Below are 57,671 nucleotides of genomic sequence, written 5' to 3'. Positions count from 1 at the left end.
TGATCGAGATACGTGTACATCAACCTCAACCATTCAAGCCCGTCCAGTTTGAGCAGCTCTTTCAGAAGAGCGACAGTTCCATAATCGGCATCCAGATCTATTCCATACTGAGTCGTATCCTGAGCTATCAGGATGAGTTCGCTGATGCCGTCGGAGAGGATTTTTTCCGCTTCTTCGATAATCAAACTCTTATCGCGACTACGATAATCACCCTTTATTATGGGGATGGCGCAATAGGAACAATTTTTGCTGCAGCCATCAGCAATTTTGAGATAGGCAAAAGACCCCTCTCTTTTTTTTCGGGGAAGTCTCTGATTCAGCTTCTGTTCGGGCTCAGATATCAGGCTGATTTCTTCTCCAGCCAGAATTTTTTTGATAAAATCCTTAAAACTATCGTAATCTCCAACTCCAAAAATTCCATCCAGTTCAGGTATCTGTTCTTTGAGCTCATCGTGATAACGCTGTGAGAGACATCCTGTGACGACAACCTTTTCGCAGGCGCCGGATTTTTTCAGCTCAACAGCCTCCCATATAGCTTCGATGGATTCTTTTCTGGCATCTTCGATAAAACCGCAGGTATTTACTATAATTATACTGCTTTTTTTATAGTCGTCCACGATTTTAACTTCGGCTATTTCCTCAATCAAACCAGCATAATACTGGCCGTCGACTTCGTTTTTTGGACATCCCAGATTTTGAATATATATATTAATCATTTTTACACTCCTGATTTTTCACATCTTATTTAAATTATAAAACTTTATTATAAAAACTTTCAAGTGCATATTTCATATTGTTAAGTGTCCCCGGACCGCAAAGAGAGCATTAAAAAAACTGATCGGCGGTTAACCGATCAGAGAGTGAGATAATATTTGCCGAACTCTATCCGCATCTGAAAGATTTTATTTAAAAATGGTCGGGTTGCCGGGATTTGAACCCGGGACCTCACGCCCCCCAGGCGTGCGCGCTACCAAACTGCGCCACAACCCGAGCAAAATTTTGTCCTGCTGCTCAATCGACAATATAGATTATATTAAATTGAAAGCTGATTGTCAAGCAATTTTACGCGGGAAATAACCAGTATCGTCTAACATCTTACCTTGCTGCTTTTTTTTAGCCAGTTTAAGACTCTCTGGCTCTTATCAGCTACCACAAATACCTCCTGTATGGAAGAACTATTTTTGGCCTGAAGTTTAATCCCGCTGGAAGTTTCATACTTGATCTGCAGATGAGGTTCAACCCCGCTTCCACTTCTCCTGTTTATCCTGCCTGGTATTATGCTCTTTATGGAAGGGTGGCGGGCCATATCCTCCAGCAGAGGCAGTATATCTTCAATTATTGTATGCTCCTGTTTGACTTTATTGATTTTGTACTTGCCGCTCATAAAAAATCACCTAAAAGAATTATAACACATAAAAACATATTTGCAAATGAAATTTTCAAAAAATAATTTAAATAATCAAAACCCTTGACGAAATTACGTGGCTGCGTTATAATATCAATGCAGTTGAATAAAAAAGAATAAAAACGAGCTGACGTAGCTCAATTGGTAGAGCAGCTGCCTTGTAAGCAGCAAGTTGCCGGTTCAAGTCCGGCCGTCAGCTCCATTTTTTATTCTGCTTTATTATCATAATTTTGGCCCAATAAAATTTTAGTCTAGCAGAGTTCGAAAGCTTTATCTACAGTCCGTTCAGGATTAGAAAACTGATAAAAGCCTGAGGTGCTGTGATCATATTCAATATCCGGAAGCGGCCAGCTGTCAAGGAGTATTACAGGTTTTTGATGTTTTCTGGCCAGAGCTATTTCTGACAGAGTACCCGTTCCTCCGGCAATGGCAATAACGACTTTAGAGCTGGTTACTATCATCAAATTTCTGGCCTGCCCCATGCCGGTGGTCAAACTGTAATCCAGATAGGAATTAGCATCACTTCTGTCTGGAGAGGGCAAAATCCCAATAACAGTGCCTCCGGTTTTCTGACAGCCTCTGCTGGCTGCCTCCATGACTCCGCCTTTCCCCCCGCAGATCATCACGCCCCCACTCTCTCCGATCAATTCACCGGTTTTTTCAGCTTTATGATGAATCTTTTGGCCTATCGAGCTTTCCGCTCCTATAACTCCGATGTATTCAACATTTTCTGTCTTGAGATGGTCTCTTTTCTGCAAAATGTCACCTCCTGATACTGATTACCGTTGATTATCACCGTTCGTTTCAAATTTTTCCAGATGATTGAGCTTCTTTTTTCTATTTTTATCGGTTGTTTTCAATTTCAGCGGTGTGAGCGAAATATAACCCTCATTTACCGCCTGGATATCGCTGTCCGGAAAATCGATCTCTTCGTCTCCACCTACAAACCAGAAATAATCTCTTCCCTCTGGATCTATTCTTTTTTCTACTGCTCTATCATAAATTTGCGGTGTAAGATTTGTAACTTTAATCCCTTTGACATTCTTCCGCGCAAGATCAGGAATGTTTATATTGAGCGGCTGGTCCTCGCGGTCGTAAAAAAGCCTATGAGTTGAGATGAGTTCTTCGACGATCAAAGCTGCTTCTTTGAAGTTTCTTTTGTCTTTGACTGAGAGCGAAACAGCCAGAGAATTATAACCCTGCAGATGAGCCTCTACAGCCGCTGCCACAGTCCCCGAATAAAACACATCATATCCCAGATTTTTTCCGTTATTTATGCCCGATATAACCAGCTCGGGCTTGAATTCTTCCAGAGTGTGCAGCCCCAGCTTCACACAGTCAGCTGGCGTTCCGTTGACTTTATAAACTCTGCAGTCCAGATCATAATTTTTAACCTCTCTCTTTCTCAGAGGGCTGTTGATGGTTATAGAATGGCTGCTGGCACTCATCTCCCTTCCAGGAGCAATAACTATGATTTCGTGTCCCTCTTCCTCAAGAGCTCCAGCCATAGCTTTGATTCCTTCAGCATGAACTCCATCATCATTTGTCACCAGTATTCTCATAATCTAATCCTCCTATACTGATAAAATACCTGTTTGTCTGGCTTGGAAATGTAAGATATAAAGCTTCGTTCGCAATGAAATTTTTCTTCGGCTTAAATTTAGTTTTCAGCCATTGTTGTTATGTCAGAAAATAAAAAAATCATTATCTGGCCTTGAAGAAATAATATATATACTGTATAATAATTTTTGCAATGTCGGGCTGTAGCGCAGTTTGGTAGCGCACCTGCTTTGGGAGCAGGGGGTCCTGAGTTCAAATCTCAGCAGCCCGACCATTTCTCTGCCCTCATCGTCTAGCGGTCCAGGATACCAGGTTTTCATCCTGGCGGCGGGGGTTCGAATCCCCCTGAGGGTGCCATTGTGGAGGGGTAGCGAAGTCTGGTCAAACGCAACGGACTGTAAATCCGTCGGCGCTGCCTTCGAAGGTTCAAATCCTTCCCCCTCCACCATTTATTCTTTAATCTTTATGAAAAATTAATTTTGTGAAAACCGATATAAACAAACCCCGAACTCAGTTCCAGGTTGATTGGCTGATTTCGGGGTTTTTTATTCCGGACAGTATTTTATTTAAAGCCATCTATGACCTGTTAACCTGGATTTTCAGCTGTTTTTGCCGGCAAATTTTAAAGTTCAAACTCCTCTTCCACAACTTCACCTGTTTCACCCATTGTTCCCATTTCCTCTCCGGCAACGGTCAGTTCCACGCCACCCGCATTGCCGGTCCTTATCTCAAAAGAATTTTCGGGTTCATAAATTTCTTCTTCACCTGCTTCTAAAATTCCTTCAAATACATTTTCACCATCAACTGAGATACTCAGCCAGGCTCTCTCAGTTATAATTATTTCCACTTCGGAAGCTATCTCCTCAGGCTCTTCTTCTGTTTCTGTCTCAGCGTTTTCATCATCAATAGCCTCGAGCTCATCATCCGGAACCTCTTCAGCATCAGGATCTTCGACCAGCTCTTCCAGTTCTTCATCTTCCTGCAGGTCTATCTCTTCGACCTCCGGTTCAGAGATGGCCTCGTAATCGAATTCATCCATTTCTTCATCAAATCCGTTTTCAAGTTCAACCTCCGACATATCCCCGTTAAAATCCTCTTCCAGATCTATTTGATACTGTTCCAGTTCCTGCATGACCAGTTCGTCTTCTAAAGTGAGATCTTCAGTCTCTTCATCAACCTCTTCGATATCTTCTGGCTCTTCTTCCTCTTCGATTACAGCAGGAATATCATCCGGTTCAGCCTCCATATCCCCATTTCCATTCATGATAACCAGATTGTAAGTCACTCCCCCGGCGATCAGTACGAGTATAAAAGCAGCCAGAAGCACCCGGGGAGAAAAGGAAAAAAAGCGAGAGATGACTCCTTCATCGGAATCCTGCCGGGATCTTTTAATCCGGCGGCGGGACCCTTCCAGTTCATCATCTACATCTTCCAGATGACGCCACCTATCGAACTCCTCCAGAATTTCCTCTTCATCCAGTCCCAGAAAAGAGGAATAGTTCTTGATAAATGCTCGCGCGTAAACCAGGCCGGGAATTTCCTCGTAATTGTCATTTTCCAGCGCGATTATATATTTTTTTCTAATTTTAGTATTCTCCTCAATATCTTCTATGGAAAGTCCCAGCTCTTCTCTTTTCTCTTTCAGTCTTTTTCCTGGAGCCAAAATCTTGACCTCCTCTCATATCAAATTTATTCCTGTTCATCGCTTAAAAACTTATCGAGTTCATCCTCCGATATTAAAACTTCGCGGGGTTTGGGGCCGTTATAGGGACCTACTACTCCCATCTCTTCCATGTTATCTATCAGGCGAGCAGCCCGGGAATGTCCGATATGAAGGCGACGCTGCAGCATCGATATCGATGCTCTGTACTCGACTACGAGTTCTATGGCATCCTCCAGAAGCTCATCCTCTTCATCCTCCAGCTCCTCCAGGGTCAAATCATCAAATTCATCTTCGTCAATAAAAAATTCGGGATCAGTCTGCTGGTTGATAAAAAAAGTAACCCTGTTAACCTCTTCGTTGTTGATAAAAGATCCCTGTACGCGATATGGTTTTTTAGCCCCTACAGGATAATAGAGCATATCTCCATCCCCCAGCAGTTTTTCTGCTCCGCTCTCATCCAGAATTGTTCGAGAATCGGTGTTAGAGGAAACAGCAAAAGCTATTCGGCTGGGTATGTTGGCTTTTATCAGGCCAGTGATGACATCGACAGAAGGACGCTGAGTCGCTATAACCAGATGTATACCGGCAGCCCGGGACATCTGAGCAAGTCTGCATATAGAACTTTCGACTTCATTTGCTGCCACCATCATCAAATCGGATAGCTCGTCTATAACCACGATTATATAGGGTAATTCTTCTTCCGCCTGTTCATTATAGGACTCTATGCCTCTGGTGCCTGATTCGGCAAATTTTTCGTAGCGTTTTTCCATCTCCTCTACCACCAGTTTTAAAGTGCTGGCAGCTTTTTTGCAATCGGTCACAACCGGTGAAAATAGATGAGGTAATTCTTTAAAATTCACAAGCTCGACTTTCTTGGGGTCTATCAACAGAAGTTTCAAATCTTCGGGGCTGTGCTGAAAAAGAAGACTGGTAATGACACTGTTAATGCAGACACTTTTACCTGAACCCGTGGCCCCCGCGATGAGAAGATGGGGCATTTCTGCCAGGTCGGCAACTACAGGCGATCCTTCTATGGCCCTTCCCAGCCCTATGAGCAGTTCATCCTCATCACCCTCTTTAAAATCGCTGCTTTCCAGAACTCCTTTAAGTCTGACCAGCGATGCGCCCTGGTTGGGAACTTCTATACCCAGCGCAGATTTGCCCGGAATAGGGGCTTCTATTCTAACATCTTTGGCGGCAAGCGACAGCGCAATATCGTCAGAAAGGTTGACAATTTTATTAACTTTCACTCCTGTTTCAGGCTGAACTTCGTAACGCGTCAGAGTTGGACCTTTTCTGGTCTCAACTACATCCGCATCGACACCAAAATTATCCAGGGTTTTTTCCAGCAGATCACTTTTATCCTCTCCCCCTTCAGAATTTATATCATCTTCTTCCAGAAGCTCGAGAGGAGGTATCTGGTATCCCTCTTCTTCCTGATCAACCTCTATTAGTTCCTGCCAGTTTTTATCGGTTGAATTTTCCTCATCTTCGGCTTTTTCACCATCTGAAAGACCGATATCCCGGGGATTTTCTTCAAAAAAATCATCTTTCGGATCTACCTTTGCCTCCGGCTTATCACTAGAATCCTCTTCGAATTTTTTTGCTTCCTCTTTTCCTGAATCATTATTTTCCTCAGGAGTCAAAACCGGATTTTTAGCGATAGCTGATTCATCATTTTCTTCGGAATCGCTGGAACTTTCAGCATTATCCTGAGAGCTTATTATTTTTTTTAGCTGAGCCAGCAGAACAGACGGAGATATTTTTGCCAGAATTTCTTTAAAATTTGAAAACAAACCGGAAGTCGCTGAGAAAAGATAGGAGACAAAATCGGTCAAAAATACATCGAATAACAACAAAAGTCCTACTAAAGTCAAAGAGAGCAGAATTATTCTGCTGCCCAAAGAGCCGAAAACCGTCTCGAAAATATGGGCGGTAGTTCCGCCTATAACTCCTCCCCCTGCCCCCAGCAGGCCGCTGGCAAAAGAGTCCTGAAAACCCTGGCTCAGATGGAAAATCGTCAGCGAAGAAAAGTAGGCCAGAAAAAATCCGGCGATCTTTATTTTGTTGATATCGGGTCCTGTGATAAATTTTAACCCCAGCAGAACGAATAATATAGGCAGCGTTAAGGCCGCTTCGCCCAGAAAAAAGGTGTAGAAATCGGCAGCAACTTCGCCGACTACGCCGGCCGCTCCGTCCACCAGGGCCAGCAGGCTAAAAATAGCCCAGGCTATTACCAGTATCCCTATAATTTCATTTCTTCGTTTTTTTAGCGAAAAAATACCTGCCATTAAGTTCACTCCCTGAAATTAACCCGGCAGAAGCGTAAATTCTACAGGCATTTTATTACTTATTATTATATTCTTCTCGAACCCTATAAATCCTGCCTGTAGAAAGAAGGATAAAATAGAGACAGAGGCAGAAATCCTCTCTGCCTCCGCTCAGATAAACAACTGACTCATTAATATATTTTTTAGTTCTTCCCCAAAAAGCTGATATGAAGAAGATCCAATTTTTTAAAGATCAGACCTGCATTATTATAGGCAGGATCATGGGTTTGCGCTTGATTTTGTTGAATATATAATTTTTGAGCGAATCCTTCACCGTTTTTTTCAGCACACTCCACTCGGTAATACCTTCTTTTTCACAATCCTTTAGAGCATCTTCAACTCTTTTGGTGGCTTCTTCTATCAATTCCTCCGATTCTCGAATATAAACAAAACCTCTGGTGATGATATCCGGACCGGAAAGTAAAGTCCCGTTCTGATCTATTGTCAGGACAACTATAATTATACCCGCTTCAGAAAGGGTCTGTCTGTCTCTGAGGACGATATTGCCCACGTCGCCGATTCCCAGGCCATCGACCAGCACATCTCCGCCCTGAACTTCATCGATCTTTCTGACTTCATCCCGGCTGAACTCGATCACATCACCGATGTCAGCTATATAGGTGTTTTCTTCAGGCATTCCTGCTTCCTGAGCCAGCTGAGCATGCTGATAGAGATGCCTGTACTCGCCGTGAGTGGGTACAAAATATTTGGGATCGGTCAGGTTTAACATGAGTTTTAATTCTTCCTGGCTGGCATGACCGGATACGTGCACATCGGCAATTTCTTCGTATAAAACCTCCGCTCCCCGCCTGTAAAGCTGATTTATAGTTTCGCCGATAAACTTTTCATTGCCGGGGATGGCAGAAGCTGAGATTATGATCCTATCGCTATCCTTGACGTTTATATGATAATGATCTCCTCTGGCCATTCTCGTCAATGCGGCCATCGGCTCTCCCTGACTGCCGGTGGTCAGGATAGCTACTTTTTCGTCGGGATAATTGCTGCAGTCTCTTACATCGATAATCAAATTCTCAGGAGCATCGAGATATCCGAGTTTTTTGGCCGTTTCAAAACTATTTTCCATGCTTCGGCCGTCGATGGCCAGCTTTTTATTATGCCTTACTGCAGCATCCACGACCTGCTGAATTCTGTGAATATTTGAGGAGAAAGTCGCCAGAATAATTCTTCCATCCGCCCCGGAAAAAATCCTCTCCAGCGATTCCTGAATATCCTTTTCAGAGCCTGTATAACCCTCTCTTTCCACATTGGTGCTGTCGGAAAATAAAGCCAAAACTCCCGGGTGACCGCTGCCCAGCTCAGCCAGCTTCTGCAGGTCAGCTTTTTCGTCATCCACAGGGGTATGATCAAATTTAAAGTCGCTGGCGTAAACTACAGGTCCCAGCGGCGTATGAACTGCCAGAGCACATGTATCAGATATGCTGTGATTAACCCTGATAAAATCGACCGTAAACTGACCGATCTGAACGCTTTTGCCGGCAGAAACGACTTTGAGGGTGCTTTTCTCCATGAGGTTGTGTTCCTTCAGCTGACCTTCCAGCAGCCCCAGTGCAAATTTGGGTCCGTAAACAGGGACCGAGATATGCTCGAGCAGATAGGGTATGGCACCAATATGATCCTGATGACCGTGAGTTACAACTATACCATCTATTTTCTCCTGGTTTTTCAGGACATAGTCGAACTCAGGAATGACCAGATCGATTCCCAGCTGGTCATCCTCGGGAAAAGCAACTCCTGAATCTATAATTAGCATCCTGTCATCGTATTCCAAAACCATCATGTTTTTACCGATCTCGCCAACTCCCCCCAGAGGAGTCACGCGAACGGCTTCATTGTTTTTAACATTCATAAATTAATACATACACCTCCGAAATTTTTGCTTGATGAGTAAAAAACTGTAACTCGCGATCGCAGAGAGACTCCACTTTAACCTGTTAAGAGACTCTTTACAATTGTCTCGCCCGGTTTCCCCGACCGTTTTTCACTGACTGCACCGGGCACTGCAATTAAGATCCGCGCACGATATTGACATTACTAACATTATAACTGCTATAAAGAAAAAAAACAAGCACCTTTCGGTGCCTTAATTAATTGTAGTTCTTAATTAATTGTAGTTAATTTATTGTATTGTATTGGATGTATTGGATCTTCTCCCTAAAAGCTGGTTTAATATATTTCTATCATATTTATGCGTTTACAAGAAGATCCATTTCTCTTATATTATTTCTTTATCTGTCAGCACTCTTTCCAGCTCGTTTTTATCCTCTTCATTCATCGCTGTCAGCGGCAGACGCAGATCACCGGTATTCCAGCCCTTCATCGACATGGCAGTTTTTACAGGTATGGGATTTGTGGTTATGAACATCGCCTGAAAAACGGGGAGCAGATCTTTTTGGATTTTTCTGGCCTCATGAAAATCGTTGGAAAAACAATTATTGATCATCTTTTTAATGCGGCCGGAGATCAGATTTGCCGCCACGCTGACAATTCCCTCTCCCCCGACTGCCATCAGAGGTAAAGTGAGCCCGTCATCTCCGCTCAAGACCTGAAAATCCGGGCCGGTCCGGGCGACTATTTCCGCACCCTGTTCCACATCCCCGCTGGCTTCCTTTATGGCGGTAATGTTATCAATTTCTGACAGCTTGACAGTTGTATCAGCTTCCAGATTGCGTGAGGTTCTGGACGGCACATTATAGAGCATTATGGGAAGCTTAATGCTTTCAGCAGCGGTTTTAAAATGCTCATAAAGAGAAGCCTGCGGGGGTTTGTTGTAATAGGGAACGACCAGCATTATCTTATCAGCACCGGCCATCTTGGCTTCGTGACTCAGCTCTATGCTTTTTTTGGTGTTATAGGAACCGGTACCTGCTATCACCCCGGCTTTATCTTCCACCGCGCCTGCCACAGTTTCTATCAACTTTATCTTCTCTTCTTCTGACAGTGCAGGTGATTCTCCGGTTGTTCCGCTGACAAGAATATCATCGCAGCCGTTTTCGGCCAGATCAACTGCAATCCTGGCGGCCTCATCATAATTTACCTGATTTTCTTCGGTGAATGGGGTTATCATAGCGGTAACAAGGGGACCAAATTTCATTTTTAATACCTCCAATTAGATATTTAAATATCGAACTTTTGATGCAGCGTCCTGACGGCGAGCTTTTCCCTGCTGCTTTTGATCAGACAGGAAATAGTGGTATGAGAGTCAGTCGTTTGAAAAATACGGATATCCGCCTGGCAGAAAGCTTCAACAATTTTGGCCATTATTCCGGGCTGGCCTGTCATTCCGCCTCCCACCAGCGATACTTTGCTGAAGTCATGCGATACACGGTGATTAAAATTTTCTGCTTCCATAATTTCTCCGGCCTCTTCACTGCTCGAATAATCGACGACAAAGGATATTTTCTCCGGCCTTATATTAATAAAGTCTACACTTATATTTTCCGCGGCCAGGAGCGGAAATATTTTCAGGCCGGTGGCATAATTCTTTCCATTATCAGGAAATATCTCAAAAAAGACGATATCACTCCTGGTTGCTATACCGGTTGCCGGTCTGTCGGTATCAATACTCACGCCATCTTCGCCCAGACTGGTGCCATTTTTTCTGTCCGAATCATCCAGAGGGAGAATATTCAGAGGCAGATCTCCATTCATGGCAACTTCGGCAGCCCGGGGATGAATGACCCTGGCTCCCTGGTAGGCCAGTTCACAGGCCTCGCTGTAGGTGATCTCTTTTAAAGGTTTAGCGGCCTGGCATTTTTGAGGATCAGATGTCATAAGTCCCTGGACATCGCTGTAAATATCGACCTTTTCAGCACCGAGTGCATATCCCAGCACACTGGCGGTGGTATCGCTGCCGCCCCGCCCCAGAGTGGTTATTTCACCTTCAGGGGTTATCCCCTGAAACCCCGCCACTACAGGAACAATTTCCCGCTCCCAGAGCTCAAAAATTCTGGTCGGATCGACGCATTCGACTCTTGACCTGCCGTGACTTTCATCGGTTATTATCCCCGCCTGCCAGCCGGTGAGTGAAAAGGCTTTCTGTCCTGATTCTTCGAGTTCAGAAGCCAATACCACCGATGAGATAATTTCACCGCAGGAAAGCAGCAGATCCTTCTGTCGTTCAGGGGCGGAAGTTTTGCCGTTTTCTATCATCTCCAGCAGGGTATCGGTGGCGTAGGCATGACCTTTTTTACCCATAGCCGAGACCACAACCACCGGTTTTTTGCCTTTCTCGATCTCTTCGATGATTTTCTGACGGACTATCTCCCTTTTATTTTTGGTGGCCAGCGAAGTTCCGCCAAATTTTTGTATTACTATGTTCAAATTCATCACTTCCCAAAATTTATCACTTGCCGCTGTTGATTTTTTCCGCAATCTGGACCGCGTTGAGAGCCGCACCTTTACGGATATTGTTGGCCGCTATGTAAAGATGGATTCCCCGGGAGCGATCTCTGTCGTTTCTGATCCTGCCTACCAGCACATCGTCTGTATTTTCAGTATCTAGCGGTTGAGGATATACGCCTGCTTCCGGCTCATCCAGCACTTTGACTCCTAAAGCCTGATCCAGCAGATCAGAGACCATCTCTGCCCGGGCCTTTTCTTCCAGCTCCAGATATACCGATTCAGCATGGCCGTATTCCACCGGAACCCTGACGCAGGTGCAGTTGATCTCTATCTCTTCCTTTTCGAGTATTTTGCGGCTCTCGCGGCGCATTTTTATCTCCTCGTTGCTGAACCCATCCTCATGAAAGTAGTCTATGGCCGGCAGGAGATTAAATGCTATCGGATTATCATAATATTCAGCTTTAAAATCTCCATTCTGTAATCTGGCCCTGCTCTCCTTTTTTAATGCCGAAACGGCCTCAGCACCGCTGCCGGAGGCGGATTGATAGGTGCTCACCAGCACCCTTTTCAGGCCGAACTCATCCAGCAGGGGTTTTAAAACCATAACCAGCTGAATTGTCGAACAGTTGGGGTTGGCTATCAGATCTTCATTTTCATCGAGAACTTCCCCGTTGACCTCCGGCACTACCAGCGGCACATCTCTATCCATGCGGAAAGAGCTGCTGTTGTCGATTATCACACCGGAGTTTTTCTCTTTTATTTCAGGAATTATCTGCTGGCTGACCTCGCCGGGCATAGAGGAAAGATATATGTCACAATTCTCCACATTTTCAGGTTTTAAAGCTTTTATGGTTATGTCTTCGCCGGAAAAAGACATTTTTTCCCCGGCCGAGCTTTCACTGGCATAAAGGTATAGATCGGATACGGGAAACTCGCGTTCCTCCAGCAAATTTACTATCTCTCTGCCGACCAGTCCTGTCGCTCCAAAAACAGCAGTTTTACAGCTCATATATTCCTGCCTCCTAAAGAAGATTTTCCAGCCCATAAACAAAGCCATCGAATTCATCGATGCTGCGGAGTGCCAGTTTTATCCCCGGACGGAAAGCAGAACGGGAGGTGGTATCATGTTCCAGGGTTAGAGTCTGTCCTTCTCCTCCCAGTATGACCTCCTGACGGGCAACAAGACCGGGCAGCCGCAGGCTGTGAATTTTCACGTTATTGACCTCTCCTCCTCTAACTCCCTCAACTGTAAAATCTATATCCTCTTCCCCGGCCATCTTTTGACAGCCGCTTAACTTCTCTGCGGTGGCAATAGATGTGCCGGAAGGGGCATCATCCTTACCCTGATGGTGTCCTTCTATGATTTCCACCCTGTTGAAATATTCGGCAGCCTTTTCACTCATCTCCATCAAAAGGACAGCACCCAGCGAAAAATTAGGGGCCAGCAGCACGGAAAGCCCTCTTGACTCAGTCATTTCTGCCAGCTCTTCTCTGTCGTTTTCCGACAGTCCTGTTGTTCCAATTATCAAATTCATTCCCGCCTCCAGCGCTGTTTCTGCTGCCTGCAGAAGCCCTTCAGCTGAGGTGAAATCTATCATAACATTTAAATCCTTTTCTTTTATCGCTCTCTCGACACTTTGAAAAATTTCCCGGGATGGGGCTTTTTTCAGAGAGGGCAGCTCGTCGATTTTTTTACCGGAGGCATTTATATCTACCCCGGCGGACAGTCTAAAGTTATCACATTCCATGACTGAAATAGCAGCCTGTTTTCCCATGTTGCCGGCGATTCCCCGGACTAAAACGTTTTCCATTAATTAATCTCACTCCTTCTGTAAATTTTTTGAGATCTGCGGATTTTCTTCGCTGCGGAGCTCAAAATAATTGGTGCCCCAGACACCTATTATGATCAGCAAAGCTCCCCACGCCTGGATGGCATAAAAGGGTTCTCCTCTAATAAGTACACCGGCCAGAATGGAGACCACAGTGGTCAAATTGGCAAAAACAGACGCCTGACTGGCCGGCAGTCTCGACAAAGCATAATTGAGCATAAAAAAGGCCAGAATAGATGATAACGTGCTGAGATAGATCACCGAAATCATTACCTGAGCATTAAAAAGATAGCTGCCGTAGGTCGAAATAGCTCCTTCAAAACTAATTATACCGAGCAGATTGAACAGCACAGCTCCCGAATAACACATGAAAAAAGTGATCTCGACCGGAGTGTAATCTATTGATATAGAACGGGAAATTATGTTATAAGCGCCTCCTGATATAACCGCTCCCAGCAAAAATATGATGCCCAGATAGTGAGCCTGAGAACCTATGTCTCCCTGGGCAGTCACCACCAATCCAACCCCCAGCACCGAGAGAATTATGCAGAGCGATTGTTTCCAGCCCGGAACTTCTTCCAGAAATATCGCTCCGAGTACAGCTGTCGCCACCGGTATCAAAGAGATCATCAGGCCGGCCTGAGAGGAGGTGGTGAAATTTATACCCATAATTTCAAATGTGAAGTACAGAAATGGCTGAAAAATCGAAATTATCATCAAAGGTTTAATAGATTTACCGGTAAAATTTGTCTTTATTACTTTCATAAATCTCAAAATAGTTATAACCAGAGAAGCCATAAGAAATCTGAAGCCGAGCAGATGAAATGGAGCTATGATATCAAGTGCTTCTTTAGAAAAAAGAAAAGAGAATCCAAAGACAAGACTGAAAGTCAATCCAGCCATATGCGGCCGGTACCTATTTTTCCAGTCCTTCATCAGCCTTCATCACCATCCGCAGGCGGCCAGGGCCCATAATATTGATAAAACTGACATTCAATACCTCCATTGTAAAGCTTTCTGCGTTTGCTGGCTTTTTCTCCAAAGGAATTCTCAAAATCTGAATAGGAGGTCAAAATATAATAGGACCAGGTATCCAGAGGCAAAAGTTTGCTGCCCAGCTTCTGGTAGAGTTTTTCTATTTTCTCCTCATCCATCCTCTCCCCGTAAGGAGGGTTGGTGATTACATATCCGTATTTTCTGCTGGAGGAAAAATCATCCAGCTCCCGCTGCTGGAAGTGAATTGCCTCTTCTACTCCCGCCCGACGGGCATTATGTATGGCACTTTCAATAATATCATCATCGTGGTCATAACCGGCAATTAATCTCACTTCCCGATCTTTTCTCATCCTATCTTTCGCTTCTTTGCGGGCTTTATTCCAGCTGTCTTCGCCCAAAAATTCCCATTCCTCGCTGACAAAGCTGCGGTTAAAGCCGGGCGGAATCGATTTAGCCATCATGGCCGCTTCTATCAATAGAGTGCCGGAACCACAGAAAGGATCCAGCAAAATTCTATCGCGATCCCAGCGGCTTAAATTGATCATAGCTGCAGCTATGGTTTCCTGAAGAGGAGCCTGACCTGCTTCCTGTCGGTAACCTCTTTTGTGCAGTCCTTTTCCGCTGCTGTCAAGACAGATAATAGCATTATCCTTATGCATAAAGAAATTGACAGGATAGGTTTCTCCCTCTTCCGGCAGCCTTTCGCGGCTGCTATTTTCCAGCATCCTGTCCACCACAGATTTTTTGATGATAGATTGACAGGCAGGAACGCTGTGCAGCTGAGATTTGACCGATTTGCCGCTGACCGGAATATGGGCGTCCCCGGGCAGAAAATCCGGCCAGTTTATTTCATATATATTATCATAAAGTTCATCAAAATCACGGGCCGGAAATTCGGCCAGCTTCAGATAAACTCGTTCGGCCGAACGCAGCTGCAGATTGCACCTGGCCAGATCTTTGCCCGTTCCCGATATCTCTATCCGGCCATTTTTCACATTTTTCACATCATAATTCATTTTTCTCAGTTCGTGCTTTACCACCGATTCGACTCCAAAGGTTGTGGTGATCAAAATGTCGAACTCGTACAAGTTAACTCCTCCTGTTAATTGAGCTATTCTTTAAACATTTTCCATATCCTCGATAATCTCTGCTCCCCGGTCTTTCATATCTTTAAGGGCCTCTTCCACATCTCCGGGCCTGGCATTTACTCCCCGGGCTGCTGGCCTGATCAAATTGACGTCAAATCCGTATTTAAGAGCATCACAGACGGTGTAATATACACAGACATCCAAAGCCAACCCCGCTATATCGATAACCTCAATATCCAGCCCTCTAAAATAATCCGCCAGCCCTAAATCACGACCGTTGTTGTCCTGAAAAGCAGAATAACTATCTATCATCTTTTTTTGTCCCTTTCTCATTATCATGTCAAACCGGCGGGTATTTATATCCTCGTGAAAGGCAGCTCCTCTGGTGCCCTGCTGACAGTGTTCCGGCCAGAGCACCGGACCTATGCCTTCATTGTCGCCTTCATACTCAGCAAGAGGCTCTTTATCGTGATTTTTAGCAAAACTCATATGTTCCGGCGGATGCCAGTCCTGCGATGCCGCTATAGTCCTGTAGCCATCGGAATCCATAAGTTCATTAATGCGGGGATTGATTTTGCTGGCTCCGGGAACAGCCAGTGCCCCGTCTTCATAAAAATCGTACTGCAGATCGACACATAGAAGTGCTTTTTCAGCCATATTTCAGCGCCTCCTGTCTGCTGACTGTTGTTTTTACCGGACTGGATAAAAGCTCTGCCGGCTGTTTATCTTTTGGGATCTCTCTGTCTTTAGTTGGTTATACGATATCTATCAACTGATAAAGCTATAATTCCCTGTTCAATAACGCACCTGAAAATTTTCCTCGGGAGGAGCTTCATCTACCTCTTCAACTTCGATATCTTCTACTTCAGCCAGCGAAGGACCTGTTTTAATCCTGGTCAGAAGTTCTTCCACATCGCTTTTTTCTCCATAAAGGACGGCTTCAACCCTGCCATCAGCAAGATTTTTGACCCAGCCTCTCACGCCGAGCCGGCGAGCATTCCTGCGGGTGAAAGCTCGAAAGCCCACTCCCTGAACCCGGCCGGAAATAAATACATGCAGACCGGTTTCAGTCATATTTTACCTCCTCTTTTAAACCCTGCAGAGAGGTGTTTTCTGGAACGGTGACATAGACCGGAACAGTTATACATTCATAATCCGTCCCTATTATATCACATCTTCCAGCTCTATTGTAGAGCCCCTGCAGCCTGCCATCATACATATAAAATCCGAAGGTATAATTAAAAGGTTCAAGTTCAGGTTTTTGCTCTCCTTTATCCTCATAATCATAGGCAGGCAGAAGTTCCATCGTATTCGTGGGACAGTATTCCTGATAAAGATAATCCCTGCGGGAACATTCCTCCAGCAGATTATCCCATTCAAATAGAGAATGATGCCTGCCGAGTCTAACCCCCTTTCCAGCAAAGCTATCGCAGGGTTTTAGCACGTATTCATCCTTGTTTTCCTTCAGCTTTTTCCGCAGTCTATTGTTTTCAACTATCTCCGAACCGTATCCGGTCTCGAGCAGATAGTTATCCAAAAATTTCTTTTCATCATCTGTTAAAAAATTAAATTCTTCAGCCTGAGATAAAACCCGGAACACGGCTTTGTTATGAATTACCTGGGATCTGAATCCTCCGCAGAGGCAGACATCCCGGGATTTATAAGCTTCAAATAACGGTCTTACCTCGCTGTAATTTTCAAAGAGTTTTCCGGTGGTGGAACGGCGGTAGATTAAATCTATGGTTTTGTCCTTGTATTTTATTTTACTGCCAGCATATTCGAGCTGGCGGGGATCGGCCAGAAAAGTTTCTATACCCCATTCATTCAACATCCTGGCAAAGACTTTAAATTCACTCAAAATACCGTCTTCAAAAAAATCGACTATAGCTACGACAGGATTGACTCTTTTTTTGCCGCTGAAACAGCGATATTTGTCCAGCAAAATTTCAATCCAGCTCCGAAACAGCTCAAATCCATATAAAGACACTTCGTGATTATCCCTCAACCATCTCAACAGTTCGCTTTCGCCCAAAATATTCTGCATGACTCTGACCTCGTTCATGGCCGAAGTTCCATCGGTATTTAACTCTCCCAGCTTTATTTCTCCCTGCTGATTATATAAAATATCATAGCGGGCGATGGGGAAATGTCCAGGATAACCCGGATCTATGAGAATATATTTCTCCATCTTTTCAGAGAAAGGAAAAAGATTTCTGAATCCAGGATCATAAAGATATCTATCGGTAATTTTATTGAATATAGCGGTCAATTTTTCGGTAAAATCCTGAAAAAACTTCCACTGATGGGCTGAGACAAGGTGAGGAGTATAGGGGAATTTGACCGGATCTCCATGATATCTGACAGAACTGTCTATCAGGTCGGGCCAGAGCTGCTGCTGGTATTCTTCCAGATATTTTTCCGGGCTGCTGACGAGCTCGGCTTTGACTAAACCCTGAAAATAATTGTCCTTCATCTTATAATCTCCCCCTCATTAAAGCATTCAGATTACAATAATCCAGATCTTCAATTTGCAAAGAAAAAATCTCCTCGTCGTTTTTCTGACCGCCGTTCTGGAAAGCGGTTCTGGGAGGGAGATATTTTCTCAAGAAGCCTTCCAGCCTGTCGAGATTTTTCAGCTCCCGATCATTGAGTCCCTTCCTGGCTCGAGAAAATAATTCCTGCTGCCAGTTTTTGATGCTTTTCCCTCGCGAATATTCCAGCTCGACGCCCTGGAGAGGAATACCAGCTAAAGCTGATTCTATTCTCTCTCTTCCGGTTTCACGGGCTATATCTTTCAAAAATTGAAGATTTTCTTCCCTGTAAAATAACCCTTTTATAAATGATATATAGCCAAGACAGAGTGGATAAGGAAGGGAATCGGCCATTCTCAGCTCCAGATAATTTTTTGCCCGCACATCGGTAAAGGCCATTGTAAACATGTGCTGTATCAGCTCTTCTGCCATCTCTTCCCGGGTTAATATCTCCCAGAAAGCCTTATCACCGGTAAAGCTATCATCTTCTGGATCGAATATGGCCGGCAGCTCCAGTATAAAGCGGGCATAATCACGGAAAGAAAAATCATCCCTCAAACAGCCGGGAGGCAGACCGCTTCTATCATCATCGCAGTTGCGCCAGATCTGCGATCTTACCCCCCAGAAACTGGCAGGCCTACCTTCCATAAAAGGAGAATTATCAAAAACCGCGTAAATCACTGGTGTAAGCCAGGCTGCTGCAGCAAATTTATCGCGAAAATCCGCTTCTGAAGAATAATCGATGCTGACCTGCAGGGCAGCAGATCCCTTCATCATGTTATGGGCCCACTTTCCTTTATCGGCGAAATAATTATACATATGTTTGTATCTCTTTTTGGGCAAAAGAGGGAGTTCTTCTATGACAGTCACCGGCTGATAGCCGAGGCTGATCAGGCTGTAATCGCGGGCATTGAGCAGGGGGAAAATCTCCCGGCAAAAATTTTTAAATATTCCATCTATCTCCTGCAGACTTTCTTTGGGAGCAAAGCTGTATTCCAGCTGCCCCCCCGGCTCCAGATTTATCTCATCGCCATTTTTGCGCAGCCCCAAAATCTGATCTTCTCCAGCCTTATCACAAATATTCCAGCCATTTCCGGCCATCTCTTTAAATATATCATTTATACCCTCGGATTCAAAATAGGTCACAGCTTTAGTCGTGCTGTTTTTTATAATAAAAAATTCGAATTCAACTCCCAGCCTGTAATCAGCTGTTCCGGTGGAATTTTTGCGGAAATAATCTTCTATCTGATCCAGATATCTTTTTTTTGTCCTTTTTCGATTGCTATAATTGGGTTTCATCTCACACTCTCCGTTTAATATTGATATTGTCGACATCAGCTGATCGAATACAATTTTATACATATCTTTATGGCTTCCAGTATTTCATAAGTTCCGACAATTAAGGATCTTCTTGTCTTCAGTTGGTCAATAGGTGTGTAAAAAACCTCATTTAGTTGTACTGTAAGATATAAAGCTTCGTTCACAATGAAATTTTCCCCGTTCTTATACGATATCTATCAACTGATAACAAGAAGATCCACAATTAAAGGTATGAGCTCTCCTGACAACCCGGCATATGTGACAGTACTACCTGAGGCACCGGAGAAGAACTCTTTGTTTCATTATATACATAATTTCCGGGGTTTTAAAGTTTATCTTCGAGATCCTGGTCGAGAACCTATTGTTCTGTTTGACAGCCTCTGCAAATGATGTTAAGATTAAAAGAGTCCTAAAAAAGTGAGGTGAGATAATGGCAATAAAAGAAAAAGCTCGAGAGCTGGCACAGGAGATAGTCAGTTCACAGGCTTATCAGGAAATGAAAGATGCTGAAGAAGCCGTAATGGCCGACGATGAAGCCGGTGATCTGATGGAAGAACTTGAATCCGTTCAGAAAAGGGTCCAGATGGCGCAGATGAACGGGCAGGAAATAGATCAAAGTCAAAAGAAAAAGCTCCAGAATCTCAAGGCCAAAATGCAGCAAAATCCCAAGATCAAAGATTTTCTCACAGCTCAGCAGGAATTTAACGGAATTATGGAAGATGTTAATGAAATTATCAGCAATACCCTTCAGGGGCAGGAACCCGAGGAGGAAGAAGATTCAGGCGGCCAGATAATCACCTGATTCTAGACCGGTAAATTTGCTGATGGATTAAAATTTTTATCTTACCCTTTCAAATTCGCGCTGAATTGAATAGAAATCACCAGAGCCGCAGTCAGAGCCGGATGAGACTGCGGCTTTTTGCCTGCTTATAAAATCTCATTCTCCGCCGGCTGCGGCCAGATAAGCAGTCGAAAAAGCTATCTGCAGGTTATGTCCGCCGGTGTGGGCGGCCGGAGCCATTATCTCTCCGGCAAAATATAGTCCCGGTAAAATTTTTGATTCCATGGTGGAAGGATCGATCTCATCGGTAGAAATTCCTCCCCTGGTTATAATTGCTCTTTTATATCCTGAAGTTCCCGTCACCCTGAGCTGCAGATTTTTGAGCAGACCTGCCAGAGCCTGTCTCTGTCCGGCGGTAATTTGATTTATTCTTTTATTGCCGGGAATTTCCGATAATTTAACGATCACAGGTCTCAACCAGGCCGGCAGCAGTTCTTTAAAAGCATTTCTGTAAAGCTTGTTGCTGAATTTATCAAAATCTCTTTTCAATCTATCATCCAGCTTGTTTTTATCGAGACCGGGCTTCAAATCGATAATCAGCGAGCTTTTTCCGGCACCTTTCTCAAAATAACAGCTGGCGGCCAGCACAGCAGCACCTCCGAGCTCATCCTCTCTCAGCTCAATTTCTCCTGTCTCGGTGAATAAAATTTCATTTTCTCTTTTCAGCTTCAGGCCGGTGTTTTTCAATTTTAAACCGGCAGCATCAGCAGGCCAATCCTCGGCCACTTTTAAGGGCACAAGAGCTGGAACAGGCTCGGGACGGAGTGAATGCCCGGTTTTTTGAGCGAGAGTGTAACCACTGCCATCAGATCCGGTCCAGGGATAGGAACACCCCCCGGCAGCCAGGATAACTCTGTCTGAATTTATTTTATCTCCCCGCTGCAGCCTCACGCCCCGACAGCGAGAATCATAAATTATCTCCTCTGCCCTGCTTTCATAAATGATATTCACTCCTGCTTTTTCTGCCTTATTAACCAGCAGTCTTCTGACGCTTTCAGCGCTGTCATTTTTCGGATAGATGCGGCTACCTCTTTCTTCTTTGAGTTTTAGACCTCTGCCGCTGAAAAATTCTCGGGTTCTCACCGGAGGGAAGGTATAAAGCGAGCTGTAGAGAAAGTCGGCATCCTGAAAAACCTGATCCAGGACCTGATCCGGAGGAAGGGTAGAGGTGAGATTACACCTGCCTTCGCCGGTGAGAAGCAGTTTTTTCCCGGCTTCTTTATTCCTCTCCAGAACTACTACCCTTTCTCCTTTTTCAGCTGCCTGGATTGCCGCAAACAAACCGGAAGGCCCGGCCCCTATCACCACCGTTTTCGTCGTTTTCATTCCTCAAGCACCTTATGTCTTTTCTGCCAGTTTTCGCGCAGAGCTTCAAGAGCTGGTTTTAATATTTTTTTCTGAGTTGCCAGATTCAATCGATAAAATCCTTCGCCTTCTTCACCGAACCAGCAGCCGGGTTCCAGCCCTGCTTCAGCTCTGTCGAATAAAAGCTCTTCGATAGCCTCTTTTTTTAGTTCCGAAGCGGAAAAATCAAGCCAGACCAGATAGGTTCCCTCCGGCTCGATCAAATCAATTCCCTCGAGATCTCCCAGAATATCTCCGGTCAATTCGAGATTGCCCTTTAAATATTCGAGCTGCTTTTCAAGCCAGGCCTCACCCTCCTGATAGGCCGTTTTTAAAGCCTGATAACCGAATATATTGGCTCCTTTGATAGTTCTCTGACATGCTGAATCGAATTTTTCTCTCAGCTCTGATTCAGCCGTGACAGCATAGGAGATTTTCAGACCGGCCAGATTGAAGGTTTTGGTGGGAGAATTCAGCGTCAGAATTTTATCTTTATTTTCCCGGCCCAGGGAGGCCAGAGGGGTATGGCTGCTGCCGGAGAATATAAAATCGGCATGAATTTCATCCGCTATTATGGTGATCTCATTATTCCGGCATATCTTCAGCAGTCGCTTTAGTTCCTCATCTGACCAGACCCTGCCTACGGGATTATGAGGGCTGCAGAGCAATAACATCTCGGCCCTATCCGCAGCTGCCTGCTCCTTAAGACCGGCAAAATCCATCTTATACTGCCCATTATCCAGAATAAGCGAATTTTTTATGATCTCTCTGTCATTTCGTTCAATAACTTCATAAAAAGGATAATATACAGGAGGCTGGATGATGACGCCAGCTTCGGGCGAAGTGAGTTCCGAAACAGCTATATTTAAAGCCGGAACTACACCTCTAATCAGATTCACCCAGTTCTTTTTTATTTTCCAGTCATATCTGCGCCTGAACCAGCTGCAGACAGCTTCTTTTATCTCTTCTCCTGGATAAGTATAACCAAAGACTCCGTGTTCCAGCCTTTCCTGCAGGCTTTCTAAAATTTCGGGTGCCGTGGGCCAATCGGAGTCGGCCACCCAGAGAGGAGTGATCGAAGAGTTTGAGAAAATTTCCTCCCTGCGATCCCATTTTATCGAATTGGTTCCCTTTCTATCGATAACCCCGGAAAAATCGTAATTTTGATTCATCATATCTCCCTTCAATGTTTAAATTCGTATTTTATTTCTGCCTATTATTATAACCTTTATTTTTCCAACAATCAAAAAGAAAAAAACCAACCTCTTTTGCAGTCAAAAGAAGCTGGCTGGCATTTAAGCAAACTTCCTGACCCGGCAGCTGACTTATGTCAATCCGCAGCAGGGCGAGTGCTATTCCGGATAAGTAGTTCGTGTTCGACATACTTAAAATTGTCTATGCCGGCTCCTGGTCCATTTTTGATCACATTTAATAAAAGATTAATAGAGTCCCTGCCGATGGTTGAAGATGGCTGTTTGACTGTGCTGAGACGGGGATTTACAAATCGGGAAAGATCAATATCATCAAACCCCACCACCGATATATCCTCAGGAACTTTCTGGCCCAGTGCTTCAGCTCCTCTCATAGCTCCAATGGCCATTCTATCGTCGAAGGCAAAAAGTGCTGTCATATCACTGTTCTTTTTGAGCAGCTCTAGAGCTCCTGAATAACCCGAATCAAAGGTGTAATCGCCTATGAAAATAAGATCGCTGTCAAAATTTAATCCCAGATCCTGAAAAGCAGCTCTAACCCCTGCCATCCTCCGGCTGCTGGATATCCTATCTTTTAAAGGACCTCTTATTATACCGATTTTTTTATGGCCCAGTTCCTGAAGATATTCTATAACCTCCCGGGAAGCAAGACTGTTTTTTATTCCTACTCCGGGAAAACTAAATTTTTCTACATGCCCTGAAGCAACGACGGTAGGTATGCCGCTTTTTTCCAGCTCCAAAAAAAAATTATTATGCCACTCCGAGCTTATAACCACTATGCCGTCGATATCTTTTTGTTTCATTATCTGCAGATAATCGAGTTTTTTCTGCTGACTCTGTCCTGAGTCACCCAGCAGAAGACTGAAATTCAGCTCTCTGGCTCTTTTTTCCGCCCCTTCCAGAACCTTCATGAGAAAAGGATTGGTTATGCTGGCTCCGATGACTCCAATAAGCTTACTGGTCTTGGTTCTAAGAGTTCTCGCCGAAACGTTGACCTCATAATCAAGCTTATCTATTGTTTTCTTTACCCTGGCGGCTGTTTTTTCGCTGACCCGAGAACTCTCATTTAAAACCCGGGAAACCGTGGCCGGTGATACCCCGGCTTCCCGGGCTACATCTTTGATGGTGACATTCATAGAATTAGCACCATTATTAACCCTTGACTGCTCCAGCGGTGAGTCCGGCAACAATCCTTTTCTGGAATATCAATACAAGCAGCACCACAGGTATGGTTACCACTACCGCAGCCGCCAGAATCTCACCCATCGGTTCCTGCATGGCAGCTTCTCCGGTAAATAAGGCTATAGCCACCGGTACGGTTCTCGAACCCGGGTCGATCGAGGTGAAGGTCAGCGCAAATACATATTCGTTCCAGGCCTGAATAAAGGCCAGCAGACCGCAGGTTACCAGAGCAGGAGCTGTCAGGGGCAGGAGAATGTGGTAAAAAGTCTGCATGGGAGTAGCTCCATCTACCTGGGCGGACTGCATTATCTCTATGGGCAAATCCTTAAAAAACGAAGTCAGCACCCAGGTTGTAAAGGGCAGGGTGAAAATTAGATACGAGAATACCATCCCCGGTATAGTCCCCAGCGGCAGTCTGGTTATTATCGCGTATAAGCCTGCCAGTATTGTCACCTGCGGGAACATCGTCATAGCCAGAATTATATACAGAGAGGGTTTTTTCCCTCTGAATCTCAGCTTACCCAGGGCAAAAGCAGCAAATGAGCCGATCGATAAAGCCAGAAATGTAGCAGAAGTGCCCACTATTACGCTGTTGCGCAGCCCCCTGATAAACTCGCCGGATTGAAAAATATGAATGTAATTTTCCAGCGTGGGAGCAAATTCTAAGGTCACCGGATCGCGTGGAATCATGGTGGCCGGAGTCATAAAAAGCTGAGATTCAGTTTTTAGCGATGAATTGATGGCCCAGTAAAAGGGAAAGAGGAGATATATCATTATCAGAGCCAGCATCAGCAAAAACAGCGCGGATTTTACCGGTTTTTCGCTGAAATCTACCATTTATTCATCCACCCCCAGCATTTTCATATAGGCGATAGCGAAGGCAAAAATTATGAAAAAGATAATAACTCCAATGGCTGAAGAAAGCCCCATATTTCTGTTGCCGACAAGCTCATAATAATTCATGGTAGCCATGGAATATCTGGATCTGGCCAGCATCACATGGAAAACATCGAATACTCTGAGGGCATCCAGCGTTCTAAAGACCAGAGCAACAGCCAGCGATGGTTTGATCAAGGGAAGAGTTATCGTAAAAAATTGCTTGATTTTGCCTGCACCATCTACATGGGCTGCTTCGTACAATTCGCGCGGTATCATCTGTAGACCGGCCAAAATCAGCAGTGCCATAAAAGGTGTCGTTTTCCAGACGTCCACAGCAATCAGGGAAGGTATCTGTAGCTGAGGTATCGTCAAAAATGAAATCGGCTCATCCACCAGATTAAGATAATCAAGCAGGGTATTGAAAAAGCCCATGCGGCTTGAATGAAACATCCACTCCCACATTCGGGCTGACACTACCGTGATAACAGCCCAGGGGACCAGCATGGTGGCTCTGATCACACCCCTTCCTTTGAAGTTGCTGTTAACTACCAGAGCTATTATCAGTCCCAGCACGGTTTCGAGAAACACCGATACCACGGTAAAATAAAGTGTGTTCCAGATAGCCTTTATAAAGTTTGGGCTTATGGCTCCGAGAACATATTTATTTCCAAATAAACTGAAAGTGGTGAGCTCCCGGTGGAGATCCGGTTCGCGCGGCAAAACTCTGATGGAGCGCTCATAAACCGGTTCCCCGGTTTCTTCGTCAATTTTCTGTTCTCCCGTCTCCTCATCGATAACAGGAGGTAATTCCTCTACGCTGACGCTGAGCAGCCTTCTATAATTTTCGAAACCGACGAATTCAGGATCATCCATCCCGGCAAAGACCCTATCGGTCATGCTGGTATAAAAAACATGTCCCAGTGGATATAAAGCGACTACCAGCAGAACGATAAAAGCCGGGGTCATCAATTTAAAAGCCAGCCGGCGTTCACGCTGCTGTAAGCTCACTCCTCGGCCTCCTTTCGGCGTATTGCTCTATTCCTGTAAATACTTAAAATTGCGGCAAAAATTTTATTAAAATTCCGGGAGGATTTCTCCTCCCGGAATAATGTGACAGTGTATTCTTATGGCAGAAAAGAAGTTATCCTCTTTTAGTTGGGATCACCGGGAGGAAATCCGGTTATATCCATGATTTCGATTTCCATGTATTCCAGAGCTGTCAGGGCATCCTGATCGCCGGTTAATACGCTATGAGCTTCAGAGTAAATTGCCTCGGAAACAGCATGATAATCGGGCGCGGTCACCGTCGAAGGTCGGGGTACAGCATTGACAAACACTTCATAGAAGTCTTCCCAGTAGGGATAGGCTTCTAATATTTCCTCGTCTTCATATAGCGATTTTACAGTCGGCGGATCGCCGGCTATTAAAGCTCTTTCCTTCTGAACTTCCTCGCTTGCCAAAAAGAGGGCAAGCTCGGCTGCGTATTCAGGATGATCGCTGTGTTCACTGGCTGCGATCTGCCAGCCTCCTAATGTTGCTGCGCTCTCTCCCTCGGGCCCGGCAGGAATTTCGGTTACGCCAAAATCTTCAGGACCGAAAGCTTCACTATCTTCGAGCATGGGATAGGCATAGGGCCAGTTTCTCATAAAAGCGGCATTGCCATTCTGGAAAGTAGCCCTGGCATCTTCTTCCATATAACCGGTTATGCCAGAAGGAGAGATATCTCCCACCCAGCCGGCAGCCTTATCGAGCATATATTCGTTATTTTCATTGAGCACCGTGACTTCTTCATCATGAGATACAAAAGTGCCGCCGTCGTTGGAGGCAAACCATTCCAGCACATTGCAGGTCAGGCCCTCATAAGCATCGCCCTGCCAGACATAACCGTGAAAGTCGGGGTTTTCTTCTCTTTCCCCTTCCTGAATTATTCTGGCTTTTTCTTCGAGTTCACCCCAGGTTTCCGGAACATCGAGATCATACTCTTCCAGCAGATCTTCGCGATAATACATTATGCCTGCATCTACAAACCAGGGCATGGCTACAAGTTCACCATCAGCAGTGGTGTTGTTATCAACTATACCCTGGATGTGTTCATCGACATAATCTTCTGCACCGTATTCATAAAGGTCTAAAAGATGGTCAGCCATATCTCCAGGCCACATAACATCGACCTGATAAACATCTACCTCTGGACTTTCGGCTTCAAAATACTGCAGATAAAGACTTCTTCTTTCATCGGTCGAATCCGGCGTATCATAGACAGTGACTTCAACTTCGGGATTTTCTTCCATAAACATTTCAGCAGCTCTTTCGGTGGCTTCCAGCTCTGCTCCCACCGCACCTCCGGCGACGGTCAGTTCAACCTCGGGTTCATCAGCCTCCACCACATCACCGGGAACTGCAAACATGACGGAAAAAATTAGCAGGCAGATAAGTAACTTACTCAACTTTTTTAGCCCCCTTATTTTGTGAATATTTTGGATGACTCCTCAGATGAAATCCATTTCATAAACTAATATTCTTCATTATTATCAAAATTCCTGCTAAAATATCTCCAATTTGAGTCATTTTTAAAAAAATAATCAGTGCTTATTATCTGGTTCTTCCTGTTATCATTTGATAGGTATCGTATAAGATCATTATTATAACTATATTTGATTCAATTCTGCTTTGCAGGCGAATCCTATCAAATCCCTACATCGGCCACCATGATCACCTTGAAAGTAATTATCGAGAGCGGGGCTAAAATAATGCCCTGAAAACCCATAAAGGTAAGGCCGACATAAAGTCCCAGCAGCAATATGAGCGGATGCACTCCGATGCTCTTAGCAAGCAGGTTCGATTCCAGAAAAGGTCGAAATCCGGAGATTATCATATAAACTATAATCAATATCAGCGAGTGGAGCGGTTCGAAGAATAAATTTAGCAAAAATAAGGGGATTAATATTCCTCCTGGTCCCACGACAGGAATGAGTTCGAGCACACCGACAGCAATGGCCAGCATAAATGCGTAGGGGAAATCCAGCAGGTTTAAAACTACAGCCACCCAGACAGTGGTATGAATAATGATGAAAAACTGGACCCTGACATAGGTGGAAAAATCGCTGATCATTTTCAGTTTGTTTTCATCCGATATATCCACCTTTCTCGATATGGAAGAAAAAATATATTCCTTGTCGCGGCTGATAAAGAAAGTGGAAAATATAGTGAAGATGATAAATATTATAATGCCGGGCAGATTGAATGTTATATTCAATATTCTGTTCATAGTTTGAGAGAGAATTCTTTCTCCGCGCTGATAAACCAGATAGAGATTCTGCTCGAGCAGCGAAGCCACCTCGTCCGGGATCACCTCAAAGAATTCTTCCTGCTGTTGAATCAGATTTTCCAGCTGCATCGAGATAGCATCCCTGTATTCCGGCAGCAGGCGGGCCAGCTCTATCAATTCCGAGATTATACTGGAAGCTAAAAGCATTATAATGCTTATTACTATAATTAAAAACAGCGAGAGACTTATCAACACAGCTACAATTCTGGGCATTTTCTTTGCAAGCAGAGAAACCGGTTTCTCCAGAATCAGAGCAGCCAGAAAAGCCAGAAAAAAGGGTGTTAAATGAAAAATAAATAATTTTAGGGCGGCTACTATGATCAGAAATGTAATGATCCTTATTATTAAGGTTTTGTAGGAGATATTTAATTTAAACATCTTTTATCATCTCTCAAATTATGTTTTACTTTTATATTCCTGCTCTTATTATCCCAGTTTTGTATCGGAGGCCAGCTCGGCGATGGCACAGGCATATATTGCCGCGTTCTTCAGCAGACTTTCGATTTTTATAAACTCGTCTTTTTGATGGGCGAGCTCGGATTCCCCCGGAAATAAAGGCCCGAAAGCCACAGCTTTGGGCATGGAACGGGCATAAGTACCGCCGCCGATAGCTATCGGTTCAGCCTCTTCTCCTGTTATGTTGTTATAAACTCTCATCAAAGTTTCCACCAGCGGATCATCTTTATCGACAAATAGCGGCTCTTTATGCTCTTTTTTAACCAGTTTTAAGCCGTGGTCGGCTATCTTATTTTCGATCCCCTCATAAACTTTTTCGGCAGTCTCCTTGACGGGGTATCTGATATTGACTGTCAGGCTAGATCGATTATCATCAGCCTTTATTTTACCCACATTGAACACCAGGTTTCCGGAGACATCATCTTTTAGAGCGCAGCCGATATTTTTCCCCAGATAATCGAGACCGATCAATTCATTATAAGAGCTGCAAAAACGGCTTAAATTGTCATTAACAAGGTTCAGAGCATCCAAAAACGCCATCAGGTATGAAACAGCATTTTTACCGTCCTGCGGTTTGCTGCCGTGAGCTGCCACGCCGTACTGAATAAGGTGAAAATATTCGTCTCCTCTGTTGAGCTCAAGTCGAATATCTTCAGGTCGGCATTCGTTGGCACTTTCGACCTCCTGAAGCAGATAATCAAAATCTCCTTTCAGACGGGCCCGGCAGCGATCCGGGACCATGTTTGGTGCCTCGCCGCCTTCGATATCGACCAGTTTAACTTCACCGCTTAAGTCAGCAGCTTTGCTGCTGTTATTGCCCCTGTTATCGTATTCAGAAACCAGATCGAAAATAAGTATTCCTTTTTCTGCGTGAATGGCGGGAAAAACAGCATCAGGACTAAAGGCCAGCTCCGGAATTTCTGCATTTTCCCGATAATATTTTATGCCAGCAAATCCGCTCTCCTCGTTGGTTCCCAGTATGACTCTGACTCTTTTATCCAGCTCAATATCCAGCTCTTTTAAAGCTTTGAGGGCAAAAATAGCTCCCACAGCCGGCCCTTTATTGTCCAGAGTGCCGCGACCGTAAATTCGATCATCAGCTTCGATCGCTTCAAAAGGTGGATAACTCCAGTCACTACCTGCAGGCACTACGTCAAGATGACAGAGTATTCCTAAAAGATCTTCCCCCTCTCCGATTTCAACAGCACCGGCATACCCTTCATAATTTTTTGTCTCCAATCCCAGATCTTCCGAGATGTTCAAAGCTTCCTCCAGACAGGCAGCAACCTCTTCTCCGAAAGGACTTCCCGGCTGGCTTTCTCCTTCCACGCTTTCATATGAGACCAGCTTTTTCAGCGCAGAGATCATATCCTCCCTGTATTTATGGATTATCTCTTCTAAATCTGCAAATTCCATATAATAATTACCTCCTATTCTTAAATCATTTTATCAAATTTTAGCATAAAAAGCTAACAAAAAAAGCCCCCCGGAGGGGAGGCTCAAAATTTCACCGCAATATTCACTTATTCAACAGACTTTTTCGCGATTTCTTTTTCTTTTGTCAGTTTTATTTTCTGGGGTTGAAGAACCATCTTTTTTGACTGTGCGGGTGGCCACCATGTCGACATCTGTACCAGCAACGTTCGATTTTACAGTCTGTCCCAGCTGGACAGGCGCCGGAACTTCGACCTCAGCCAGTTCTCTCATTGCCCTGCCGATCTTGTTTTTGGGCAGCGGATCTTCGGATTTAACCGGAACCAGCGGCAGCACTCCTCCCTTAACTCTCACAGTAGTGGGCAGAATTCGGGTGGGGTTTTTAAACTCTTCGATGGCGTAATCGCGTCCCAGTGCACACTCATAGCCATCCATATTTATTATTTCATCACCTTCAGCTTCCACTTCTATGCGGCAGCCTTTGGGGCAATTGACGCAGATTAAGGTTTCTTCGATCTCATTTTCACTCATCAGTCCTCCTCCTTTCTGGTCAGAGAAATTTTCAGTTCTTTAAGGTTTTCAGCTCTATCGAAAAGCTGATAGGGAACAGTGACAGATTCCATCTCACCGGGGGTTACGATATCTCTTCCGTAAGATGCTATCTTTCCACCCCGGGGAGTGGCAACTTCGATATTTACGTCTTCTTGAGGAGAATCAACTCTCATAAAGAACTTCAGCCGGTTCTCACCCCGGGAGAGATATTCCAGCTCGTGAGGAATCACATAATTTATACCCAGACCGGCAGAGACAGGTACTTTTTCATCCCGGCCGGCAAGATCTCCCAGAATGTAATCCGCTGCTGCCTGCCCGGCTATCTCTGCTTCTTCACTTACATAATCGACCAGATCGTGAACCTGAAGCACATTGCCGCAGGCAAAAACACCCGGAATCTCTGTCTCTCTTTTTTCGTTTACTTTAACCCCGCCGCTGTCGGGCAGCACGTCAAGCCCCATCTCTTTACTCAGCTCATTTTCCGGTATCAATCCTACCGAGAGCAGTAATGTGTCACAGCTTATCCTTTCCTCGGTGCCCGGGATTTCATTAAAATCATCATCGACCTGCACGATGTCGACAGCTTCGAGCCTCTCCTGGCCGTGTATTCTTTTAACCGTATGCTGATATTTGAGAGGGATGCCAAAATCATCCAGACACTGCACTTTGTTTCTTATAAGCCCCGAGGAATAGGGCATTATCTCCAGCACGGCTTTGACATCGGCTCCTTCCAGCGTCAATCTGCGGGCCATTATTAGACCTACATCGCCAGAACCGAGAATTACCGCCTCTTTTCCCGGAAGATAGCCCTCGATATTAATATAACGCTGAGCGGTTCCCGCTGTCAGCACTCCGGCCGGTCTGTGTCCGGGAATCTTTATCGATTCTCTGGTTCGTTCCCGGCAGCCCATGGCAAGCACCACCGACTCGGCTTTGAGATTGATCACCCCTTCCTCTTCATTGAGCGCGCTTATCAGTTTATCTTCGTTTATATCCAAAACCATAGTGTTCATTTTAACATCGATATCTCTGTTTCTGACTTCCCTTATGAATCTTTCGGCGTACTCAGGTCCGGTAAGTTCTTCATCGAAATAATCTATGCCGAAACCGTTGTGTATGCACTGCTGAAGAATACCACCCAGATATTTATCTCTTTCCAGCAGAACAACGTCCTCTACACCGGCATCATAGGCGGAAATGGCCGCTGCCAGACCGGCTGGACCGGCACCTATGATGGCCAGTTCGCATTTTTTAATCATGGCTTTCACCTACCCCGTAAGTTAAGTCGGAATCCGGTTTCAAATCTTTGACCCTCTCGGCTAAAATTTCCGATCCGGGACCGCTTTTGGTCACTTCCAGAGGAGAAATTCCCAGCTCTTCAGCAATTATTTCGGCCACGCGCGGTCCGCAAAAACCGCCCTGACATCTGCCACCGCCAGCTCTGGTTCTTCTTTTTATCCCGTCAAGAGTCGGCGATACCAGAGGTCTATCGAGAGCATCGATGATCTCTCCTCTGGTCACATGTTCACACCTGCAGACGACCTGTCCGTAATCGCGGTTTTTTTCGAACTGAGGCTGCCAGTTCTGCCGGCAGTCGGAAAAATCTCGAAGATGAGGATGATGGGGCAAAGTCGGATCAAAATCTTTTTTAAGCTGGAGATCCAGATTCTCTTCCAGATCCGGGCTGATTTCTTCGATCAAATCCCTTACCATCCAGGCTATGGCGGGAGCACAGGTCAGTCCGGGCGATTGTATTCCCGCCGCCTCGATAAATCCCAGCGGCTCTTCCAGCGGTTCTATCTTGAAATCCTCATGCGGCAGGGTCGCTCTCAGGCCGGCAAAGGAAGCTATTACTCCATCGTCCGGCAGATCGGGGAAGAGTTTTTTGCTCCCCTCTTTAACCTCCTGCAGACCGGCTGCGCTTACGGTAACATCTTCTTTATCATCTATCTCGACCGAGTTAGGTCCTAAAAGCAGATTGCCGGCCACGGTGGGAGTGACTAAAATTCCCTTGGATTTTTCATCGGGCATCGGAAAAATGACGTGATTTACGCTGTCTCCGTATTCCTTATCCAGGAGGTGATACTCACCCTTGCGGGGTGTTATGCTGTAATCCTCACCGACCATGGCTGCGATTTTATCGGCGTAAACTCCGGCGGCATTCACCACCACAGAACATTTTAGGCTGCCTCTATCGGTAATCACCTTTTTAATCCGGCCTTTTTCCGTATCGATCTCCAAAACTTCAGTATTCAATCTGACGTCGGCGCCATTTTTCACTGCATTTTCCGCCAGACGGATAGTCAGCTTGTAGGGTGAGGCAATACCGGCCGTTTCAGCATAAAGTGCCAGTTCTGCTTCAGGATGGATGTCGGGTTCTTTTTCCCGCAGTTCCTCCCTGTTTAAAATTTTCAGGCCGGGAATACCTCTTTTTTCTCCTGCTTTCTTTTCCCGCTTCAGATAATCAATATCGTCTTTATCAAATCCCACTACCAGCGAACCAATTCTGGCGAAAGGCACATTCAGATCAGCACAGAGTTCATCAAAGACGGGATTTGCCTCAACATTCAGCCTGCCTTTGAGCGTATCTTCAGCAGCATTGTAACCGGCGTGTATGATTCCTGAATTAGCCTTGGAGGTTCCAGAAGCCACATCAGATTCTTTTTCAACCAGGCACAGAGAAATATTATACCTGCTCAGCTCCCGGGCGATGGCTGACCCCACAACTCCCCCGCCCACAATGACCACATCGTACTCATCTCTGGTATTTTTACTCATAAAAACCCTCCTTCAAATATCTTTGGCAAACAAAAAAAGAGAACCATCACCTCCACAGGACATAGAAATGCCCCGGCAGGTAATGGTTCTCTCTTATTCTCAACCATAACCTATAAATGTTTAACTATATATAATTTGTGAATTTGATCTTCTGTTCTCTATTATAAGCCATTCAGAGCTGATTTGCAAATTAAATTTTAGCAGGCTTCTTTTACCGCTCGATCTCAGCCCAGTCCAGGGTCGATTTCATAGCTCTTTTCCAGCCAGAAATAAGCTCCTCCCTGCGGGCTTGATCGATCTCCGGTGTGAACTTCCTTATCCACTCTCCTCATTCCTCTAATCTCCTCTTTATCCGACCAGAGGTTTACAGCAAGTCCGGCCAGATAGGCGGCTCCAGCCGCGGTCGTCTCGGTATTTACAGGCCGCTGCACGGTTGTATCGGCTATATCTGCCAGAAACTGAAGCAAAAACCCGTTGCTGGCTGCGCCGCCGTCAACCCTTATCTCCCGGCATTCTATACCGGTATCATCGTACATAGCCTCGAGCAGATCCTGGCTTTGATATCCCACCGCTTCCAGTGTGGCCCGAATCAGGTGATTGCGGGTTGTGCCTCTGCTCACTCCCACAACAGTACCGCGGGCTCGGGGCTCCCACTGAGGAGCACCCAGGCCGGTAAAGGCGGGAACTATATAGACGCCGTCGGTATCATCGACCTTTTGAGCAAAGTATTCAGAATCAGCCGGATCGCTCAAAAGCTCCAGTTCATCGCTCAGCCACTGCACTGCCGAACCGGCATTGAAGATGCTGCCTTCCAGGCAGTAATTGATTTCCCCTTCTAGACCCCAGCCTATGGTGGTAAGCAGGCCGTTTTCGGAGATGTAAGAATCCGCGCCGGTATTCATCAGCATAAAAGCGCCGGTTCCGTAAGTGGATTTTATCATGCCTTTTTTATAGCAGGCCTGAGCGAAGGTAGCGGAATGCTGATCACCTGCTATCCCGGCTATGGGCTTTTCATAGCCAAAAAAGTTCTGCGGCGAGGTACGGGCAAATATGCTGCTGCTCTCCTGTACCTCCGGCAGCAGAGAGGCGGGAATGTCTAGAATTTCCAAAAGGTCTTCATCCCATTCTAGCTCGTGAATGTTGTACATCAAAGTCCTGGAAGCGTTGGTGTAATCCGTAACGTGTTCTTTCCCTCCGCTGAGCCGCCAGATCAGCCAGCTGTCGACCGTACCGAAAACGAGCTCTCCATTCTCAGCTCTTTCTCTTACCCCTTCGATATTATCGAGAATCCATTTGACTTTTGTGCCGGAAAAGTAAGGGTCGAGAAGAAGGCCTGTTTTCTGCTGGAAGATGTCCTCAAGCCCCCTGTCCTTCAATTCAGCACATATATCGGTGGTTCTTCGGCACTGCCAGACGATAGCGTTGTATACGGGTTCACCGGTTTCTCTATCCCAGATCATTGTGGTTTCCCGCTGATTGGTGATTCCAATTCCTGCGATATTTTCAGCCTTCAGGGAAGACTGCTGCAGAGCCGCCGACATAACCGACTTGGTCGATTCCCAGATATCAGCAGGATCATGCTCCACCCAGCCTGATTTCGGATAAATCTGCTGAAACTCCTGCTGAGATTTTTCCACGATCTTGCCCTTTTGGTCGAATATCATCGCCCGGGTGCTGGTGGTTCCCTGATCGATAGCCAGAATATAGCTGGCAGACATTGGTATCCCCCCGCAGTCTGTTTATAATCTTCTGAGCGCTACAATAACCTCTATTTCATCGCCAGCATCCTCAATTATATCGGAAAGATCGGTGATCATGATAAGAATGTCCCTGTAAAGAGCTTTTTCCCCGGGTTTTAGGTTTTCCCTGTTGGAAAATCGGGCAATCAATTTTTTCTCCAGGGTATCGATATCCGATTCCATCTTTTCGATTTCGGCCACTCTTTCCAGGGCGAGTTCATAATCGCGGAATACCAGATCGACCGCTTCCTGAAGATATTCGAACATATCCGCGGTGATTTTCATTATATTGATCAAATCTTTTCTGTCTTCGCCCGAAATTGCAACTGATTCGAGCATAAGGTAATCGAGAGTGCTTTCAGAATAGTCAGCTACTTTATCCGTGTACTCAAGCAGTGTTAAGAAATCCCTGCGGGTGTTGGAGAGCAGAAATCTTTTTTCGATCAAAAGTTTGATTATATCTCTTCTGACTCTATCAGCTTCCGATTCGCTCTCATTGACATCTTCAATCAGGTCTCTGGTATCGGCTGTCATACCCTCTTCCAGAAAAGATTCAAAAGCTTCACAGAATGATTCCAGGCAGTCTCTGACCAGCTGAGTGTGTTCCCGGTAAAGATCGATTAATTCTCTTTCCTCTCCCATCAAATCTTCCATTGTTCTCCCCCTTTTTAACTCCCAAAATAATTCAAATTTATTCCCCTAACTGATTTGCCCTCAAAACTTTTTGCCACAAAAATGCTCTGCTGATCGAAAAATCAATCTCCGTTCAGCAGAGCAGGATTTAAATCTTCTAAATTTACCCTTCATAGCTGGAAACAGCATTCATGGGCTGTCCACAGCAGACCAGCTCTCCTCCTCCGACTTCCAGAACTTTTACAACATTGCCGCACACATCACAACGGTAAACCTGACCTTCTTTGCTGACAGACATATTTATCCTCCTTTAAGATGGCTCTTTATTTAAGATAGTCCTTTGCTTAAATGGCCTCTAATCGACTTATTAACTTAATCGTCTTTAATCTCGTCAAGTCCCGATTTAAATGGTGGACTTATTATGCCGTGTTCGGTGATGATGCCCGTGATATTTTCGGCCGGAGTTATATCGAAAGCAGGGTTATCGACCGTTATATCCTCGGGAGCAATCCGGCTGCCACCAATGTTCACGACCTCTTCCCGCGATCTGCGCTCTATCTCTATCTCCTGACCGCTGTTCAGAGAATAATCAACCGTTGAGCGCGGAGCGGCAACATAAAAGGGCACGCTGTGGAGTTGAGCCAGTTCGGAGATCATATAGGTTCCGATCTTGTTGGCGGTATCTCCGTTGGCGGCAATTCTATCGGCCCCGACTATAACCACATCTATTTCGCCGGCTCTCAATTTGGGAGCGACGGCGCTTTCAACTATCAGAGTGGCGGGAATATTTTCTTCAACCAGTTCGAAAGCGGTCAATCTTGCTCCCTGCAGCCTGGGACGGGTTTCGGTGGCATAAACATGAATATTTTTGTTGCGCCTGAAGGACTCTCTGATAACCCCCAGAGCTGTGCCAAAATCGACCGTGGCCAGAGCCCCGGTATTGCAGTGGGTCAAAACACTGCTGTTATCGGAAATTACTGTGTGGCCATAGAGTCCGATCTGGCGATTGGTCTCGACATCTTCCTGAGCTATATTGCGCGCTTCATTTTCCAGCACCCGCAGAAGAGCCTCTCTATTTTTGTTTTTGTTTTTCTGCAAAACTCTCATCATTCTATCGACTGCCCAGCTCAAATTTACAGCCGTCGGTCGGGCTTCTTTCAATATTTCGGCTGCTTTATTTACCTGCTGAAAAGCCTCTTGAGCGCTCATTTTTCTGTATTCCAGAGCGGCCAGATAGATACCAGCAGCTCCGACAGCTCCAATAGCCGGCGCTCCCCTCACCACCATCTTGCTTATGGCCTCAGCGACCTCGCGAAAATCTTCCGCAGTGTAATATTCAACCTTCCCTGGCAATTTCCGCTGGTCCAGCAGGACCAGTTCATCTTTTTTTAGCTCCATGGTTTGATGTTTCATCGTATTACCTCCCCTGTCCTGTGATTAATTTTTGCCTGTATGACCGAATCCACCCTCTCCTCTTTCAGATCTGGAAAGCTTCTCAACTTCCTTCCATTCGACCTCTTCCACTTTTTGAACTATTAACTGGGCAATCCTATCGCCTTTTTTAATTTCGAACTCGCTCTGACCGTGATTGATGAGCAAAACGCCCACCTCACCCCGGTAACCTGGATCGATGACTCCATCAGCATTCAAAACTGTAACGCCTTCATCCAGAGCCAGGCCGCTGCGCGGATAAACAAAGCCTGCATGATATTCCGGCACGGCCACCTTGAGTCCGGTCATTACGAGTCCTCTCTCGCCCGGTGCCAGGGTTTTCGATTCGGCCGAGTATATATCCATCCCTGCATCGCCAGCGTGCTGGTAATCGGGCAGAGGAATCTCATCATCAAGTCTTTTAATCTCTATTTTCAAAACAGTTCACTCCCGATCCTGATCAATTTTTGCATCCTGTGACCAAATTATTTCATGAATACATGATTGCCGATAGTAACTACCTTCTCTCGCCGCTGAGTCCATTCTCTATCCGTTGCTTTGTCAGGATTGTAAAAGAAAAGAGCACCTCCGGTTGGATCTTTGCCGTTGATCGCTTCTCTGGCTGCCTGACGAGAATCGGCCGATGGCTGCTGCTGATAGGAACCGTCCTGCACCGGAGAAAACTGTCCCTGATCATATATGACCTCGCTGATGCTGTTGGGAAAGCGGTGACTTAAGACCCTGTTTAAAACCACAGCCCCAACAGCCACGCGCCCCAGATGAGGTTCTCCCTGCGCTTCGCCGTGAATGATCCTGCTCAGAAGTTCGAATTCCTGATCAGAAATAGAGCGGGCCAGGGCCTCTCTTTCGCTCAATTCAGTGATGGGGACGACTATTTCCTCTCCGCTGCGGAGAGTGTTATCTTCCATATCGTTTAGTTCGCGTAAGACGCTCATCGATGTGTTAAAACTTCTGGCCACATCATACAGTGTATCGCCAGCATTCACATGGTAGGTGATGAGATCGCTCTGGTCAATGTGATCAAGTTTTGGTCTCTCGCTGCCTTGATTTACTGTCACTGCCATTTCTCTGTCCGAAGCTAGCGAAAAGCTGTTTTCTCTTTCGGTCAATGATTTATCAAAATTTCTTTCTGTCTTTTCACCTCTGACGGGAATTTCCAGCTCACTGCCGATCCGAACCGCCGAATTGTTGTTGATGCCATTCCATTCCGCCAGCTCAGATGTCGATACGCCAAATTCGCCGGCGATCTGGCTGAGAGTATCACCCTCTCCCACAACATAAATCAGTCGGTATCTTGCTGTTTCTGCAGTTTCGGCCAGCAAAGCACATGAAATCACTAGAAAGATCAGACTGATCGTCAAAATAAGCTTTCCTCTGTCAAACCTGCTTTTACAGCCAGAATGGGTGGCAGATAATATTCGCAGCATTAACTATCACATTCCTCTGCTTTAGTTGTTCTGGTTAAATTATATTCTAATTTAAATATTCTTCGATAATAGAAAATTTCCTGCTTCTGAGCTGCAGATGAAAAATAAGATCAGGGTAATCCGTCATTGACCTCGCACCCGTCCGGCAGCGAATCAAGAAAGTGCTGACCGTAGCGGCGGGCAAGGATGCGCCGGTCCATGATCAAAATATTACCTGTGTCGTCTCTCGATCTTATAAGTCTGCCAAAACCCTGCTTAAACCTAATTATCGCCCGGGGCAGAGCTACTTCCATAAAGGGACTGCCCCCGCGCTCCTCGACTCGTTCCTGTCGAGCAGCGAAAAGCGGGTCGGTCGGCACAGAAAAAGGCAGACGCATGATCACCAGGTTGCTGAGAGAGTCCCCCGGCACATCTATACCTTCCCAAAAACTGGCAGTTCCCAGCAAAATCGACCTGTCCTTTCTTTTCATCCGTTCCAGTATTTTTCGACGGGATGACTCCCCCTGAACCAGAAGTTCAGGACCTTTGTCTTTGATTTTTGTTTTTAGCTCATACCGGGTTTCATTGAGCATCTTATAGGAAGTAAATAAAAGCAGTGAGCCTCCCTGGCTTTCCCGCAGAAAATCTGCCAGATAGGGACTTATTTTGGCCACAAAATCGCTGTCGTTCACAGGCGGCAGATCCCGTGAGGCATAGACTTTTACCTGGTTTTTATAATCGAAAGGAGATGAAAGCTGCAGTTCAGATGCATTTTCCAGCCCCAGTTTGGATTTAAAATAGGAAAAATCTCCGCTGGTGGCCAGGGTTGCCGATGTCAAAACCAGGGTGGTAAGACGCGAGTAAAGCACTTCATTCAGAAATTCATCCACCTCGATGCGGGAGTTTTTCTGTCTTATCTGATATATACTGCGGTGATTTTCTCGCTGCAGCCAGAAGACAAAATCATCGCTGTGGCTTTTAAAATCAAGATTTATCTCCAGAGAATTAAAAAAGTTTTTAATACGATCGGCATAACCGACAATTTCTCCCATTATTCCTTTCTGTCCGGGTCTTTCCTCATCTTCTGCAGCCTGCAGAAGATCAATAGCTCTGCTCAAATAATTATGCAGCTCATCAAGCTTTTCGAGCAGCCCAAAGCCGGCCTCCTGCCAGGAATTTTTATCCTCCTCATTCAAAACTCCTGCCTCCAGCCTCAGCCTGTGCTCATCTTCGGAAAGCAGCTTGAGCAGCTCTCTTCCATACTGGTTAAGAGATTCCTCGATTCGGCGGCATAGGGGCCAGATTTTATTGTCGATCAGGGGATATATCTCCCCTTTTAAATTTGCGGAAATTTCGACCTCCATATTTCTCAGGCGGACAAGCGGAGATCCGCGCGAGTTTCTAAGCCTTTTCAGGGTGCGCAAAAGCTCCGGCGGATAAAATTCCTGACCGCTTATATTGTGAGCGGCCTCAGAAAGGTTGTGGGCTTCGTCGACCACCAGCTTATCAAAGCGCGGCATAATTCCGGCCTGAACTCCCTTCAGAACAACATCGGAGAGCAAAAGATGATGATTGACCACCAGAATATCGCTGCGGTGTAACTGCTCACGGGCTTTATGAAAATAACAGTTTTCGAAATAATGACAGCTGGAACCGAGGCACAGATCGCTTTCAGATTTCAGCTGAGATCTGATTTCCCGGGATAAAGAAAGATCAAGATCGCTGAAGCTGCCCCCAAAATCCTCGCTTTCCTTGGCCAAGCTGTCGATGTATTCCGCCACTTTTTCCGCTCTGCTCTCTTTTTCTTCCTCCTTTTCTCCCTCTTCCTCCTCGCTGCCGCTGGAGATCATCTGTTTAACCCTTCTCAGACAGACGTAATTGCTCCTCCCCTTGACAAGGACCGCCTGGAAATCGAAAGGAAGAATTTTTTTAAGCTGGATAATATCCTTCTCGATCAGCTGCTGCTGCAGATTTATTGTATTGGTGGAAACGACCACGGTATCTCCATTCAGCTGACTCCAGTATATGGCCGGCAGCAGATAGGCAAAGGATTTCCCGACTCCTGTGCCCGCTTCTATCAGCACCTTTTCCCGCTCGTTAAAAGCGGAGATTGCCCTGCTCAAAACTTTCAGCTGTTCTTTTCTCTCCTGAAAACCGGGGAGTATTTTTTCCAGACTGCTGCCCTTCTGCAGATGACTGCAGAGTTTATCTTCGGAAAGCTCTTCGCGTGTGGCCACAGCGGCCGGTTCCACCACCACATAGGCTTCCGAAACTTCATTGTCGATTATAATAAAGCCTATTCCTCTATCACCCATTCTGGAGGCAATTTTAATATCGGCAGCTGAGGGCCGTAGATCTCCGGAAGGATGATTATGTATTACGCACTCCCCCGGTTCGAGCTGTGAGGTTACAGCCGGGGCCATCTTTTCGTTACCCCGACCTATTACCCTGACGGATTCTACAGCATTTTTTTCCTCATTGAAGCTGCCGGCAAAAAAGACCTCATTGCTGTCAGCTTTTACAATTTTTTCCTGCATAAATTCGACTGTGCTGGGGGAAAGCATCTTTTTGCTGTCCATTCGCTCATTCTCCTGTTCCGGTATTTTTAATTGATCTGCTCGGAATTTGTTTTCTGGTTCATCCTATCAAAATATCCTATTTTCTCATATCTTTTATTTTATCGACATCTGGATCATCTTCCCGATCATCAAACCAGGGAGTTTCCAGGATGAAAGGCCGATCTTCAATAACTTCGTTATTTATGATCTGCTCAAAACCTGCAAAACCGATTTCTCCTTCGCCGATGTGAGCATGTTCATCTTTTTCGCTGCCCAGTTCATGAACGGAATCATTGATATGCAAAACCTTCAGTGCTTCCAGACCGATATTTTTATCGATATCATCGAGAAGCCTGTTTAGACCGTCGTATTTGCTCACCTCATAACCATAGGCGAAGGCATGACATGTATCTATACAGATGCCCAGCTCACTGCCAAAGTCGCTCAGAGAGATAATTTCATTGAGATCTTCCATGCTGGAACCGATCTTGGTTCCCGCTCCGTCCACGTTTTCCAGGAGCAGCCCGGTGCTGCCTCCCACATCCTGCAGGACCTCATCTATACCCCTGGCTATTTTCTCTATTCCGGCCTTTCGGCCCGAGCCGGTATGACTGCCCGGGTGGAAGACGAGATAATCCGCTCCCAGCCTATCCGAGCGCCGGTAGTCATCTTTCAGACCGGCCACTGATTTCTGCCAGAGATCCTCTTTGGGAGAGGCTATATTGATAAGATAGGTGGAATGAACCACCACCGGGTCCAAAGCCGCCTCCTGCCTGGCTTCTTTGAAATCAAATTGAGCCTCTTCGGTCAGTTTCTTGCCCTGCCAGCCTCGCGGATTTTTCACAAAAATTTGTACGGCATTACAACCTATATCGACGGCCCGTTCAACAGATTTGTCCAGTCCTCCAGCTATAGAAACATGTTTTCCCAGCTTCATATATTCTCCTCTCGTTGTGACTGAACCCAAAACAAAAGATAAAAAGACAAAAAAATAAAAGCAGGAGATTAAATGGACTGAAAAGTCCATTTAAAACTCCTGAATCGGTCAAAAGGCTAATGTTTAAAGATCGTACTTTTCTTTCTCTTCTTCATCCATCTCCTTTATGGCCTGGATGCGGGAGAGATTTAATCTGTCCTGATCGTCGATCTCGGTCACCTTAACCGGCACCTCATCTCCGACTTCCAGAATATCTTCAACTTCATTGACGTGATAATCAGCCAGTTCGGATATATGAATCAGGCCTTCCCGGCCGGGAACTATCTCGGCAAAAGCTCCGAAATTGACTATCTTCTTGACCTTGCCGGTATAAATCTCGCCTACCACGACTTCCCGGGTTAATTCCTCTATCATATTTCTGGCTTCCTCTCCACCTTCCTGATCTTCGGAGAGGATGTAGACGGTGCCATCATCCTCAATGTCTATCTGAGCACCGGTTTTATCTATGATCTTATTGATCATTTTACCGCCGGGTCCTATCACATGACGGATTTTATCGGGATCAATCTCCAGAGTTATCATGCGCGGGGCATGGGGTGAAAGTTCAGATCTGGGCTCGGCTATGACTTCGCTCATCCTGTCCAGGATATGCAGCCTGCCCTCTCTGGCCTGATTGAGAGCTTTTTTCATGATCTCTTTGGAAATGCCTGAAACTTTGATATCCATCTGCAGGGCGGTTATACCTTCGCGGGTACCTGCCACCTTGAAATCCATATCGCCGAAGAAGTCCTCAAGGCCCTGGATATCGGAAAGAATAGCTATATCATCGCCTTCTTTCATCAGTCCCATGGCGATTCCGGCCACCGGCGATTTGAGAGGCACTCCCCCGTCCATCATGGCCAGACAGCTGCTGCAGATACTGGCCTGAGAAGTAGAACCGTTCGACTCCAGCACCTCAGAAACCAGCCGGATTGTATAAGGAAAGTCTATCTCGTCCGGCAGCACCGGACTTAAAGCTTTTTCACCTAAAGCTCCGTGACCTATCTCTCTTCTGCCCGGACCGCGGAGCGGATTGGTTTCACCAACGCTGTAAGGCGGGAAGTTATAATGATGGAGAAAGCCTTTGGTCTCCTCTTCTCCCAGTCCAAAAAGAATCTGCTCATCGCTGGATGCTCCCAGAGTTAAAACGCTTAAAGTCTGAGTTTCTCCTCTTTTGAACATGCCGCAGCCATGTACCTTGGGAACAAATCCGACGTCGGACTCGATCGGCCTGACTTCATCTAGATCTCTGCCATCAGGGCGTTTACCATTTTCGATTATTTCCCGGCGGACGAGTTTTTTGGCCAGGTCATCGAGCTCATCTTCCAGCATATTCTCGTACTCCGAAAATGTTTCTTCATCTAATTCTTCAGCGAGCTCGCCCATGATCTCTTCCCGGGCGGCGTCCATATTCTCTTCGCGTTCCAGTTTTTTCTTCGTGAAAGCAGCCTCTTTCATCTTTTCAGAGCCCAGCTCTTCCACCTTATCTTTGAGCTCGTCGGGTAGTTCGGGAGGATCTACTTCCATCTCTTCCTGGCCGATCTCGGCGGCCATCTCTTTTTGCAGCTTTACTATCTCTTTTATATGTTCGTGAGCGGTGTCGATAGCTTCCACCACCATCTCTTCGGAAAGCTCCTGAGCATTGCCCTCAACCATCATCACAGCATCCTCGCTGCCGGCTACCATGAGATCAAGTTCGCTTTTTTCACACTGCTCATCGTCAGGATTGACAATCAGTTCATCATCGACCAGCCCCATCTTGACACCAGCTATAGGTCCATCGAAAGGAATATCGGAAATCATCAATGCCGCAGAAGCGCCGTTCATGGCCACAATTTCCGGAGCACAATCATCGTCGACGGATAATACTGTGGCGATCACCTGAATATCATGACGGAGTGATTGAGGAAAAAGCGGCCTTAGAGGTCTATCGATTAAGCGCGCAAATAAAGTCGCTTCATCTCTGGGTTTGCCCTCTCTTCTGGTTATGCTTCCCGGTATTTCACCGATTGCATAGACCCTTTCCTCATAATTTACCATCAGGGGTAGATAGTCTATACCCTCTCTCGGTTCTTCCATGGTGGCGGTCACCAGAATGGTCGTGTCGCCATAACTTGCCATAACCGAACCATTGGCCTGCTGAGCATATTTGCCGGTTTCAAAACAGAGTTCTTCTCCTGCTATCTCGGTACTCCAGGTCTTTTCCATAAATCAACCTCCTTGCTAAGCGATTATTTTTCCTGAAATTTTTAGTTAACAATAAGAGCGGGTGGTTAAACCCGCTCATGTCTGATCTATCCTCTTATACCAATATCTTCAATAAATTCACGATATCTCTCGATATCGTTATTCTTGAGATATTTTAGCAGCTTTTTTCTTTTGCTCACCATCTTGATCAATCCCCTGCGCGAAGAGTGATCCAGCTTATGATCTTTAAGATGTTCGGTTAAATCCTTAATACGGGCGGTTAAAAGCGCTACCTGCACTTCTGGCGAGCCCGTATCGCCCTCTTCACGCCGGTATTCCTCGATTATTTCCTGTTTTTCTTCTTTGGTAATCATTTAAACTACACCTCCCTATGCTGGTATAAACCGCTGACCGAGACTCCGCCGGTGTGAGCGCAAATCCCAGTCAGGGTAGTAAAAAATCAGATACAACTTCTCATTCCACCTATTTCAGAATATCATAAAATTTTTTTGGTGTAAAGAATATCGGATTTTATCGTCTCTTTGAGCCCCTCAACCGAATCAAATTTCTGCTCTTCGCGAATAAACTCCACCGGAGTGAACTCCAGCCGGCTGCCGTAGAAATCTCTATCCTCTTTCAGATCGAGAATATGAATTTCTACCCGAAAATCCTCCTCCGAAAAGGTGGGATTTCTGCCAAAATTGGCTATAGAGCGGTACTCTTTCTCCTCATGAACGACATAACCGGCATAAACTCCTTTTTTGGGCCTGACATAATCAGCCTCCAGTTCGAGATTGGCCGTGGGAAAACCTATCTCATGACCCCGACCGGAACCGTGAACAACTCTGCCGGCCAGGGCGAATTTTCTGCCCAAAAGGGGAGGAATTTTTCCCACTCTTCCTTCCGAAATCAACTTTCTTATCCTGGTGCTTGATATTTTTTTACCCTTTATTCTGAGAGGGGAAACTATCTTTACTTCGAAGTCCAGATATCTGCCCATTTTTTTTAAATCCTGGCTCGTTCCTTCTCCTCTGTGGCCGAAAGTAAAATCTTTACCCACCACCAGCTGCCCGCTCTTCAGCTCATCGCAGAGGATACCGGCGATAAAATCCTTAAAATTCATCCGCGAAAATTCTTCGGTGAACTCCTGACAAAAATAATAATCGAGGCCAATTTCCTGCAGTATTTCTTTTTTCTGCCGCTGAGAACATATTACCCTCGGCCCTTCCTCCTGATTAAGCACCCGGCGGGGATGGGGAACGAAAGAAAAAATTCCTGCGGCTAGATCACTGCACCTGGCATTATTTCTGGCTTTTTTGATGACCTTTTGATGTCCCCGGTGCAGGCCGTCGAAAGTTCCCAGAGCCAGGGAAGTGGCTTTATCCTGGTATTCAGAAAACTCATCATCTTTATATACCTTCATCTTATTTACCTCCAGCTTTGCTGACTATACCCAGAGATTAAAAACGCGTTCAGGCTTAAAAACCCTGCCGGTTTCATCTTTGCTCAATCTGCTTATTGAAATAAACATACCCTCCGGACCCCTGATAATAAACCTCTGATCTTTTTCATCGAGATCTGACTCCGGAATAACTTCCTCAAAAGCTTCTTCCGGCAGAAGGTTGCCGTTAACAGCCTGCTCAACCGCTTTTTTCTTCACATTGAGCTCCGGATAGGTAAGCGGCTCGGTAGGATCCATCATGATATCATCCAGTTTTTTAGCTGCAGCTATCCGGGTAAAGGTCAGCGCCGAATCAAGGGTGAAATTCCCGGAAGCATTTCTTATCAAAAAGCTCAGGATCCCTCCGCAGTCCAGTTCTTCCCCGATATCCCGGGCAATAGATCTGATATAGGTTCCCGGCGAACAGGTTATATCGAGGGTTAAACAGGGAGGATTAAAATCTATGAGTTCCAGATTTTTTATCGTCACCTCTCGCGGCTCTCTTTTTACTTTCTCGCCGGAGCGGGCCAGCTCATAAAGCCTTTTACCATCCTTTTTCACGGCTGAGTACATGGGAGGTAACTGCTCTATTTCTCCGCGAAATTTCTCCAGAATTTCCTCCAGTTCCTCGCGCGTCAGTCGGGGCAGTTCAGAATCTGCCAGAACTTCCCCCTCTTTATCGAGGGTATCTGTTTTGATGCCCAGCTCGATCTGGCAGCGGTATTCTTTTTTATCGCCGGGCAAAAATTGAATAATTTTCGTGGCTTTGTTCAAGCAGACAGGCAAAACCCCCGCTGCCCGGGGATCTAAAGTGCCGGTATGTCCCGCCCTGTGTACGCCTGGAAATTTCTGCAGCCAGTCCACGACATCAAAGGATGTCATGCCCGGCGGCTTGAAAACATTGATTATGCCGGCTTTTTTAGACATGTTTTTCCACCTCAGCGATAATGGTCTCGACCGCTTTATCCAGGTCACAATCAAGAAGACAGCCGGCCGCCCGGGGATGGCCTCCGCCCCCAAATTTTCCGGCTATATCGTTGACCCTGAGATATTCATTGGAACGGAAGCTGACCTTAATACCCTCTTCTTCCTCGCTGAAAATAAGGCCGACCTCCACCCCATCGATATCGCGGGCGTAATTGACAAATCCTTCTCTATCTTCGGGACCGGTTCCGGTGAGCTGATAATCTATGTTTCTCAATTTGAGGTAGGCTATCTTCCCTCCGGCAGCAGTTCTCAAAGAGGTAAGAGCCCGCCCTAAAAGCTGGATAACTCCCGGCCTGTGACTGGCATAAAGGCTGCGGTTAATTTCGTAAAGGTCCACTCCTTCATCCATCAATCTCAAAACTTTTTCGATCACCCTGCGGCTGGTATTGCTGTAGCGGAAAAAACCGGTATCGGCCAGTATGGCCAGCGCCAGCGCCCGGGCAGCAGAAAAATCGATTTCCAGGCCGGCTTTTTCGGCCAGATCGAGAATTATTTCTCCCGTAGCGGCTGCGGAAGGAACCACCAGATTTATATTTCCAAAATGACTGTTATCCTCGTGATGATCTATGTTGATGAGCTGAGGTCGGCCGCTTTGCTCTCTTATCCGCTCCAATCTATCGCGGGCCGGTTTTAACCTGTCGATATCGCTGCAGTCCAGTGCTATAAGAGCATCGCAGTCCTCGAGAGGAATATCCTCATCATACAGAGAAACTCCAGTTTTTAACCCGGAAAATGCCAGCTCAAATTTTTTGGGTATTTCCTCGTATACGATAATCTCGTTATCTCCACCAGCACCGGCCAGCAAATTGCTCAGGCCCGCCAGCGCGCCCAGACAGTCTCCGTCAGGATCTATATGTCCCATTAAAAAGAAACTTCCGCCCCTCTCAAAGGCCTGCAGAAGGACGGAAATATTATCGCTTTCAGAAGTAAATGGAGTGGCTGGATTCATTTATTCTAATCCTTTCTTTCTTCCTGCTTTTCACCGCTGTCAGCGGTTTCCTCATTGTCATTCTCCTGATCGCTGTTCTGACGCTTTTCCATGGCCTGTTTGTCTTCGGCCCGGGCTTCTTTGATTATTTCGGAGATGTGAATACCGTGTTCGATAGATTCGTCGTACTTAAAGACCAGCTCAGGCGTGTGGTATACTGTTATTCTCTCCCCTACAAGGCAGCGAATATAACCGTTGGCTTCGCTCAGACCGTCCATGGTTTCCTGCTTTTCTTTCTCGCTGCCCATCACACTGATATAAACTTTGGCATGCCTCAGATCACCGCTTACATCGACCTCGGTGACCGAGACAAAATCACCTATGCGGGGATCTCTCACCTCTCTTCTGATTATCTTACTGATCTCCTCTTTTAAAAGTTCGCCCAGTCTTCTGTCGCGTTCTTTGACCATAGCTCTCACCTCTCTTTTAAAACCGGAGGTTAAAGTGTACGCTTAACCTCTTTATAATCGTAAAATTCGAGGATATCTCCCTCTTTTATATCATCATAGTTGGCTATACCAACTCCACATTCATATCCTTCTTTGACCTCTCTGACATCATCCTCGAAGCGTTTGAGGGAGGAAATTTCTCCTTCATGTTTTACGATGCCATCTCTTATGACTCTCACCTGGAAATTGCGATTTACAATTCCGTCTCTGATATATACTCCGGCCACATTACCGATATCAGGAACCTTGAAGATCTGTCTGATCTCGGCATGTCCTCTGACTCTTTCTTTTAATTCGGGCTGGAGCATACCCTCCATGGCATCTCTGATATCTTCAAGCGTCTTGTATATAACTCTATAGGTGCGGATATCGACCTTTTCCTTTTCAGCATACTGCTGTGAGTTAAGGCCGGGTCTAACATTGAATCCGATGATGATAGCATTGGAAGCGCTGGCCAGATCGACATCGGTCTCGGTTATGGCACCCACACCGGTGTGGATAATATTTATACCAACCTCATCGGTGCTCATATCCTTTAAAGCCTGGCGCAGAGCCTCGAGCGAACCCTGTACATCGGCTTTGATGATAAGATTGAGCTCCTGAATTTCACCCTCCTGGACCTGCTCATAAAAGTCCTCGAGAGTGACTCCGGTATCGGCCTTTCTTCTGATCTCAAGCTGTTCTTCTTTGCGTTCAGCAGCTACCTCTCTCGCCCGCTGTTCGTCCGCGAGCACCTGGAGAAAATCACCGGCAGCCGGAACATCGGAAAATCCTAAAATTTCTACCGGAGTGGCCGGACCGGCCCTCTCGATCCGCTGTCCATGTTCATCTATCATAGCCCTCACCCGGCCGCAGACTGAACCGGCCAGAACATTATCGCCCACATTGAGTGTGCCGTTTTTGATCAGCACTGTAGCTACCGGGCCCCGACCTTTATCGAGCTCAGCTTCGATAACGACGCCCTCGGCCGGACGATGGGGGTTGGCCATAATCTCTTCAATCTCGGCCTGCAGGATTATCATCTCCAGAAGTTCATCTATATTTTCTCCCTGCAGAGCGGAGATTTCCACGCATATGGTTTTTCCTCCCCATTCTTCGGGCACAAGCCCGTATTCAGTCATCTGCTGTTTTACCTGTTCGGGCTGGGCATTGGGCTTGTCTATTTTATTTATGGCGACCAGCATCGGTATTTCCGCTGCCTGAGCGTGATTGATCGCCTCGACAGTCTGCGGCATGATACCGTCATCGGCAGCTACAACTAAAATTGCTATATCGGTGATCTGAGCTCCCCGGGCCCGCATGGAGGTGAATGCCTCGTGTCCGGGTGTATCGATAAAGGTGATCTTTTCTCCTTCTACGGTGACCTGATAGGCTCCAATATGCTGGGTGATCCCTCCGGCTTCGGTCTCGGTCACTTTGGTTTCACGAATTACATCGAGCAGAGTGGTTTTGCCGTGGTCGACATGACCCATTACAGTCACTATCGGAGGTCTCAGTTCATAATCCTCATCCCTGTCCTCAAAATCGGTCATAACTTTGAGATCAGAACAGGGTTCGATATCTTCCTCTTCCCCGCTTTCAACTGTCACATCCAGATCGAGCTCCTCAACAACTTCCTCCAGAGTATCCTCTTCCAGAGAATAGTTGATATTGGCCATAATACCGAGTCCCATCAGGGATTTTATCAACCGGTTGGAGGGGATGCCGGCAGTTTCAGCCAGCTCCTTGACGGTTACCGGAGGGGCAATCTCCGGCAGAGTTTTTTCCCGCGTCCGGACTGCTGAAGATGAGTCCTCAGATTCTTGTCTTTGCCGCTCTTTTGTTTCCGTATCTTCAGATTTTTCGTCTGCGGATGTATCTTCAGTTTCTTTTTCGGTTTCGCTCTGCTGCCCCTGGTCCTCGTAATAAATTTCTTTGACCAGCTCGGCAGTTTCATCATCTATAGTTGCCATGTGACTTGATACATCAATATCCAGGTCCTGAAGCAGATCAACTACCTCCAGACTCTCTAAATCCATCTCCCTGGCCAGTTCGTATACTCTCAATTTTCCCAAAAGAACCACCTCCGTAAAAAATACAGCTTAAAATGCAGCGGTACTGCATCTTTACCTGTTCAAATTATCCATGTTTGATCTCCTCAACCAGCGATTCGTACAGTTCGTCTGTTATTTCAACTTTCAGCTCCTGCTTTAAAGCGTTTTTCTCACAGGCTAAATCCAGACATTTCACCTGAGGACAAAGATAGATCCCCCTGCCCGGCAGATCGGACCCCGGATCCACTTTTACTTCACCTTTATTATTAACCACTCTCATCAGTTCAATTTCGTCCCTGAGATCACCGCAACCTGCACATTCTTCCAGCGGGCTGGCGCTCAAGAAATTTCCCTCCTTAATTGGAAGTCAGATAGAATTAGGTTGGCCTCAAAGGGCACTTTTTTAATCAATCACTTCATCTTCAGCTGTTTCAGCCTGTTCTTGCTCAGAAAGCTCTTCCGAATTCGATGATTCTTCTAGCCCCTCGTCCTCATCTTCAATCTCCTCTTCATCTCCTATATTTTCGTCCTCTTCTGCACTCTGAGATTCGCTTTCAGGTTCTTCAGCCTTCTCTGAATCAATTTCGCTATCTGTAGGAGAGGTTTCTTCTTCACCTCCGCTTTCGAACTCAGATTCTTTTTTAATATCGACCTTCCAGCCGGTTAATTTAGCAGCCAGACGGGCATTTTGCCCCTCTTTACCTATGGCAAGCGAAAGCTGGAAGTCAGGAACAACAACTTCTGCCACCTGTTCCTCTTCATCTATATTGACCTCTTTGACCTCGGCGGGATTTAAAGAATTGGCAATCAATTCGCCCGGGTCAGGATTCCACTCCACAATATCTATCTTCTCGCCATTTAACTGATCGACTATGGCCTGCACCCGGCTGCCCCGAGGGCCCACGCAGGCTCCAACAGCATCGACATCTTCCTCATTGGAGGCTACGGCAACTTTTGATCTTTTGCCGGCCTCTCGGGCCACTGCCTTTATCTCCACGGTGCCGTCGAATATTTCCGGTATTTCAATTTCGAAAAGCCGCAATAGTAATCCCGGATGGGTTCTCGAGACCAAAATTTTCGGTCCTTTGGTGGTAGAGCTCACCTCGACTATATACAGCTTTATCCTGTCCCCGACCTCGTAATTTTCATCTTCGATCTGCTCGGAAGGGGGCAAAAGAGCTTCCGTCTTGCCCATATCTATCAAAATATGATCATTTTGAAATCGCTGAATGGTGCCTGTTATAAATTCGCCCTCTTTTTCCTTATAATGCTCGTAAATTACATCTCTCTCGGCCTCTCTAATCCTCTGCATGATGACCTGTTTGGCCGTCTGAGCAGCTATTCGACCGAAGTCAGCAGGGGTTATCTCCACATCGATTACATCCTCTATTTCGACCTCAGAATCGATTTCCTGCGCTCTTTCCATATCTATTTCAAAATTTTCATTGTCCACTTCCTCGACCACACGTCGGCGGGAGTAGACCTTTACCTCCCCTCGATCGGTATCCACCTCTACGTGGACATTTTCCTTGGAACCATAATCTTTTTTATAGGCTGATTCCAGCGCTGTCTCCAGCGCATCGATCAAAATCTCTTTGGGAATATCTTTTTCCTGTTCTATATCGTCGAGGGCCTGAAGAAAATCAAAATTCATATCTTAGCCTCCTCATTCCAGCTGAAAATCTACATCTAGACGCGCCTTGGCGATGCTGCTGTAGGGCAGCGCCACTCTTTTACCGTTCTCCTTGAGCATCACCTCGACGGTGTCATCATCTATCCCCTGAAGAATTCCGGTGAATTCCTTTTTATCCTCGATAGGAGCATAGGTCCTGATAAAGACATTTTCGCCGGCAAATCTGGAAAAATCCTCTCTGCCTCTGAGAGGTCTTTCCAGTCCTGGCGAGGACACTTCAAGAATATAGCTTTCCGAGATAAAATCCTCCTCATCCAGCCAGTCGGAAAGCCCTCTGCTTATTCTTTCGCAGTCTTCCAGATCAACCTCTCCCTCTCTATTTTCGATAAAAACTCTCAAAACTCTTTCGGAGCCTTCTTTTACGTAATCGACGGCGACGAGCTCGAGATCTTCACCACTTAGCATGGTTTCAACCCGGCCGGCTACTCTTTCGGAAGTCTTCACTGCACATCATCTCCTTTGAACTTGTTATCCTCTGTTCGTTATTCATTTTTAAAATCCTCTGTTCACGATGAAATTTTTCCTGTGTTTGAGTTTAGTTTTTACCAAAAATCGTTCTCCCCCCGCTAAACTCGAAAGTTTCCGGTATCACTTCGCTTTACAGATTCCAGCACTTCTATCCAATTATTTAATTAAGGAGTGGGTTTAACCCACTCCTCTCCTGAGATCAAATAATAATTCCTGTTCAATGCATATTCCTTATTAATAATACCACAGCATTAACCAACATGCAAGGATTAAACCGCCGGCTTAGATCGGCAAAAGCAAGCTTTATTCGAAGAGCGAGAGCTGATTGTGTTCGGGCATGTTTTCGAATGTTCCGTTTTCCCGCAGAGATTCAACCACTGTGCTGGATACACCTGTTCTATTTACAAAGTTTTCCACGGACATAAACTCACCGTTCTTTCTGGCCTGCACTATATTCTCGGCGGCGGTCGATCCCAGGCCCTGCACGGCCACCAGAGGAGGTAAAAGCCTGTCATCCTCCTTGAGCTGGAAATCATTGAGTGCGGATTCATAAATATTGACCGGCAGAAATTCCAGCCCTCTGTTCATAGCTTCCACTATTATATGCAGAAGCGAGAGCTGGTTGTTTTCCTTGGGAGTTCTGTCGTTTCCTTTCTCCCTCAAACTATCAAGATGATCGAGCACATATTCATAACCGCGGTTTATCAGGCCCGCTTCATAACAGCTGGAATTATTGGAAAAGTAGGTGGCATAAAATTCTGCCGGATGATAAACCTTAAAATAGGCTATCCTGAAGGCCATCATGACATAGGCGGCAGCATGAGCTTTGGGAAACATGTATTTTATCTTTTCACATGACTCGATATACCAGTCGGGCACGCCGTGATCGACCAAAATCTGCCGCTGTTTATCGTTCAATCCCCGGCCCTTGCGCGCATCTTCCATTATCTCAAAACTTCTCTTTTCAGCGATTCCCTTCTGTATCAGATAATTCATTATATCATCCCTGACCGAGATAACATCCTTCAATTCCGCCGTGTTCGATCTGATCAGCTGGCGGGCGTTATTAAGCCAGACATCGGTTCCGTGAGATAGACCGCTTATTCTGACCAGTTCAGCGAAGGTATTCGGCCTGGTTTCGGTGAGCATCCCCCGTACAAAAGAAGTGCCGAATTCGGGCACGCCCAGAGTCCCCACCTCGAGATCAAGAGGGTTTTCCTCCATATCGAGCTCATCGATTCCGGAAAAGATCGACATGGTATTTTCATCATCCAGGCTGATCTCCAGCGGATCCTTGCCGGTCAAATCCTGTAGTTTTCTGATCGAGGTAGGATCATCATGCCCCAAAAGATCCAGCTTGAGAATGCGGCCGCTGATGGCATGGTAATCAAAATGGGTGGTCTTTACCCCGCTATCCTGATCGTTGGCAGGCCGCTGGACCGGGGTAAAATCGTGGATATCCATATCGCGCGGCACAACCATAAGCCCGCCAGGATGCTGACCGGTGGTTCTTTTCACGCCCGTGCAGCCGTCTACCAGTCTATTGATCTCCGTGCTGCGCTTTTCCAGATCCCGATCCTGTATATAGCCTTTGACGAATCCATAGGCGGTCCTGTCAGCTATGGTGGAAATTGTTCCAGCTCTAAAAACGTATTCCTCGCCGAAAAGCTTTTCCGTCTCGCGATGAATGGTGGATTGATATTCTCCAGAAAAATTCAGGTCTATGTCGGGAACTTTGTTGCCATCAAAACCCATGAATACTGGAAAAGGAATATCAAATCCATCAGCGTCCATCTCCTCTCCGCATTCAGGACAGGTTTTGTCTCCCAGGTCGACCCCGACTATATCCTCGCGCTCATCGACAAACTCCGCATGACAGCAGTCGGGACAGCGGTGATGCGGCGGCAGGGGGTTGACCTCTGTTATATCCATCATATAGGCAGCCAGAGAAGAACCGACCGATCCTCTGGACCCGACCAGATAACCGTCATCGAGCGATTTCTGTACCAGCTTATGAGATATGAGATAAATCACGGCATAACCGTTATCTATAATCGCCGAAAGCTCTTCTTCCAGCCTGATTTTTACGCGCTCAGGCAGCGGACTGCCGTAAAGCCGATGGGCTTTGGCAAAAGAATTCTCACGCACCTTCTCATCGGCATTTTCTATCTCCGGAGTATGCAGACCCTCAGGTATGGGGTTTAACCTTTCGATCATTCCGCTGATTTTTTTGGGATTTTCGATAACCACCTCGCGGCTGCGCTCCTCGCCCAGATAATCGCAGGCAGATAGCATCTCCTCTGTGGTCTTAAAATAAATGGGCGGCTGCTTATCAGCGTCGTCGAAATCCTGTCCGGCCTGAAGTATCTGCCGATAAATGGCATCCTCTTCATCGAGATAATGAGCATCGCTGGTTGCCACCACAGGTTTATCGAGCTTTTGGCCCAGCTCGTATATTTTCTCATTTATTTTTTTCAACTCCGCGAGGGAACTAACCCTGTCGGGAATCATAAATTTATTGTTGCCCGGCGGCTGAATTTCCAGATAATCATAAAAATCAGCTGTTTTTTTGAGCTCTCCCTCGCTTTTTTGCTGCAGAACCGCCTGAAACACCTCTCCCGCTTCGCAGGCTGATCCCACCAGCAGATTATCGCGAAACTTCTCCAGCTCGCTTTTTAGAATTCTGGGTTTGCCGTAAAAATTATGGATATGAGAGCGGGAAACAAGAAAATACAGATCTTTGAGTCCCGATTTGTTGCGGGCCAATAGCACCGCGTGCCGGTAATTTTGTTTTTTCCAGTCGATATTATCGGCCAGATCATTGATATCCCTGAGTTTTTCCGGGTTTGCCCGGGAGTTTTCAGCCCTGTCTAAAAGCCTGAGCAAAAGTCTGGCTGTGGCTTCCGCGTCTGTTTCAGCCCTGTGATGATCCTCGAGCTCAATTTCAAAATGATCGCAGAGTTTGTTTAATTTGTGACTTTTAAGCTCGGGCAGCAGGGCCCGGCTCAAAGCGAGCGTATCCAGCAGGGGCTTTCTGGGTATGCTGCAGTCAGATCGCAAACATTCCTGCCGCAAAAAAGAATAATCAAAATCCGCATTATGGGCCACCAGAACTGCGTCCTGACAGAAGGCCAGAAAATCCTCCAGCACCTCGTCCACGGTCGGGGCCCCTTTCAAATCAGCATTGCTGATACCGGTCAGATCCTCGATTTTGCCGGAGATAACCCTTTCCGGGTTGATCAGCTGAGAGTAGCTTTCGACTATCTCTCCATCTTCGACTCTTACCGCTCCTATTTCGATTATCCGATCCTGACTGCTCTCCAGACCGGTGGTCTCAAGATCGAAGATGACAAAGCTCAGCTCATTCAGCCTGGAATCCCCGGGGTTGACCACGATCTTCTCGCCGTCATCGACCAGATAAGCCTCCAGACCCATTATCAGCTTGATCTCTTCCTCTCTGGCGGCTTCATAGGCATCAGGAAAGGCCTGAACGACGCCATGATCGGTAACAGCCAGGGCCTCATGGCCCCAGCTGGATGCTCTTTTCACGGCTTTTTTCGCATCTATTACCGAGTCCATCTGGCTCATCTTTGTATGCAGATGCAGCTCGACTCTCTTTTCTTCGGCATTATCCTCCCGTTTTTGAGCGGGAATGAGATTGATATCGTCGGCCATCATGGTGGTCTCCCGGCTGTAACGATCATATTGAAGCTCGCCGGCTGCCCGAATGGTCTCACCCTCTTTCGGCAGGCGGGCAAATTCGCTCCCATCGTTCACAAAAACTTTTATCTTCAAAGAACTGATATAATCTGTCATAGAGAACATATAAAGAGTCTTGCCATTGCGGGTTTTACGGGAATCTACCTCGAAGAGCTCCCCTTCCACAACTGCGCTGCCCTCTTCGGGAATGTCATCGAGAGAAAATGTGCGCCTGTTATCGGATATTCTGCTGCCGAAGAGAACCATTTTTTTCTTCTGGCGCGAAGAGCCGTTATTTTTCCGGCCATTATTTTTCTTTTCAGAAGATCTTCTGCCCCTTTTCTGCTGGCTGCCAGCTTCTGAAGCTGAGCAGCTGCTTTTTTTCCGGGGAACAAAATCACCGTTTTTGAAATCTATCTCCTGGAGAGACTCTCCCGTGTACCGAGCGACTTTTTTTCTGAGATAATTGCGCAGCTCCCTGCAGTCAAGCGATTTACAGGCAAGGCTGCTCTCGCTTCTGACGATCAGCCTGCCATTTTCGTCCATTTCGGGCCGGGCTCTGGCAAACCAGCTGGTGGCAAAACCCAGCTCTTCAGGAAGACTTTTGGTCAGCTCGGGCCAGATCAATTCTATCTCCCGCTGCAGCTTCAAATTTGCGATCGTTTTTATCTGCCAGTTTGCTGAGACGGCTGATTTCTCAATTATTTCAACCAGTCTGCTGCGAATTTCCTCCAGCCTATCTGAATTGTATTTATCTCTGTCTTCCCCATCGCGAGCCATTATCAAAATCTCTTTTTTATCGCCGTCAACCACGATATATTTTACAGTTTTCTTCTCGCCGGGGAGTTTTAAAGCTCTGGACATCTGACTACCTCCAAATAATTTATAAAATCTACCTTTAGATATCTTCCAGCATCTCCGTGAGTCTTTCAGCCGCACCATCTCGATCGATATTGCACTGCTCGCCGCTCTCTCTGAACTCGACCTCTACTTTGCCCTCGGAAAGAGAACGGCTGCCGACTATAACCTGCAGAGGTATGCCGATCAGCTCGGCATCATTGAATTTGACTCCGGCTCGCTCATCTCTATCATCGAGCAGAGTTTCCACTCCTTCTGCCTGCAGCTCCTGATAGAGTTTTTTGGCTTCCTCTTCAACTTCGTCCGAATTTCCGAGCGCCAAAATTTCCACCTGGAAGGGAGCCAGCGGTTTCGGCCAGACAATACCCTTATCGTCATGGTTTTGTTCGATTGCGGCAGCAGCCAGACGCGAGATGCCTATGCCATAACTGCCCATCACTATAGGCTTTTCGCTGCCGTTTTCGTCGAGATATGTAGCGCCCATGCTCTCGCTATATTTGGTGCCCAGCTTGAAGATATGGCCGACCTCAATACCGGCTTTTATCTCGAGGCTGGCCCCGCATTTAGGGCAGGAATCTCCTTCTTTAACCTCTCTTAGATCGGTGTATTCCCGCAGGCCTTCGACATCGCGATCTATTTCGACGTTGATAAGATGATAATCGCGCTCATTTGCTCCGGTAACAGCACTGCTCATGTTTTGAATGCGCCGATCGGCAACTATTTCCACATCATCTTTGAGGTCAACAGGGCCTATAAAACCGGCGACACTGCCAAAGTGTTCGGAGAACTCTTCGGCCTCGGCCGGTCTGAGCGTCACAGCCTCGAAATAATTTCTGAGTTTTACTTCGTTTAACTGATCATCCCCGCGCACTAAAGCCACGACCGGTTTTTCATCGGCAAAATAGGCCATGGTCTTGACCATCTGGCTGGAGTCAACCTCCAGCATCGATTCCAGCTCTTCGATCGTGGTCGCCCCCGGTGTATGTACTTTTTCCAGAGATTCAGCTTTTTCAGC

48 protein-coding genes, 5 tRNA genes and 1 pseudogene (2 of these 54 cut by a window edge) are annotated in these 57,671 nt (G+C 46.1%); 5 read left to right on the top strand and 49 right to left on the bottom strand.

Annotated features, from left to right (window positions below):
* The 3 genes from rimO to BLT15_RS04830 form a co-directional block, all read right to left on the bottom strand.
* Positions 1 to 716: the 5' portion of a 30S ribosomal protein S12 methylthiotransferase RimO gene (rimO, locus tag BLT15_RS04840; protein WP_089759216.1), read on the bottom strand. It extends 628 nt beyond the left edge of the window; only the first 716 of its 1,344 coding nucleotides appear in the window; it begins with the start codon at positions 714 to 716; its stop codon lies beyond the left edge, outside the window.
* Positions 717 to 913: 197 nt separating this feature from the next.
* Positions 914 to 990, bottom strand: a tRNA-Pro gene (locus tag BLT15_RS04835).
* A 97-nt stretch (positions 991 to 1,087) separates the two neighbouring features.
* A complete protein-coding gene (locus BLT15_RS04830) occupies positions 1,088 to 1,384 on the bottom strand; it encodes a DUF2103 domain-containing protein (RefSeq protein WP_089759214.1) in 297 nt (98 codons plus the stop codon).
* Positions 1,385 to 1,531: 147 nt separating this feature from the next.
* Between BLT15_RS04830 and BLT15_RS04825 the strand changes: the two genes are divergently transcribed.
* Positions 1,532 to 1,607, top strand: a tRNA-Thr gene (locus tag BLT15_RS04825).
* A gap of 49 nt (positions 1,608 to 1,656) precedes the next feature.
* Here the strand turns inward: BLT15_RS04825 and BLT15_RS04820 are convergent.
* Positions 1,657 to 2,163, bottom strand: a complete 507-nt coding sequence (locus BLT15_RS04820; protein ID WP_089759212.1) for a TIGR00725 family protein — start codon at positions 2,161 to 2,163, stop codon at positions 1,657 to 1,659.
* Positions 2,164 to 2,184: 21 nt separating this feature from the next.
* A complete protein-coding gene (gene surE / locus BLT15_RS04815) occupies positions 2,185 to 2,967 on the bottom strand; it encodes a 5'/3'-nucleotidase SurE (protein WP_089759209.1) in 783 nt (260 codons plus the stop codon).
* Positions 2,968 to 3,162: 195 nt separating this feature from the next.
* On the opposite strand from surE, the gene BLT15_RS04810 reads away from it, so the two are divergent.
* The 3 genes from BLT15_RS04810 (at position 3,163) to BLT15_RS04800 (ending at position 3,413) form a co-directional block, all read left to right on the top strand.
* A tRNA-Pro gene (locus BLT15_RS04810) sits at positions 3,163 to 3,239 on the top strand.
* A 7-nt stretch (positions 3,240 to 3,246) separates the two neighbouring features.
* A tRNA-Glu gene (locus BLT15_RS04805) sits at positions 3,247 to 3,322 on the top strand.
* Positions 3,323 to 3,326: 4 nt separating this feature from the next.
* A tRNA-Tyr gene (locus BLT15_RS04800) sits at positions 3,327 to 3,413 on the top strand.
* 174 nt (positions 3,414 to 3,587) lie between these two features.
* On the opposite strand, the gene BLT15_RS04795 is transcribed toward BLT15_RS04800, so the two are convergent.
* The 13 genes from BLT15_RS04795 to BLT15_RS04735 form a co-directional block, all read right to left on the bottom strand.
* Complete coding sequence (locus tag BLT15_RS04795) at positions 3,588 to 4,628, bottom strand: helix-turn-helix domain-containing protein (protein ID WP_089759207.1); 1,041 nt, start codon at positions 4,626 to 4,628, stop codon at positions 3,588 to 3,590.
* A 26-nt stretch (positions 4,629 to 4,654) separates the two neighbouring features.
* Positions 4,655 to 6,919 carry an FtsK/SpoIIIE family DNA translocase gene (locus BLT15_RS04790; RefSeq protein WP_089759205.1) on the bottom strand — a complete coding sequence of 755 codons (2,265 nt, stop codon included), beginning with the start codon at positions 6,917 to 6,919 and terminating at the stop codon, positions 4,655 to 4,657.
* 232 nt (positions 6,920 to 7,151) lie between these two features.
* A complete protein-coding gene (locus BLT15_RS04785) occupies positions 7,152 to 8,825 on the bottom strand; it encodes a ribonuclease J (protein ID WP_089759203.1) in 1,674 nt (557 codons plus the stop codon).
* A 366-nt stretch (positions 8,826 to 9,191) separates the two neighbouring features.
* Positions 9,192 to 10,070: a 4-hydroxy-tetrahydrodipicolinate synthase gene (gene dapA / locus BLT15_RS04780; protein WP_089759201.1), complete on the bottom strand. Its 879-nt coding sequence runs from the start codon at positions 10,068 to 10,070 to the stop codon at positions 9,192 to 9,194.
* Between the two features lie 23 nt (positions 10,071 to 10,093).
* Entirely contained in the window at positions 10,094 to 11,299 is a 1,206-nt protein-coding gene (gene dapG, locus BLT15_RS04775) for an aspartate kinase (RefSeq protein ID WP_234985515.1), read from the bottom strand.
* 22 nt (positions 11,300 to 11,321) lie between these two features.
* Positions 11,322 to 12,329 (bottom strand): aspartate-semialdehyde dehydrogenase, encoded by a 1,008-nt coding sequence (locus BLT15_RS04770; RefSeq protein ID WP_089759197.1) that lies wholly within the window; start codon positions 12,327 to 12,329, stop codon positions 11,322 to 11,324.
* Between the two features lie 13 nt (positions 12,330 to 12,342).
* Complete coding sequence (gene dapB, locus BLT15_RS04765; RefSeq protein WP_089759195.1) at positions 12,343 to 13,131, bottom strand: 4-hydroxy-tetrahydrodipicolinate reductase; 789 nt, start codon at positions 13,129 to 13,131, stop codon at positions 12,343 to 12,345.
* A gap of 9 nt (positions 13,132 to 13,140) precedes the next feature.
* The gene (locus BLT15_RS04760) at positions 13,141 to 14,052 is read right to left on the bottom strand and encodes a DMT family transporter (RefSeq protein ID WP_234985514.1); all 912 of its coding nucleotides are present in this window, start codon (positions 14,050 to 14,052) and stop codon (positions 13,141 to 13,143) included.
* 32 nt (positions 14,053 to 14,084) lie between these two features.
* Complete coding sequence (locus tag BLT15_RS04755) at positions 14,085 to 15,233, bottom strand: THUMP domain-containing class I SAM-dependent RNA methyltransferase (RefSeq protein WP_089759192.1); 1,149 nt, start codon at positions 15,231 to 15,233, stop codon at positions 14,085 to 14,087.
* A 30-nt stretch (positions 15,234 to 15,263) separates the two neighbouring features.
* Complete coding sequence (gene pncA, locus BLT15_RS04750; protein WP_089759190.1) at positions 15,264 to 15,890, bottom strand: bifunctional nicotinamidase/pyrazinamidase; 627 nt, start codon at positions 15,888 to 15,890, stop codon at positions 15,264 to 15,266.
* Positions 15,891 to 16,028: 138 nt separating this feature from the next.
* A complete protein-coding gene (locus BLT15_RS04745; protein WP_089759188.1) occupies positions 16,029 to 16,307 on the bottom strand; it encodes an acylphosphatase in 279 nt (92 codons plus the stop codon).
* Positions 16,300 to 17,706, bottom strand: a complete 1,407-nt coding sequence (locus tag BLT15_RS04740) for a glutathionylspermidine synthase family protein (protein ID WP_089759186.1) — start codon at positions 17,704 to 17,706, stop codon at positions 16,300 to 16,302. The genes BLT15_RS04745 and BLT15_RS04740 overlap by 8 nt, the downstream gene beginning before the upstream one ends.
* A gap of 1 nt (position 17,707) precedes the next feature.
* On the bottom strand, positions 17,708 to 19,063 hold the full coding sequence (locus BLT15_RS04735) for a glutamate-cysteine ligase family protein (RefSeq protein WP_159429819.1): 1,356 nt from the start codon (positions 19,061 to 19,063) through the stop codon (positions 17,708 to 17,710).
* 451 nt (positions 19,064 to 19,514) lie between these two features.
* Between BLT15_RS04735 and BLT15_RS04730 the strand changes: the two genes are divergently transcribed.
* A complete protein-coding gene (locus BLT15_RS04730; protein ID WP_089759183.1) occupies positions 19,515 to 19,886 on the top strand; it encodes a YlbF/YmcA family competence regulator in 372 nt (123 codons plus the stop codon).
* Between the two features lie 135 nt (positions 19,887 to 20,021).
* Here BLT15_RS04730 and BLT15_RS04725 read toward each other — a convergent pair whose 3' ends face one another.
* The 31 genes and pseudogenes from BLT15_RS04725 to BLT15_RS04575 form a co-directional block, all read right to left on the bottom strand.
* Positions 20,022 to 21,251 (bottom strand): BaiN/RdsA family NAD(P)/FAD-dependent oxidoreductase, encoded by a 1,230-nt coding sequence (locus tag BLT15_RS04725; protein ID WP_089759181.1) that lies wholly within the window; start codon positions 21,249 to 21,251, stop codon positions 20,022 to 20,024.
* Positions 21,248 to 22,456, bottom strand: coding sequence for a MalY/PatB family protein (locus BLT15_RS04720; RefSeq protein WP_159429818.1), 1,209 nt, complete (start codon positions 22,454 to 22,456; stop codon positions 21,248 to 21,250). The genes BLT15_RS04725 and BLT15_RS04720 overlap by 4 nt, the downstream gene beginning before the upstream one ends.
* A 143-nt stretch (positions 22,457 to 22,599) precedes the next feature.
* Positions 22,600 to 23,670 carry a LacI family DNA-binding transcriptional regulator gene (locus tag BLT15_RS04715; protein WP_234985513.1) on the bottom strand — a complete coding sequence of 357 codons (1,071 nt, stop codon included), beginning with the start codon at positions 23,668 to 23,670 and terminating at the stop codon, positions 22,600 to 22,602.
* A complete protein-coding gene (locus tag BLT15_RS04710; RefSeq protein ID WP_089759174.1) occupies positions 23,633 to 24,499 on the bottom strand; it encodes a carbohydrate ABC transporter permease in 867 nt (288 codons plus the stop codon). The genes BLT15_RS04715 and BLT15_RS04710 overlap by 38 nt, the downstream gene beginning before the upstream one ends.
* Positions 24,500 to 25,507, bottom strand: coding sequence for an ABC transporter permease subunit (locus BLT15_RS04705; protein ID WP_089759251.1), 1,008 nt, complete (start codon positions 25,505 to 25,507; stop codon positions 24,500 to 24,502).
* 185 nt (positions 25,508 to 25,692) lie between these two features.
* Entirely contained in the window at positions 25,693 to 26,988 is a 1,296-nt protein-coding gene (locus tag BLT15_RS04700; RefSeq protein WP_089759171.1) for an ABC transporter substrate-binding protein, read from the bottom strand.
* Between the two features lie 239 nt (positions 26,989 to 27,227).
* A complete protein-coding gene (locus BLT15_RS04695) occupies positions 27,228 to 28,247 on the bottom strand; it encodes an AI-2E family transporter (protein WP_089759169.1) in 1,020 nt (339 codons plus the stop codon).
* 48 nt (positions 28,248 to 28,295) lie between these two features.
* Positions 28,296 to 29,741 (bottom strand): dipeptidase PepV, encoded by a 1,446-nt coding sequence (gene pepV, locus BLT15_RS04690; RefSeq protein ID WP_089759167.1) that lies wholly within the window; start codon positions 29,739 to 29,741, stop codon positions 28,296 to 28,298.
* A gap of 111 nt (positions 29,742 to 29,852) precedes the next feature.
* Positions 29,853 to 30,290, bottom strand: a complete 438-nt coding sequence (locus BLT15_RS04685; RefSeq protein ID WP_089759165.1) for a DUF1667 domain-containing protein — start codon at positions 30,288 to 30,290, stop codon at positions 29,853 to 29,855.
* Positions 30,290 to 31,570: an NAD(P)/FAD-dependent oxidoreductase gene (locus BLT15_RS04680; RefSeq protein WP_089759163.1), complete on the bottom strand. Its 1,281-nt coding sequence runs from the start codon at positions 31,568 to 31,570 to the stop codon at positions 30,290 to 30,292. Before BLT15_RS04680 ends, BLT15_RS04685 begins: the two co-directional genes overlap by 1 nt.
* Positions 31,563 to 33,089: an NAD(P)/FAD-dependent oxidoreductase gene (locus BLT15_RS04675; protein WP_089759160.1), complete on the bottom strand. Its 1,527-nt coding sequence runs from the start codon at positions 33,087 to 33,089 to the stop codon at positions 31,563 to 31,565. Before BLT15_RS04675 ends, BLT15_RS04680 begins: the two co-directional genes overlap by 8 nt.
* A gap of 211 nt (positions 33,090 to 33,300) precedes the next feature.
* Positions 33,301 to 34,807 (bottom strand): annotated as a pseudogene (gene glpK / locus BLT15_RS04670) (glycerol kinase GlpK).
* 21 nt (positions 34,808 to 34,828) lie between these two features.
* A complete protein-coding gene (locus tag BLT15_RS04665; protein WP_089759158.1) occupies positions 34,829 to 35,482 on the bottom strand; it encodes a TIGR00153 family protein in 654 nt (217 codons plus the stop codon).
* Positions 35,483 to 35,624: 142 nt separating this feature from the next.
* A complete protein-coding gene (locus tag BLT15_RS04660) occupies positions 35,625 to 35,759 on the bottom strand; it encodes a desulfoferrodoxin FeS4 iron-binding domain-containing protein (RefSeq protein WP_089759156.1) in 135 nt (44 codons plus the stop codon).
* 74 nt (positions 35,760 to 35,833) lie between these two features.
* Positions 35,834 to 36,874, bottom strand: coding sequence for an S-methyl-5-thioribose-1-phosphate isomerase (mtnA, locus tag BLT15_RS04655; protein WP_089759155.1), 1,041 nt, complete (start codon positions 36,872 to 36,874; stop codon positions 35,834 to 35,836).
* A 24-nt stretch (positions 36,875 to 36,898) separates the two neighbouring features.
* On the bottom strand, positions 36,899 to 37,330 hold the full coding sequence (gene dut, locus BLT15_RS04650) for a dUTP diphosphatase (protein WP_089759153.1): 432 nt from the start codon (positions 37,328 to 37,330) through the stop codon (positions 36,899 to 36,901).
* A gap of 47 nt (positions 37,331 to 37,377) precedes the next feature.
* Complete coding sequence (locus BLT15_RS04645) at positions 37,378 to 38,340, bottom strand: cell wall hydrolase (RefSeq protein ID WP_089759151.1); 963 nt, start codon at positions 38,338 to 38,340, stop codon at positions 37,378 to 37,380.
* A gap of 110 nt (positions 38,341 to 38,450) precedes the next feature.
* Entirely contained in the window at positions 38,451 to 40,898 is a 2,448-nt protein-coding gene (locus tag BLT15_RS04640; protein ID WP_089759149.1) for a helicase C-terminal domain-containing protein, read from the bottom strand.
* A gap of 76 nt (positions 40,899 to 40,974) precedes the next feature.
* Complete coding sequence (locus BLT15_RS04635) at positions 40,975 to 41,814, bottom strand: deoxyribonuclease IV (RefSeq protein ID WP_089759249.1); 840 nt, start codon at positions 41,812 to 41,814, stop codon at positions 40,975 to 40,977.
* A gap of 123 nt (positions 41,815 to 41,937) precedes the next feature.
* The gene (pnp, locus tag BLT15_RS04630; protein WP_089759147.1) at positions 41,938 to 44,061 is read right to left on the bottom strand and encodes a polyribonucleotide nucleotidyltransferase; all 2,124 of its coding nucleotides are present in this window, start codon (positions 44,059 to 44,061) and stop codon (positions 41,938 to 41,940) included.
* Positions 44,062 to 44,147: 86 nt separating this feature from the next.
* On the bottom strand, positions 44,148 to 44,414 hold the full coding sequence (gene rpsO / locus BLT15_RS04625) for a 30S ribosomal protein S15 (protein ID WP_089759145.1): 267 nt from the start codon (positions 44,412 to 44,414) through the stop codon (positions 44,148 to 44,150).
* A 122-nt stretch (positions 44,415 to 44,536) separates the two neighbouring features.
* Entirely contained in the window at positions 44,537 to 45,463 is a 927-nt protein-coding gene (locus BLT15_RS04620; RefSeq protein WP_089759143.1) for a bifunctional riboflavin kinase/FAD synthetase, read from the bottom strand.
* 24 nt (positions 45,464 to 45,487) lie between these two features.
* Positions 45,488 to 46,408, bottom strand: coding sequence for a tRNA pseudouridine(55) synthase TruB (gene truB, locus BLT15_RS04615; RefSeq protein WP_089759141.1), 921 nt, complete (start codon positions 46,406 to 46,408; stop codon positions 45,488 to 45,490).
* The gene (locus BLT15_RS04610) at positions 46,401 to 47,417 is read right to left on the bottom strand and encodes a DHH family phosphoesterase (protein WP_089759139.1); all 1,017 of its coding nucleotides are present in this window, start codon (positions 47,415 to 47,417) and stop codon (positions 46,401 to 46,403) included. The genes truB and BLT15_RS04610 overlap by 8 nt, the downstream gene beginning before the upstream one ends.
* Positions 47,418 to 47,422: 5 nt before the next feature.
* Positions 47,423 to 47,866: a 30S ribosome-binding factor RbfA gene (rbfA, locus tag BLT15_RS04605; protein ID WP_089759137.1), complete on the bottom strand. Its 444-nt coding sequence runs from the start codon at positions 47,864 to 47,866 to the stop codon at positions 47,423 to 47,425.
* A 29-nt stretch (positions 47,867 to 47,895) separates the two neighbouring features.
* On the bottom strand, positions 47,896 to 49,959 hold the full coding sequence (gene infB / locus BLT15_RS04600; protein WP_089759135.1) for a translation initiation factor IF-2: 2,064 nt from the start codon (positions 49,957 to 49,959) through the stop codon (positions 47,896 to 47,898).
* A gap of 64 nt (positions 49,960 to 50,023) precedes the next feature.
* Positions 50,024 to 50,281, bottom strand: coding sequence for a YlxR family protein (locus BLT15_RS04595; protein WP_234985511.1), 258 nt, complete (start codon positions 50,279 to 50,281; stop codon positions 50,024 to 50,026).
* A gap of 60 nt (positions 50,282 to 50,341) precedes the next feature.
* Entirely contained in the window at positions 50,342 to 51,592 is a 1,251-nt protein-coding gene (gene nusA / locus BLT15_RS04590) for a transcription termination factor NusA (protein ID WP_089759134.1), read from the bottom strand.
* Positions 51,593 to 51,604: 12 nt separating this feature from the next.
* Positions 51,605 to 52,075 (bottom strand): ribosome maturation factor RimP, encoded by a 471-nt coding sequence (locus tag BLT15_RS04585; protein ID WP_234985510.1) that lies wholly within the window; start codon positions 52,073 to 52,075, stop codon positions 51,605 to 51,607.
* Between the two features lie 327 nt (positions 52,076 to 52,402).
* Positions 52,403 to 56,662 (bottom strand): PolC-type DNA polymerase III, encoded by a 4,260-nt coding sequence (locus BLT15_RS04580; RefSeq protein WP_089759132.1) that lies wholly within the window; start codon positions 56,660 to 56,662, stop codon positions 52,403 to 52,405.
* Positions 56,663 to 56,696: 34 nt separating this feature from the next.
* A protein-coding gene (locus BLT15_RS04575; protein WP_089759130.1) for a proline--tRNA ligase crosses the window boundary here: on the bottom strand, positions 56,697 to 57,671 show its 3' portion. It continues 735 nt past the right edge of the window; the window shows 975 of its 1,710 coding nt (coding positions 736–1,710); its start codon lies beyond the right edge, outside the window — the gene reads right to left on this strand; the stop codon is at positions 56,697 to 56,699.

It is taken from the genome of Halarsenatibacter silvermanii (genome assembly GCF_900103135.1).
In the GTDB taxonomy this organism is placed as follows: domain Bacteria; phylum Bacillota; class Halanaerobiia; order Halanaerobiales; family Halarsenatibacteraceae; genus Halarsenatibacter; species Halarsenatibacter silvermanii.
This window is presented reverse-complemented; position numbering and strand designations above follow the sequence as displayed.

Excerpts from the sequence above, each read along its gene's own strand:
- BLT15_RS04830 (WP_089759214.1), bottom strand. The coding sequence starts at position 1,384 with ATGAGCGGCAAGTACAAAATCAATAAAGTCAAACAGGAGCATACAATA.
- surE (WP_089759209.1), bottom strand. The coding sequence starts at position 2,967 with ATGAGAATACTGGTGACAAATGATGATGGAGTTCATGCTGAAGGAATC.
- BLT15_RS04790 (WP_089759205.1), bottom strand. The coding sequence starts at position 6,919 with ATGGCAGGTATTTTTTCGCTAAAAAAACGAAGAAATGAAATTATAGGG.
- BLT15_RS04785 (WP_089759203.1), bottom strand. The coding sequence starts at position 8,825 with ATGAATGTTAAAAACAATGAAGCCGTTCGCGTGACTCCTCTGGGGGGA.
- dapA (WP_089759201.1), bottom strand. The coding sequence starts at position 10,070 with ATGAAATTTGGTCCCCTTGTTACCGCTATGATAACCCCATTCACCGAA.
- BLT15_RS04770 (WP_089759197.1), bottom strand. The coding sequence starts at position 12,329 with ATGAGCTGTAAAACTGCTGTTTTTGGAGCGACAGGACTGGTCGGCAGA.
- dapB (WP_089759195.1), bottom strand. The coding sequence starts at position 13,131 with ATGGAAAACGTTTTAGTCCGGGGAATCGCCGGCAACATGGGAAAACAG.
- BLT15_RS04760 (WP_234985514.1), bottom strand. The coding sequence starts at position 14,052 with ATGGCTGGATTGACTTTCAGTCTTGTCTTTGGATTCTCTTTTCTTTTT.
- pncA (WP_089759190.1), bottom strand. The coding sequence starts at position 15,890 with ATGGCTGAAAAAGCACTTCTATGTGTCGATCTGCAGTACGATTTTTAT.
- BLT15_RS04745 (WP_089759188.1), bottom strand. The coding sequence starts at position 16,307 with ATGACTGAAACCGGTCTGCATGTATTTATTTCCGGCCGGGTTCAGGGA.
- BLT15_RS04740 (WP_089759186.1), bottom strand. The coding sequence starts at position 17,706 with ATGAAGGACAATTATTTTCAGGGTTTAGTCAAAGCCGAGCTCGTCAGC.
- BLT15_RS04735 (WP_159429819.1), bottom strand. The coding sequence starts at position 19,063 with ATGAAACCCAATTATAGCAATCGAAAAAGGACAAAAAAAAGATATCTG.
- BLT15_RS04730 (WP_089759183.1), top strand. The coding sequence starts at position 19,515 with ATGGCAATAAAAGAAAAAGCTCGAGAGCTGGCACAGGAGATAGTCAGT.
- BLT15_RS04725 (WP_089759181.1), bottom strand. The coding sequence starts at position 21,251 with ATGAAAACGACGAAAACGGTGGTGATAGGGGCCGGGCCTTCCGGTTTG.
- BLT15_RS04710 (WP_089759174.1), bottom strand. The coding sequence starts at position 24,499 with ATGGTAGATTTCAGCGAAAAACCGGTAAAATCCGCGCTGTTTTTGCTG.
- BLT15_RS04705 (WP_089759251.1), bottom strand. The coding sequence starts at position 25,507 with ATGACCCCGGCTTTTATCGTTCTGCTGGTAGTCGCTTTATATCCACTG.
- BLT15_RS04695 (WP_089759169.1), bottom strand. The coding sequence starts at position 28,247 with ATGTTTAAATTAAATATCTCCTACAAAACCTTAATAATAAGGATCATT.
- pepV (WP_089759167.1), bottom strand. The coding sequence starts at position 29,741 with ATGGAATTTGCAGATTTAGAAGAGATAATCCATAAATACAGGGAGGAT.
- BLT15_RS04685 (WP_089759165.1), bottom strand. The coding sequence starts at position 30,290 with ATGAGTGAAAATGAGATCGAAGAAACCTTAATCTGCGTCAATTGCCCC.
- BLT15_RS04680 (WP_089759163.1), bottom strand. The coding sequence starts at position 31,570 with ATGATTAAAAAATGCGAACTGGCCATCATAGGTGCCGGTCCAGCCGGT.
- BLT15_RS04675 (WP_089759160.1), bottom strand. The coding sequence starts at position 33,089 with ATGAGTAAAAATACCAGAGATGAGTACGATGTGGTCATTGTGGGCGGG.
- BLT15_RS04665 (WP_089759158.1), bottom strand. The coding sequence starts at position 35,482 with ATGGAAGATTTGATGGGAGAGGAAAGAGAATTAATCGATCTTTACCGG.
- BLT15_RS04660 (WP_089759156.1), bottom strand. The coding sequence starts at position 35,759 with ATGTCTGTCAGCAAAGAAGGTCAGGTTTACCGTTGTGATGTGTGCGGC.
- mtnA (WP_089759155.1), bottom strand. The coding sequence starts at position 36,874 with ATGAAACATCAAACCATGGAGCTAAAAAAAGATGAACTGGTCCTGCTG.
- BLT15_RS04645 (WP_089759151.1), bottom strand. The coding sequence starts at position 38,340 with ATGCTGCGAATATTATCTGCCACCCATTCTGGCTGTAAAAGCAGGTTT.
- BLT15_RS04640 (WP_089759149.1), bottom strand. The coding sequence starts at position 40,898 with ATGGACAGCAAAAAGATGCTTTCCCCCAGCACAGTCGAATTTATGCAG.
- BLT15_RS04635 (WP_089759249.1), bottom strand. The coding sequence starts at position 41,814 with ATGAAGCTGGGAAAACATGTTTCTATAGCTGGAGGACTGGACAAATCT.
- pnp (WP_089759147.1), bottom strand. The coding sequence starts at position 44,061 with ATGGAAAAGACCTGGAGTACCGAGATAGCAGGAGAAGAACTCTGTTTT.
- rpsO (WP_089759145.1), bottom strand. The coding sequence starts at position 44,414 with ATGATTACCAAAGAAGAAAAACAGGAAATAATCGAGGAATACCGGCGT.
- BLT15_RS04620 (WP_089759143.1), bottom strand. The coding sequence starts at position 45,463 with ATGAAGGTATATAAAGATGATGAGTTTTCTGAATACCAGGATAAAGCC.
- truB (WP_089759141.1), bottom strand. The coding sequence starts at position 46,408 with ATGTCTAAAAAAGCCGGCATAATCAATGTTTTCAAGCCGCCGGGCATG.
- BLT15_RS04610 (WP_089759139.1), bottom strand. The coding sequence starts at position 47,417 with ATGAATCCAGCCACTCCATTTACTTCTGAAAGCGATAATATTTCCGTC.
- rbfA (WP_089759137.1), bottom strand. The coding sequence starts at position 47,866 with ATGGTCAAAGAACGCGACAGAAGACTGGGCGAACTTTTAAAAGAGGAG.
- nusA (WP_089759134.1), bottom strand. The coding sequence starts at position 51,592 with ATGAATTTTGATTTTCTTCAGGCCCTCGACGATATAGAACAGGAAAAA.
- BLT15_RS04580 (WP_089759132.1), bottom strand. The coding sequence starts at position 56,662 with ATGTCCAGAGCTTTAAAACTCCCCGGCGAGAAGAAAACTGTAAAATAT.